The sequence below is a fragment of the Holdemanella porci genome (genome assembly GCF_019052655.1).
Lineage (GTDB): Bacteria > Bacillota_I > Bacilli_A > Erysipelotrichales > Erysipelotrichaceae > Holdemanella > Holdemanella hominis.
Window position 1 is genome coordinate 1 of sequence record NZ_JAHQVB010000006.1, and the last position, 57,671, is coordinate 57,671.

Genomic DNA, 57,671 nt, shown 5'->3' on the forward strand with positions numbered 1-57,671 from the left:
ATATCATCAAGCGGTATGAGGGTGGTACTTATTTAGATTTGTTCGTGATTGAAAGTCAAAGCTATGTCGATCAATCCATGGTCGCAAGAGTCATGGAATATGAAAGTGTTGCTCGTATGCGTTATATTCGTCAATGCTTTAAGAAGCATGTACCTATGCATACAAGACTACCAATGATTTTAACAGTCGTCTTATATGTAGGTGAATCCAAGTGGAATGCTGCTAAAAGATTGAGCTAAACACAAATCACAAGTATAGTACAGGTGAAAAGGCAACACAGGAATTTTTGATCTATAGAAAGCAGATTTTAAAAGAAGACCTAGATTGAGAGTTTAATCGTGATGCATTGTATTTTGCGTATGTAGTGACAAAGAACTAAAAGTTATTGAGTATCTACCAGAAAAGCGAGAAAGGAGATGTAAAAGTGTGCAGAGCATTCTATGAAATGTTTGAAGAATCAACAAACAGAGGAATCCAGATGGGTATCAAGCAAGGCATTGAACAAGGTATTGAGCGTGGTGTAAAAAATACGCAAATCAAAATAGCAATTAAAATGCTTGTAAGAAATAATCAAACACTTGAAGAAATCTCTGAGATTGTTGGACTGGACTTAAATGCATTAAGAGAACTAAAAAAGAGTATTTGATGGAATGGATGTGCGATCACATCCATTCTTTTGTTTTAAAATTCTTAAAAACTTGCTAAAATATTCCCTGTATGAAAAAAAATCAGAGTGTTGACCTGCTGAATGGTCCTATTTTTAAATCATTAAGTTTATTAGCAATCCCAATCATGGCAACGTATTTTATTCAGATGGCCTATAACCTGGTTGATATGTTGTGGATTGGTTTTTTAGGTTCTGGCGCCGTTGCCAGTATTGGTGTATCTGGAAATTTCATGTATTTGGCTAACGGCCTTGTGAACATGCCTAAGATTGGATCACAAGCCTTGGTTGGACAAAGTCTTGGAGCTAATAATCAAGAACAAACAAAAAATTATATTCAGGCAGCTTTTCAAAGTTCCTTATTTTTTGCCCTTATATATGGAATTATTATTATTGTTTTTCAAAAGTATTTAATTCAATTATTTAATTTATCAGATCCTGCTATTATTCAAGATGCTCAGAATTATTTATGGATTACATGTGGCTTTATTGTATTCTCTTTTGTGAATCAGATTTTTACCGGAATCCTTACGGCTGCCGGTCATTCAAAAAGCACTTTTATAGCCACAACAACCGGTCTAGTATTAAATTTAATTTTTGACCCTGTACTCATCTTCGTATTCAATCTTAGAGTCATCGGTGCGGCTCTCGCAACAATTCTTGCTCAAATCATTGTTACTTTGGTCTTTTTATATAACGCAAAAAATCTTGATCTATTTAGAAATATCCGTATCTTGTCAAAACCAGAATTGAATCATATTTCTGAAATATTAAAAATAGGATTTCCATCCTCTGTGCAAAGCATGTTATTTACATGTATTTCTATGTACATTGCACGCCTAATCTCAAGTTTTGGAGCTATCAGTGTTGCCGTACAAAAAGTAGGCTCGCAAATTGAATCTATCTCATGGATGGCAGCTGATGGATTCAGCGCATCCATCAATGCGTTCACTTCGCAAAATTATGGTGCAAAAAACTATGATCGTGTAAAGCAAGGTTATAAAACTGGCATGCTAGTGGTTGGATTATGGGGATTATTAACAACAGCCGTTTTAATTTTCCTTCCTGGACCGATATTCTCATGTTTCATCCATGAAACAAATATCCTTCCTTATGGAATTGACTATCTAATTATACTTGGATATTCCCAACTATTTATGTGCATAGAAATAGCTACACAAGGTGCTTTTAATGGACTTGGTAAAACTCTGCCACCTAGTATTGTATCCATTATATTCACATCTACGAGAATTCCTATGGCCATTCTGCTATCTCACTATTTAGGAGTAAATGGAGTATGGTGGGCCATTTCAATTTCAAGCATTATTAAAGGAACTATTTTAGTAATCTGGTTTATATTATATTCAAAAAGGAGGCTGATCTCATGAAAAATCATTCACTAACGCAAGGAAGCATCGCAAAAGGACTCCTTTTCTTTGTGATTCCACTTTTCTTTTCTAATCTATTTCAACAACTCTACAATACAATCGATACATTATTAGTTGGTCATTTCTTAGGCGACAATGCTCTAGCCGCAATGGGTGCTACTGCCGCTATCTTTGAATTGATTGTTCAGTTTTCCAACGGATGTGGAACAGGATTTAGTATTGTTACAGCAAGATATTATGGTTCTAAAAATGAAAATGAACTAAAGAAAAGCGTTGCAGCATCTCTAATTTTAGGATTGATCATCTCCATTGTGATCACAATCGTTTCCTATGTTTCGATGCCATATCTATTAACAATTCTAAAGACTCCCAAAAGTATTTATCACGATTCATTAAACTACATTCGATGCATATCTGCCTTTTTAATCATCACCATGTTCTACAATTTAGGTGCCGGTATGTTACGAGCTATTGGCGATAGCCTAAGACCATTGATTGTACTTTTCTGCTCATCTATTATAAATATTGCGCTTGATATTGTATGTATCACAATACTCGATATGGGTGTATTTGGCGCAGCTGTAGCTACTGTTATTGCCCAAGTCATTTCAACTATAATTTGTTTCTTTTTAATTTTGCGAAAAGCTAAAATTTTGATGCCTAGAAAAGAACATTTCCAAATTAAATCTTATATGATCAATGATTTGTTGGGACAAGGCTTTTCGATGGGGTTTATGTTTTCAATCGTATCCATTGGAACCATCATTCTTCAATCTGGAATCAACAGTCTAGGCACTCAAATCATTACAGCCCATACGGCTGCTCGAAAATTAATCTCGTTATTTTGTCTGCCTCTTTCTACATTGGCAGCCTCAATGGCAACGTTTGTCTCTCAAAACAAGGGAGCTCAAAATTATGAGCGAATTATAAAAGGGGTTCGTCTTTCAAACATCTGCGGTATTATATATCCCATCTTTTTAAGTATACTTATTTATTTTACAGCTGAAAATCTAGTCCACCTTTTATCTGGATCCAACACGCATGCCGTACTACAAAATGGCGCCATGTATCTAAAAATCAATATTCCATTTTTCATAGTATTAAGTATACTATTGAATTTAAGAAATGCGATTCAAGGCTTTGGATATAAAATAACACCTTTATTCTCTAGTATAATTGAACTCATTGGAAAAATTGTCTTTACATTATTTTTAGTTCCTACATTTAAATATTTAGGTGTATGCTTTTGCGAACCCATTATTTGGTGTTTAATGGCAAGCCAATTAATCTATTCATATCAAAAAATCATAAAACCATTTAAAGCGCAGAATTATTAACTCTGCGCTTTGTTTTGTATTATGCTTGTACAAATTGTTTTAAATAATCTACGTCTAAAATTAAAATCTTCTGATAGACCATCGAGATTACATTTTGCTCACGTAACCCTCTTAAAATACGATTTACACTATTTCTAGTAGAAATACCGCAGAATCCTGCAATATCATCGTTTGTCACTTGGAAATCAATTAAAATACCCTTTTTTACTTTTCTTCCGAATATAGGAATCAATTGATAGATAAAAGCACACACTGCTCCATTTTTACCATTCATAGTCATAAGTTGTTGTCTAAAAATAGCTTCCGTTAATTTAGTACGATAATATGAATTCACATACTCTTTTAACTCTGGATCTTGATTTACAAAATCCCAGAATAACACTCTTGGAATACGATAAAAAGTAGCCGTTTCACTCTCAATACGAACGTTAAATGGAGCCGATGTATATTGACTTACTTCATCTTTTAATAATGAAATAATATCTGGTCCTTTAATATAAGAAATATTAAATTCTCTTCCATCACGCAAAATTATACTAGTCTTAACAATACCTTCTTTTAACACGTACGTATCTTGTTGTTCTAAACCATAATACGTTAAATATGTGTGTCTTTTTTTTGTGATTGTAGGTACTTCTTTTTCTTCAAGAAATTTCACCAAATAATTGCTGACCATAAGTTACCCTTTCTCTTTCAGTTAACTCAGTATAACATACTCCACAAAAATTATAGGTAACATATGTTATTATCAATGATCTTCAAATTTTAAATAAAAAAGATCCACCGCCCAAATAATGCTTACTGTTAAAACTTTTTTCATTATTATTTCTGATGTTTTGAACAAATCGCAACTCCAACACCGATTGTTGCCATACAAATAACTGAGAACCAACCAGTGTGAGTAAATACTTGGTTGCTAGAACCAATTCCTGCTGCATATAGAGGCATTGGAACAAATAACAATGATGCCCCCGCTAAATAACCTAACTTTTTCATATCCAATTCCTCCTTCTTTTGTTGGGTTAAAGCTTTTCTATACCAATCTTATAACGCATATAAACAAAAAAAGAAACCAAGATGGAAAACTTGGTTTCTATTCTGGTATAATCAGTTCTTGTTATTTCTTTCATTTAAAATAAACTTTTCAACCTCTTTAAACATTTTCTTTGATTTTTTAGCCGACTGTTTTTCTGCCATTTTTTGTCTCCAAACAGGAATTTCCTTTGGAGAAACATTTTCGTAAATTTCTTCATAAGTCACTTTGATTTTTGATTCATTTAAAGATTCAATCTTATAAGAAATAGTTGTATGGTCGATTGCCGTGACAAACGTTGCTTCATACAATGTATTCGGAATCAACCTTTTAATATGCACAGTAATTTCTGAGCCGATTCCTTTTCTTTGAGCTGATTTCTTTTTATATTTTAACCCTTCTTTTAATTCTAAATTTTTCTTCGTGACATTTTTAACTTCTTCTTTTAAAGATTTCATCATCAAATCATAAAACTCTTTATCACTTACATTTAATTCCATGCTAATTTTCATATTGCACCTCTTTTAACACAATTATATACTATTTTAAGAAAGAAGGTTAGTTATGTATACAGATAGTCATTGTCACATCACTTGTGATCGTTTATATAGTCGAATTGACGAGATCATTGAAAATATCAAAGCTAAAAATCTTACTTCATGCATGATCATGTGCACAAGTCCTGAAGAATTAGAACGTGCGAAAAAGGTAAAAGAAAAATATCCATTTTTTAAAATTGCCTTTGGATGGTTTCCAAGTGATGCCAAAGAAGTTGCAGATAAAGAAATTCAGTATCTCATTGATCAAACGCCTTATTTAGATTGCTTAGGAGAAATTGGATTGGATTACTATTGGGATACAAGTTTTAATGATTTACAAAAAGAGCTATTTATCAAGCAGATTCAAATTGCGAATGAACACAATCTTCCTATTTCTATTCATATGCGCGAATCCACAAAAGACTGCATGGATATTTTAAAACAATACGCAAAGACAAAAATTATTTTCCATTGCTTCAGCGGAAGTAAAGAAACTATGATGGAATGTTTAAAAATGAATTCTATGATTTCGTTTGCCGGACCTATCACATTCAAAAATGCTAGACAAGCCCCTGAATGTATTTCAGCATGTCCTATTGATCGAATCATCACAGAAACGGATTCTCCTTATTTAACACCTGTTCCTTATCGTGGAAAAGAAAATGAACCTATGTATGTGGAATATGTCGCAAAGAAGATTTGTGAAATCAAACAACTTGATGAAGCAAGTGCATGTAGACAAATTGAAGAGAACTTCAATTCCGTTTTTGATTAAATAAAGACCTGTCGATAGACAGGTCTATTTATGTAAGTTTTCGTATTCTGATACTTTGTTTCCTATGATAATGATATCTCCTTGGATCACAATCGGTCTTTTTACTAACATACCATTTGAGGCAAGTAATTCAATCAATTGTTCTTCTGTATATGTTTCGCGTTTTTCTTTTACATTTAATTCACGATACAACATACCACTTGTATTGAACAATTTTTTTAATTCCACACCACGATCAATCCAACTTTGAATCTCTTCTTTTGTTGGATTATCTTCTTTAATATTTCGATATGTAGCTTCAATACCCAAATCTTGTAGAGATTTATATGCCTTTTTACAAGTTGAACAAGGAGGATAGCCAATAAACAATGTTTCCATATTAGTCATCAAATGCGTGTGCTAATACTTCTGATAATGAAGAATTTTCTTCAACTGCATGAATCAATCCAGCTAACAATGGTGCCATTGAAAGAACAGTCATTTCTGGATAATTTTTTTGGTTTTCTGTTTGATCAATTGTATTTGTACAAACGAATCCAGTTAACTTAGCAGCTTTTAAACGATCGATAGCAGGTCCTGAAAGGATACCATGTGAACATGAAGCATAAACCGCTTTAGCTCCCTTGTCTTTCAACATTTTGATACCAGCAGTTAATGTACCAGCTGTATCTACCATGTCATCGATGATGATTGCAGTTTTACCATCAACATCACCAATTAGGTTCATAGCTTCAGCTACATTTGGTTTAGGACGACGTTTGTCGATGATTGCGATAGGTGCACCTAATGCATTTGCTAAGTTACGAGCACGTACAGCTCCACCGTGATCAGGAGATACAACTACGATTTCACCTAATCCTTCTTGGTGTTTGAAGTAATCAGCAATCAATCCATTCGCAGTAATATCGTCTGCTGGAATATCGAAGAATCCTTGAATCTGAGTAGCGTGTAAGTCAACTGTAACTACGCGATCAGCTCCAGCTCTTTCTAATAAACTAGCAACTAATTTAGAAGTGATTGGTTGACGAGGTTTCGCTTTACGATCCTGACGAGCATATCCAAAATATGGAATGATAGCCGTAATGCTTGCAGCACTTGCACGTTTACATGCATCAATACCAATTAAAATTTCCATTAAATTTGAGTTTACAGGTTTATTTGTACTTTGTACAAAATATACGTGTTTTCCACGAACAGATTCTCCAAGTTCTACTAAGATTTCTCCATCCGCAAAGTGTTTAACTTCACATTTACCTAATTCCAATCCTAATTCTTTACAAATATCTTCTGCTAAACCAACGCTAGATGATAAAGCAAATACAATAGTGTTTTTCATGATTTATCCTTTCTCATACCCTATCAGGTTTATTTTATGGTTTTATTATTGCTTACATAAGACATAGGCCCTACAACAGAACCTTCTTCTATGCAAGAATTGACGACTTTACTTGAATCTACAATTGCACGATCTTCAATTTTCGAATTATTCAAATAAGAACCTGGTAAAATCTCAACGAAATCACCGATTTCTGTATGTCCAAGAATTTCAACATTTGGATGAATAATTACATCATGTCCAATCGTTACATCTTTTCCAATAACTGTTCGCAATGGGTCTACAATCTGTACCCCTTCTTTCATCCAGTTATTGTTGATTCGATTGCGCATCCATTCATACGCTTTATGTAATTCTACACAATCATTGATTCCCATGACTTCATCACGGTCTTCAACTACCAACCCCTTAACAACCTTTCCTTGATTTGCCAAAATCTTAACCAAGTCTGTTAAGTAATACTCGTGTTGAGCATTATTTGTTGTTAATTTATCAAGATTGTCAAATAAATCTCTGTTCTTGAAACAATACATACCTGCGTTGATTTCACAAATTTGTTTTTGTTCTTCTGTACAATCCTTTGCCTCTACAATCGCTTGAACATGACTATTTTCATCACGAACAATACGACCATAATGAGCTCCATCATCCAATACAGAAGTTAATAGAGTTAATGATGCATCTTGATTGGTTTGGAATAGTTTTTCCAATGTCTCAGGCTGAATACATGGTCCGTCTCCATTAATAATCAATGTATCCCCATCTTCATCCTTTAATTGTGTAGCTTGCATAACCGCATGACCTGTCCCCAATTGTGGTTGCTGCAAAGCAAATTCAACATCTGGAAAAGCTTCTTTGATACTTTCAGCCTGATATCCGACAATCACTACAATTCTTTCTACAGATACCGCTCTTAAAGCATCAATAATGTAAGCCAACATTGAACGATCAATAATCGTATGCATTACTTTGCTACGATCTGATTTCATTCGAGTTCCTTTTCCTGCCGCCAGAACAATCGCATTACGCATATTTTCACCTGACTTTCCGTATATATTCTAACAAAAATCACAAGACATTAAAAGGTCACACAAAGAAAAAGACAATACATTTTGTATTGTCTAATCTAATTGATTCAATTGATTTTGATAATCATTGATTTGTGAATTCAATGAATCTACTTTTGATTGTGCATCTGTTACATCTGAATTTGCACTATCCAATTTCGTCTTCGCTGATTTTAACTTATTCTGTAAAGAAGAAGTATCCGAATTCTTTTGTGCAGCACTTAATGCCGTTTTTGCATCAGCCAAAGCCGATTTTGTTGTGTTTACATTATCAACCAATCCCTGATGTTCAGCATATAATTGCTGTAACTCTGTATATTGATCTTGCGTCAATTCGCTATTTGGAATTTGCTCCAATTCACTGCGACGATTCTCACATACCTGTAGCGCACTTTGTGCATTATCGTAATCCGCTTGTGCACTAATTACAGCACTTTGAGCATCACTTACACTGCCACCTGCGGAATCAATCTGAGACTGTAATGAATCGACATCACTTTGAGCTGAAGACTGTGCATTCTGCGCATTTTCTAATTCTGATTGTGCACTCAACAACTGCTTTTTAAGATCATTGATTTTTTGTTTCAACTGCGCTTTCTTTTCAGCAATTTCAGTGTTGTTGTTGTCTTTTTTCGTACTTGTCTTCTTATTTGCACTCGCAAGTAATTCATTGAAAGTTTTACCGGTAACCTCTTCTAAAATTTCATCAATCTTCTCTCTTTGTTTACGCGTTAAACTGTTATATTTACTTTCAAAACCAATAATTTTCTTTTGGTCACTTGAAGATAAATCATCATAGTTGTTTGCAAAATCTAATAATTCCTGGTAATTCTTCTTTTGAACCTCCGATGTTTTTTCATCAGAACTAGACAATCCACCAGTCATTAGTTTCATGCCACCAAATATCAATAATGAAACCAACAATACACCTACAACACCTAAGGCAACATACATTCCAGTTTTAGAATGGCTCTTTTTTGGTGCTGATTTCTTTTTGCTCGGCTCTTTTTTCTTGTTGATTACTTCTCTTTTTAATTGAGGACCCTTACCCTCCTCTAATAAAGACTGAATTTCATCATCATCAATCACAACAGTTTGATTTGTAGAATCTGCTTCCTGTTTTAAATCATCCGCATTCCACATTACTGTACGAGTTGCAGAAAGATCTTCTTTTGACTCATTTAAATCCTTTGATCCAACCACAAACGTATCTCCTAGTGAAGGTTCCTCTTTTTTTGCTTGAAACGGAATTTCCGGTTCAGGTTTATGTTTTTCTACTCGACTACGAGTTTGATTCTTTGTGAATTGATCCATTTTTTGTTCTAACGTATCTTCCTCGTTTGTTTGAAATGAATCTAATAATTGAGAAATCTCATCATTCTCATTCTTTCTTTTCTTATCCATAGCTTCTATCGCCCCTTTTAGAATATTTTACCAAAACCCCTTTGATTTGACCACTATGTTTTCTTGATTTGCCAAAATCCAAAGTGGATGTGCCGCTAAAACAAACATGCAGTCCGGATGGATCAACTGCTTTGCGGCCAATAGTGTGCTTCCAGTTGTACAAACATCATCCACCAACAATATTTTCTTTTTAGGCAATGGATACAATTGTTTCAAACCCAATACATTCTTAATTTGTGATCTTTGCAATTTTGTTGCTGAAGACTGCTTTATATCCTTCTTTTTGTAGAAAGGAGAATGAACAAAAACATCTAACGACGAATACATATCAATAGCTGGTTCAAATCCCCTTTCCATACGTTTTGCATCACTACTGCATAAAGTACAGACACAATATTTTTTAAAGATCTTCTTTAAACATAAGTGTTCACACAAAAAAACATCTTTTAATACAACATCCCTTTGTTCCTTATACTGAAAAAACAACCTCTCTAAAAACTCATCATACTCATAGAGAACATATAAAGGGATACCATCTATATTATAGACTTGTTTATGTAGCTTGAAATTTTTTGAACAATCCGGACATATCAAAAGATCATTATAAAAGAAAATCTCAAAATTGCGAATTGCACTCATTTTTTTGTGGCAACATAAACAGTATCGTTCATCTTCGTAATTTGACTCACACAATCTTTGATAGATTCGCTTGAAGCTTGACATAAACACACACCCTTTCCCTCTGGATCTTTAAAACTTCGTCCCACACGTCCAAAAATCTGAATAAGACTGGCCGTGGTAAAGACTGAATGATCTCCTTTAAAAACAACAACTTGAACGCTTGGAATCGTGATTCCTCTTTCTAATAGTGTGGTACAAACTAGTGCACTCAATTCTTTATTGCGAAAACAATCTAAAATTTCATCTTTATTTTGTGTAGAAGAATGAATAAAATCTGTCTTCACAAACACATTAAGAATCAGCTTCATCCACTTTCCATCTTTTTTTCGAGGGACAAAAACTAATGTTTGTTTTCCCTCTTTTTGGAATTTTATGCACAAATAAATTACAATCCATACTTGAATTAAAATAGATACCTGTATCACTTTAGGCACAATCAACGGGTGTTTATGTGGCCTTTCAAACAAACACACAAGCTCTATTTTATTTTGTTTCACAAGTTCCATACTCTCTTTGTCTGGTGTTGCACTCAACATTAGTTTTTGTCCAATACACGCCTGATTAGCTATGGCCTGAAGCACTTCGTTGCCCACAAAAGGAAAGGCATCTAACTCATCTAAAATTAATAAATCAAAGGCATATGGATAACGATACAACTGGTGTGTAGTACATACAATAAGGTCTGCATCTGTAACTTGGGTATATCCTTGAGCCACTTCACATACACTTAATTCAGGAAACGCTATCCGCAAACGATTTGCGATTTCAAGAACAACCTGTCTTCGACTGATTGCAAACCCTACTTTCTTTCCTTGTGCTAAATATCCACAGATACTTTCAAAACAAATTTCTGTTTTGCCTGGCACCTGTACTGGCGTAAAGTATTACGTCTTTTCCTTTACTTAAATGTTGATATACTTCGTGACTTGCACATTTTTGCGAAGCAGTGAGTTCATAATCAAGTTTAGGTTTACCCTTCCACGTTCTATGCTTCAATTTAACCGGATTTATTTTTTCATTAACCTCCAACCTAGAAAAATCAATGCATTTACGACAATAATAAACTCCATGATCATACGCAAATAATTTAGGATCTTCATTTTGACATCGATTACACTTCATATACTCTTATACGAAAAAAAAGCGCAAATTTTTGCACTTTACTTAAAAATTTCAGATTTTTTTATTCTTTCTGCCGCTTTTTGGATATCCTCAATATCTTGAACAAGAGCTAAACGCACATATCTAGTACCATGAACGCCAAAAGCCTGGCCAGGTGTAACGACAACACCTGTTTTTTCCATCAAATCTTTTGTGAAGGCATATGAATCTTCATATTGATCTGGAATTCTTGCCCATACGAACATTGTTGCAGGACTCTTATCAATATGCCATCCTACTTCATTAAATGCTTCACATATAGCATCTCTTCGATCTTGATAAGCCTGACAAGTTGAGTGAATGCTTGCGCCTCCATGTCTTAGTGCTTCAATACCTGCATATTGTATAGGTAAGAAGATTCCATAATCCATATTTGATTTAAGGGTATTATAACAATCAATCACTTCTTTATTACCAACACACACACCAAGTCTTGCACCAGCCATTCCATATGTTTTCGAGAAAGAATTTAATTCAATTCCTATTTCTTTAGCTCCTTCAAAAGATAAGAAACTCTTTCCAACTTTACCATCGAATACAAGTTCACTATATGCATTATCATGTAAAACTACAATATCATATTTCTTTGCAAACTGAATCAACTCTTCATAGAATGAATCTGGTGCTATAGCACAAGTTGGATTGTTTGGATAAGATACAATCATAATCTTCGCTTTTTTCGCAATTTCTTCATCAATTTGATCCAATTGAATGACATAGTTATTCTCTTGCAACAAAGGCATATATTCAACTTTAGCCCCTGCAATCTTTGGCCCATCACTAAAAATTGGGTAATAAGGGTCAGGCACCAATACAATATCACCTGGATCACACATAGCTAAAAACAATGTGCTTAAAGCTTCTTGAGATCCTTGTAGACAGATCATTTCATCATATGTTAGCTCTACATTATAACGGTTCTTATACCAATCGTGGATTGCTGATTTCATTTCAGGTAATTCATTGATCGCATACTTATAGTTTTCTGGAACCATAATTGATTCTTGCAGTACCTTCATAATGGATGGTTCAGGCGCAATATTTGGCGATCCAACTGAAAAATCAATTGTTTCATTTCCTGTTCTTTGTGTATAATCCAGCTTCATATTTTTCAATTCTGTAAATATAGAAGATTGAAATACATCCATTCTTTTAGCTCTTTTCACTTTAATACACCTCACTATTTTTAATTTATTTTCTTTATTATAAACGTAGCAATAGAAGTTTTCAAATACCACAGTTATTCTCGTGTAAATTTGATAATTTTAATATAACCGAGCAAGCTTGAAACGTCTATTTTAAAGTATATTTAATTTTTAATAACGATTTTTTTATAACCAAAATAAAAAAAACAGTGCCATTTCTGACACTGTCATTATATTACTACTTCAAACCATATTTCTTGTTAAATTTCTCAATACGTCCCTGAGCAGCAGCGAAACGTTGACGACCTGTGAAGAATGGGTGGCAGTTACTGCAAGTATCTACACGTAATTCATCACCTTTGATTGTACTACCTGTTTCGAATTCTGCACCACAAGATGTACAGATACATTTAACTTTATGATAATTAGGATGAATTCCTTGTTTCATATTGATGTATCCTCCTTCCGCCTTAAGTCATATTGACCCAAAGTAAGTGCTATACAATTATAGCAAGCCTTTTTTCAAATCGCAAGATGTTTTTTTAAAATTGTGAATCGTCTGCTTTTTCAAACCATTCGCGAACCAATTGAACAGTATCTTTTAAGCATCCTGATTCAAAAGGAACCTTTAATCCTGCTTCTTTTACAATTTTTCTGAATGGCAATGTTCCACCAATCTTACAAATGTGTTTGTAATCTTCAAAAGCCTTTTCATCATTCTTTTGAATACGAGCCCAGAACTGCAACGCGCATACTTGAGCTAATGTGTAATCAATATAATAGAATGGATCCATGAAAATGTGAAGCTGGCGCATCCACCATCCACCTTTTTCTAGAATATCAATACCTTCATAGTTTTTATGAGGCAAGTATTGTTTTTCCAACTTTCTCCAAGTAGCCAATCTTTCTTCACAAGACATTTCTGGTTTTTCATATACTTCATGCTGGAAGTGATCTACTAAAACTCCATAAGGTAAGAACTTAACAGCTCCTGACAAATGATTGAAATAATATTTATCTACATCTTCTTCAAAGAAAGATTTCATCCATGGATATGTAAAGAATTCCATAGACATAGAGTGGATTTCACAAGATTCATAAGTAGGCCATACACAATCGATTGGGAAAATATCCTTACTTGAATACACTTGGAAAGCATGTCCTGCTTCATGTGTTAGTACTTCAGCATCATGGCTAGTCTGATTAAAGTTTGCGAAGATAAATGGAGATTGATAATTTGGAATGAATGTACAATATCCACCAGCTGCTTTACCAGGCTTTGAATCTAGATCTAATAATTCTCTTTCTGTCATAAATTCAAAGAATTCACCTGTTTTAGGATCTAGTTCTTGATACATCTTTAATGCACGTTTAACTAACTCTTCACGAATATATTTAGGGGCTGGATTTCCTGAAGTGAATTCAAACTTTTCATCCCAAGCATGCAAAGTATCATAACCCAAACGTTTTTGTTGACGAGCATACAACTCATTATCTAAAGGAACAACATCTTCTAATACTTGTTTACGATAGTTTTCTACATCATTTTTATTGTAGTCAAAACGCATCATGCGATAGTAACCAAGTTCAATATAGTTTTCATATCCTAATTTTTTAGCCATACGCGTACGCACTTGCACTAATTGATCATAAACTTCACCGATTTCTTTAGCATGTTCGTCATACCATCCCCAATAGGCTTGCATTGCACGTTTACGAGTATCTCTATCTTTATCATTTGTCTTTACTTCTAAAGCAGCAAGAGTATATGTTTCACCATCAAACTCAATTTGTGCACTCGCAATGATTGCTTGGTATTTAGAAGCTAATTTATTTTCTTCTTGCATTTCAGGAATGATAATTGGATCAAATGATTTTTCTTCCATTTCTCTTTGTAAGAAATATGTTTCCGGTACTTCTTTCTTTAATTCAGATACAAAAGAACTTTCCATTACAGCCTTATTACAATTCACAATATCTTCCTTTAATACTGGAAGCATTTCATTTAAAAAGTCATTTTCTTTTGTATAATATTCATCTCTTGTATCTACTGTATGACGCACTTCAACAAGAGTCTGATTAGTATTGATATATTTATTTACGTCATTCAATTCAATAAACGCATTTTTAAAATCATCATAAGAAGCTGCATTCTGTAATTTTGTACAAATCGCCTTTAATTGTGCCTGCAAAGCTTCAATATCCATATGTTCATATTTATAATCTGTAAATTTCATATCTTTCTCCTAAAAAAATAGAGAAGCCGAAAGCTTCTCGTATTATGCAAAGATGGCATTCCAACCAAAAATTAATAGCGCTAAAATAACAATGGCACCTAATAAAATTGGCCAGAATGTACTACTAGCTGCAATTAATAAGGCTAGAAAATCCCCTTTTTCAAGACGATCTTCTTTACCTTTTTGTTTATCTTTTTTTTCTAACATCTCACGCATAGATGGGCGCTTAGACATTAGAATTCACCTCCAAAGTGACACTTAACAAAGTGATTTGGCTTAACCTCTTTTGTTGCTGGTTCTTGTTCACGACAAATGTCTTTCGCAAATGGGCAACGAGGGTTGAATTTACATCCCTTAGGAATGTTTACGTTACTTGGAATTTCACCTTGAATCACTTGCATTTCTTTACGTTTTGTAGGGTCTGGTAAAGGAATTGCACCAATCAACGCTCTTGTATAAGGGTGTTGAGGGTTAGAGTATATTTCATTCTTATCTGCAAGTTCCATCATACTACCTAAATACATTACACCTACACGGTCAGAAATATGTTTTACAACTGACAAGTCGTGTGAAATGAAGATATAAGAAATGTTCTTTTCTTCTTGCATATCTTTCATTAAGTTGATGATTTGTGATTGGATAGAAACGTCCAATGCACTTACTGGTTCATCACAAATAATGAAGCTTGGATCTAATGCTAAAGAACGTGCGATACCAATACGTTGTCTTTGTCCACCTGAGAATTGGTGAGGATAACGATAGCAATAGTAGCTTGGCAAACCACAACGGTCCATTAGGTTTTTAACATATGCATCTAGTTCTGGACCTCGTTTGAATTTTCCGTGAGCAATCAATGGTTCAGCCAAAATATTGAATACAGTCATACGTGGATTCAATGAAGAATATGGATCCTGGAAGATAAACTGCATTTCTTCACGTAAAGCACGCATTTCTTTACGAGATTTCTTCGCTACATCTTCACCTTCGAAGATTACCTCTCCGCTTGTTGGTTCATAAAGACGAATGATTGTACGACCTAAAGTAGATTTACCACATCCTGATTCACCTACTAGACCTAATGTTTCACCTTCGTATAAGTCGAAAGTAATATCATCTACGGCCTTAACACATGGATCACCATCTTTATATTTTCCTTTTTTTAGAGGGAAGTATTTTTTTAAGTGTTTTACTTCAAGAATTTTTCTTTTTTCTGCCATGACTATCCCTCCTGTTTCATTTCTTCTTCAACTTTGAAGCACCATACGTGGTGACGTGATTTAACTTTTGTATCTACTGGTTGACCTTCTTTACAACGATCTGTTACATATGGACAACGATCTGCAAAGTAGCATCCTTTTGGTAAATACAATGGGTTAGGTACACTACCTTCAATTGTATTTAATCGTTTTCCTTCTTCTGCTAATGAAGGCATTGAATTCATTAATCCAATTGTATATGGGTGTTTAGGGTTGTTGAACAATTCTTCTACTGGAGCTGTTTCAACAACTTTACCTGCATACATAACGTTAACGTTATCAGCAACCTGAGCAACTACACCTAAGTCGTGTGTGATCAACATGATAGATGTACCTGTTTCATTCTTTAATCTGTTCATTAAAGAAAGAATCTGAGCCTGAATTGTAACATCTAGAGCTGTTGTAGGTTCATCGGCAATCAATAATTTTGGATGACAAGATAAAGCCATCGCAATCATAACACGCTGACACATACCACCTGATAATTGGAATGGATAGTTATCAACAACTTTTTCTGGACGAGAAATACCAACCTCTGCCAACAAATCAATTGCGCGTTGTTTAGCTTCTTCTTTAGAAACTTCTTCGTGCGTCAAAATGTTTTCCATAATCTGATCCCCAACTGTAATAACTGGGTTCAAACTTGACATTGGTTCCTGGAAAATCATAGAGATTTCGTTACCACGAATGTGACGAATTTGTTCATCTGTAGCTGTAGCTAAGTTTAAACCATCTTCATCACGGTCCACATTTCCCATATATACGATTTTTGATCCAGGCATAATTTCTCCTGGTTCACTTACTAAGCCTAAAATAGACATGGCAGTTACTGATTTACCACAACCTGATTCACCTACAATCGCAAGTGTTTCATTTTCATACATTGTAAAGTGGTTTCCATCAACTGCTTTTGAATCACCTTTTTTTGTATGGAAGTATACACGAAGGTCTTCCACTTTAATTACTTTTTTATTTACAGACATTGTGTATCCTCCTTACTACTGTAATTCTTTAGGGTCGAATGCATCACGCAATCCTTCACCAATCAAGTTGATTGAGATTACAGTTAACAAACACATTAAACCTGCAGGCATCCATTCCCAAGGATAGTTTTGGAACACGTAAGAATCACGCGCTAAGTTCATTAAGTTACCCCAAGAAGGAGTTGGTGCAGTCACACCCATACCTAAGAATGATAAACCAGCCTCAGTCAAAATAGCACTTGCCATTTGTAGTGTAGCATTTACGATTACTAAAGAAATAACGTTTGGAAGTAAGTGTTTAAAGATTTTTGAGAAATCTGAAATACCCAAAGCTTCACAAGCTTGCATAAATTCTTGTTCACGCAAAGTCAAAATCTGTCCACGAACCAAACGTGCTAGTCCTGGCCATGATAACAAACCAATTAATAATGATACAGTATACATTTTTTGACTTTGTGGAACCCACAACATAGTTGAGGCAACCGCAATAATCATTGGTGTAAATGGCAATGAATAAACGATTTCTGCAAAACGCATTAATACGTTATCTAATTTTCCACCATAATATCCTGAAATGCCACCAATTGTACATCCTAAGATGACAGTAATAACAGCAGCAATAATACCAACCATGATAGAGATTCGTCCACCTAAGAATAAACGGAATAAGCAGTCACGACCTTGTTTATCTGTACCTAATAAGTGTTCTCCTCCTGGAGCTAAATTAGGATTTGATAAATCATAGTCATTAACGCTATATCCAAGCATTGGTGGTATAACAATAACAGCAACAACAATTAATACAAAAATAATCAAACCAGCCATGGCAACACGGTTTTGTTTGAACTTACGCCATGCTATGGTCCAAGGACCTATAGATTCGATTTTTTCGCCAGATTCTAATACTACAGCATTTTTTTTAGCCATCTATAGTTCCCTCCTATTCATCTACCTTGATACGTGGGTCAACTAATGTATAACAAATGTCAGACAATAAGTTACCTAATAACATCAACAAGGCACTAAACATCAAACAAGCCATAACTAAAGAGTTATCACGTTGGTTGATCGCATCAATTAACACTTTTCCAATTCCTGGCCAGATAAATACAGATTCCAAGATTACGGCTCCTGAGAATAATGATGGAATGTATAATCCTAGTAATGTTACTAAAGGAATTTGTGCATTTTTAAATGCATGTTTGTAGATAACAGTCTTTTCTTTAAGACCCTTTGAACGTGCTGTACGAACATAATCCATGTTGATGACTTCAACCATAGAGTTACGTACATAACGTGAGAACGACGCAAATGAACTAAACGCCAATACGATTACAGGTAAAATTGAGTGTAAAGCTATATCTCCAATTTCTTGGAAAATACTTGAGTAACCAAAGCTTGATAGCATTGTGTCACGCATTCCGTTGATAGGCATACCTGGAATCTGCAAACCTACGAAGAAAATTAATACTAAGGCAAAGAAGAATGTTGGAACACTTATTCCTAACAATGAGAATACAGTCCAGAAGTTATCAAACACTGTACCTTTCTTTACTGCCTGTTTTATTCCAACTGGAATGGCAAAAATCAAAGCCACAATTAATGATACAACATTCAAATAGAATGTATTCCATACATAGTCACCAATGATAGTTCCAACTGGTTTTTTAAGGGTAATACTTGATCCTAAATCTCCTGTACACATACGTCCAACCCAACGTACATATTGTTCAGGTAACGATTTATCCAATCCTAACAACTCACGAACGTGATCACGTTGTTCTTGTGTAACCTTTGAACCGGCTCCAAAATAAGCTGTTACCTCATCACCTGGCATCGCCTTTACAGTACCGAAAATAACGATTGAAATGATGAAAAGGACAGGAATCATCGCTAAAATTCTTTTAAATACATACTTTAGCATAGTTATCGATCCTTTCTATCCACTAAATGCATATAAGAGCAAGTCAATACGGCTTGCCCTTAATTTTATAAACAATCCACGAGTTTTTCATGCAGACTATTTAACGTTGCCACGTTTCTGTTAATGAACATTTGTCCTTTAACATCAACTATTTTAACACACCTTTGTGCAAATTTTAAATTATTTTACAGTAATTGTATCCATTGATTGAGACCAGTTACGCAATGTTCCTGTTCCAGTCAAGTCAACTTTCTTATTGTAAAGGTTGAACATCATACCTGAGTAAACTGGCATGTATCCTGCATCATCAGCAGCCATCTTCATAGCTTCAGCATAATCAACTTTTGATTTTTTTTCATCAGAATCAGCACGAGCTTTTGTCAATTGATCAATCAATGCTTGATCATTGATACGAGAGTAGTTATTTACAGCCATGTTTTCTGGATCATTTGAATATGAATCATTAGCTGAACTATCTTGGTTACTTGTGAAACTAGTAGCTAAGAAACACATATTCCACTCACTATCGTGACTAGTATCTTGAACGTTACTTAATAATGTAGAGAAATCAACTGTAGTTTGTTTTAGATCAACACCTAAATCTCCCCAAGTTTTCTTAACAATAGGAATTAAAGTTTCAAGTACTGAGTTACCTTCTGACAATAAGAATTTGATTTCTAATTTTTGTCCGTCTTTTTCACGGATTCCATCAGCACCACGAACCCAACCAGCTTCATCTAATACTTGGTTCGCTTTATCCATGTCAAATGCATAAGTATTTAATCCATCGATTGTTTCTTCATTACAAACAACTGCGCCAAAGTTTACTGATGCTGGATTCCAGTATGCAGCTGGTACATATCCACCTTTAACTTTTTTAACTTCGTCACTTGCTTTTTTATCCCATCCGAAGTATGAATCACAGAATCCTTGGCGATCTGTCGCATACATCAATGCTTGACGAACTGCTTTGTCAGCTGTAGCTCCATTGTTAGCGTTCAAAGCTACGAAACCAACAGCACTACGAGTATAGTAGTTGAATGCCATGTTGTCAGCTTGACTCGCTTCACTAACTTTATTTGTTTCAATTACTTCTGGAATTAAATCAACTGTTCCTTTTTTCAATTCAGAAACTTCTGTAGTTACATCTGTTTTCTTCATAACAATACGATCTACTTGGTATTGTCCTTTTTCAGGTTTGAATTCTTCATTACGAACAAATGAAGCTCCACTTGCTTTATCATAGCTCTTTAATTGGTAAGCACCAGAACCACATGATTCTTCTTGGTTCTTTTCAACAACTTTTACATTACCTTGTTTGTATTTTGAGTAATGATCAGCACTTGCGATTCCCATTGTACCAAATAATGAGACTGCATCGATTTGAGGTGATACCAAGTGGAATACAACTGTATAATCATCTGGAGTTTCAACACCAGTTAATTCTTTAGCAGCTCCGCTATTATATTCTTTATATCCAACGATGTTATCCATTCCACCACCATTAGGACCAGTATAGCTTGGGTCAGCTAATGTTGTGAATGTAAATTTAACGTCTTTTGCAGTTACTTCAGTACCATCACTGAATTTGTGTCCTTTTTCCAATTTGTAAGTTAATGTTAAACCATCTTCACTTACTTCTGGTAAATCTTTAGCCAATACTGGTTCCAATTCGTTATCAGCATTGTACTTTAACATTGATTCGTAGCATAAGTTTACTACATATTGATCATAAGCACTTGATGCATATTGAGGTGTAAACTGTCCAGTTAAACTTTGGTTTACAGATACTGTTAATGTTTTTGCGTCACTGCTAGATCCGCCTGAACATGCTACTAAAGTAGAAGCCATTGCTACAGATGCTAAACCAGCAACAATTCTTTGTTTATTCATTTCTCTTTCCTCCTATAGTTTGCTCACTATGTGTGATGAAATTATACTATGCTAGAAACACATTTTCAAGGATTTAAGAAAGAAATTTACATACAATTTTACATTTATGTATATTTTTCATGAACAAAACATAGCATTTTGTCTTTATATCGTGCATTTTCATTGTATTCGCTTTCATTTGGTTTTTCGTATTTCATTTACAAACATTTGTCTATAAGCACTAGATTTTATGTAAATTATGAAAATCTGGTTCAATTTTAAATCCCATCCTCATTTATTCATTTCTCTCTTTAAAAATAATAAACAAAAAGGAATCATTCTAGATGCCTACACTAGAATGGTTTTCTTATTCTATGCTAAAATAATCAAGAAAGAAGTGAATTTATGAATAAAGCATTAGCCCATTTACATACGATCAACAAGCACAAGTTAAAAGTTACTTGGCTTTGTTTTCGTTGTCACCTATATAAACAAGGTTTACTCCATGATTTAAGCAAATACTCTTATATTGAATTAAAAACAGGTTTTCACTATTATCAAGGTTTTCGTTCTCCTATTGATGCCGAGAAAGAAGAAAAAGGTTATTCATTAGGTTGGCTACATCATAAAGGAAGAAACAAACATCATTGGGAATATTGGCTTGATTTTGGAGTAGATGGCATTTATGCATGTAAAATGCCTACAAACTATGTCATCGAAATGTTTTGCGATCGAGTTGCTGCAAGTATGATCTATCAAAAAGAAAAATACACAGACTCTAGTGCACTTGAATATTATGAAAATGGACGAGGTAAAATTCTGATTCATCCGGAAACAGACGCCCTCATCCATCATTTATTAAAATATTTATCTGAGCATGGTTTAGATCAAACCATTCACTATATCATCACTGAAATTAAAGAATAATTATTCTACAGTTACACTTTTCGCAAGGTTACGAGGTTTATCTACATCGCAACCTTTTTCTTTTGCGACATAGTAAGCTAATTCCTGCAATAAAACTGTTGCCGGAATACAACTTAGTAATGGATCTACATCTGGAATGCGAATCACATACTCAAAGCCTTCCGTATTCTGGCTTTGTGAAGCAATCAAAATGACCTTGGCTCCTCGAGCAACCGTTTCCAAAATATTCGAAATTGTCTTCTGTGCAACACTAGGCTGCGTAGCTAGCGCAATCACAACTGTATCTTTTTCTATCAATGCGATTGGACCATGTTTCAATTCACCAGCCATATATGCATCGGCATGCACATACGAAACTTCTTTTAGTTTCAACGCCCCTTCTAAAACACTTAAATAATCCAATTGTCTACCAATAAAGTAGGCATCTTTTTGATTCGTTAATAGTTTAGCAAATTCAGCCATTTTTTCTTCTTGCGCAAGCATTTGTTCAACTACATCTGGCATTTGTTTCAACTGATTGATCATATGATTTTTACATGCCACACCCTTATTAAATAAAGACGCTAACTTTAAACATAGACATGCCAACAGCACAAGTTGTGTTGTATAAGCTTTTGTACTTGCGACCGCAATTTCTGGTCCAGCACAAGTATATAAAACGTAATCAGATAATCGAGCTAAACTAGAACCTAACACATTTGTCACAGTCAGTGTTTGTGCTTTGTTTTCTTTCGAAAGTTTTAATGCTGCCAAAGTATCTGCTGTTTCTCCAGATTGTGAAACAAAAATACATAGCGTATTTTCATTGACACGATAGTTGCCATATCTAAATTCACTTGCACTAATGCAGTAAATTGGTAAATCAATCCATGTGCGCAATAAGTATTGAGCATACAAACTCGCATGGTAAGCAGTTCCACACGCAACATAATAAATTTGATTGATTTTTGAAACATCTAAACCAGATAATTCTGGCATAGCCAAATTATTTTCAATATGAGCTCTCAACGTTTCTTTGATCACATACGGTTGTTCATGCATTTCCTTCTGCATAAAAGTATCATATCCACCTTTTTGAGCTGCACAAGCATCATATGAGATATGCACCCAAGTTGTTGAAACGGAATCCCCAAAGAAATCATAGACTTCAATACTTCCGGGTCTTAATACGGCCATCTGTCCATCTTCTAAAGCACAAATATCTTTTGTGTAATCTAACACAGCTGGAATATCACTTGCACAAAATGCAGATGTATCTGTTTTCCCTAAAATCATTGGACTTTCTTTTTTTGCGACAAAAACGCAGTCAGGATAATCTGTACAAACCACACATAGCGCAAAACTACCTTGAAGGTATTGCACACATTTTTTTAAAGCGTACATCATATCGCCTTGATAATAGTAATCCAACATATGAACAATAACTTCACTATCCGTCTGTGACTGGAATGTATATCCTTGTTCTAATAAACATTCCTTGATTGATGCATAGTTTTCAATGATTCCATTATGCACGATTGAAATTGTTTCACTCTCATTTGTATGAGGATGTGAATTCATATTACTTGGAACACCATGTGTTGCCCAACGTGTATGTCCAATTCCTGTATGTTCAGGATGTTCTTTTTCATTCAACAATTCCTTTAAATTTGTAAGACGCCCCTTCGCCTTATACGTTTCTAGATGGTGATTCGAAACGAGAGTCACGCCTGCAGAGTCGTATCCTCGATATTCGAGTTTTTCTAAACCCTGCAATAAAAATGGTAAAGCACTCTCTTTACCTGCGTACGCTGTGATTCCACACATTATAAAAAATCCTCCTATAAATTATTATCATGGAGGATACCAAATGGCTTTGTTCAATGTTCACACATTGGTTTTGTCCATCGTTAAAGGTTGTATCAACCTCCAGACTACCCGCCGAATCTTTCGATAAGTCTGGTCCTCGTCAACTAAATACTTAGTCCTGGCGCTATTTTTTTTACTACATCTCCATGAATAATGAATATTATACAAAAAACAGAACATTTGTCAAAAAAAGAAGACTTACTCTTCTTCGACTAGATTCAATAATTCTAGCACTCGATTTAAGTCTTCTTTATTTTCATAATGAATAGAAATAGCGTTTTTACTGATAGATACCGATGTTTGAAAGAATTCCTGAAGCTTTTCTTTAGCTGCCTTCACATAAATATCTTCTTTTGGCTTTTCTATCGTTTTTTTATTGTTTGTATCTTTTACAATTTGTTCTACTTTACGAACAGATAAACCTTGATCAATAGCCTGTTTAGCAACTTTACGCATATTTGCCTCTGTCTTAAGACCGAGTAAAGCTCGTACATGCCCCATACTTAATTGTTTACTCACAACGTATTCCTGGACATCTTCTGGAAGTTTTAACAATCGCAATAAGTTTGTGATATGTTCACGTGATTTTCCGACACGATGAGCTAACTGTTCTTGTGTATATCCTAATCGTTGAATTAATTTTTCATACGCTTTTGCTTCTTCTATTACATTTAGATCTTCACGTTGAATATTCTCCAACAAAGCAATTTCCATCATTTCCTGATCATCAAAATCAACAATGATAGCTGGAATATCTTTTAATCCGGCAAGTTTTGAAGCTCTTAATCTTCTTTCACCGGCAATCAAATCATATCCTTGAATACTTTTTTTTACTAGAATCGGCGTAAATACACCATGTTGCTTAATTGATGAACTTAATTCTTTTAAAGCTTCATCATTAAATACTTTACGAGGCTGATATGGATTTGGACGGATCTCATCCACAGGAATTTTTGACTGTTCCTGTCTTTCAACTTCCATATCTCCATTTTGAATATCATCTAATACTTTAGAAACATCTTGCCCAAAAATACTGGACAATCCTTTTCCTAAACGAGCATTATTTTTGTTATCCATAGCTATGCCTCCCTTGAATTACGTTTTAGTACTTCTTCAGTTAAACCAGCATATGCCTTGGCTCCTGTACTTTTTGGATCATATTCAAAAATAGACATGCCACGGCTAGGTGCTTCCGATAATTTTACATTTCTCGGAATAGAATTTTGATATACAAGCTTGCCAAAAGTTTGACGCACATCCTGCGAAACTTCTACACTTAATCTTGTACGAATATCAAACATTGTTAATAAAATACCTTCAATTTTTAAATTTCGGTTACTTGTTCTTTGGACAAGACGAATTGTGATCAACAACTGCGTAACTCCTTCCAATGCATAATATTCACACTGTACTGGAATCAAAATACTGTCAGCTGCTGTCAATGCATTGGTATTCAATAGTCCAAGTGATGGTGGACAATCAATAATAATGTAATCATATTGATCTCGAATAGGAGCAATGGCTTTTTTCAACAATTCTTCTTTACCGGCTTCCATCTTATCCATATCTAAATCAGCTCCAGCTAAATTAATGTTGGCTGGAACAATATCGATTCTTGGATTCATTTTAGGTACGATGGCCTGCTGAATAGGAACTCCCTCCATTAATACAGAGTGAATCGTAGCTTGTGAATTATTTTGATTTGCATTTAATCCTTGCGTGGCATTTCCCTGCGAATCGAAATCAATCAACAATACTTTTTTTCCTACATGTGCAAGTCCGCTTGCTAAATTTATCGATGTTGTAGTTTTACCTACTCCACCTTTTTGATTCGAAATTGCGATAACTTTTCCCATACTCAACCCTCCAAAGGTTTTTTCTTGATTTGCCCATACGCTCTAGGATATTTATTTGGCGTATGTTTTACCTTTTTAAAATATAAATTAATGCGTGTTGCATCCTCTTCAATCATAAATTTTTCTTCATCAATCAATTCAACACCTAATGTATCAATTGCCTTTTGCGCATTGATCAACTCTTCGTGACCATTCTTGCCTTTTAAAGCCACCATAGTATGATCCATCTTCACAAAAGGAACACAAAGTTCTAATAAAATAGATAGTTTAGCAACCGCACGCGCACTGACCACGTCGAAACATTCACGTTTTTCTTTTGCCAAATCTTCAGCTCGAACATTTAATATATCGAGATTATCCAAGTTCAATTGAGTTTTCACTTCATTTAAAAAACGACAACGCTTTTGTAATGGTTCCACCAAAGTCATATGAACATGTGGAAATGCAATTTTTACAGGGATGCCTGGAAATCCTGCGCCTGAGCCAATATCACACATTGTTTCAAATTTAATATTTGAAAACGGCATGATTGAATCATAAAAATGTTTCTCCCATACTTCTTCTTCCTGTGTGATTGCCGTTAAGTTCATCTTCTCATTCCATTCAACAAGAAGCTGCATATATTTTTCAAATTGATTCATTTGTTCTTCATTTAATTGGATGCCGGCTTCTAAACAAGCCTTCTGAAATTCTACTTTAGTCATGAAAACCCTCCACGCTATCCATTATAACATATAATCGTTTCCGCCGTATTTTTACTATACTCAATAATTTGACACTATGTATGTCGGTTTATTTACTTTATTCATTTATGATACAATTTTAATGAGGAGGTCACTTATGAAAAATTTAAAGAAAGTTTTATTTGTTGTTGTCTTTATCTTAATTGCCTTTGTAAGCGGTATGTTCTTTGCGAACAAACAAACGGAACCTGAAATCACATCGACATTAATTCAGAATCGAATTGAACAGGCAAGTGATTTGGTAACCACAAAATATCATTATGCGAAAGTAGGAAAATTTGAAAATTCTTTAAGTCTGAATGGCTGGTCCATTCCTTTGACAAACAAATACTTCATACTAACATTTGAAGGGGAAATTCAATTAGGTACAGATTTATCTAAGGCAAATGTAGAGATCAACGATTCTACTATTTATGCGACAGTTAATAAGCCAACTGTTCTTTCAAATTCAATCGATGAATCAAGTATTGAAGTCTATGATGAAACAAAAAATATTTTTAATCCAATCAGTGTGAGTGACTATAAAGCTTTTGCGGTTGAACAAAAAGAGAAGGCTTTATCTGAAGCCAAGAAAAAGGGTTTAATGAAAACGGCTCAAAAGAACACAGAAAAAAGTATTAAAGAGATCATTTCCATTATCCCAGATACAGATGATTATACGATTGAAGTCACATTCAAGGAGTAATTATGGCAAATTTGAAATTAGTTGATGCTTTTACGGATTTTGTAGAAGAAAGTACTCTTCCCTATCGTCAAATGATGACTTATTATAATTGCGCGTTAATGGAAGTGGAAACTAAATTTAAAGTTCTTAACGAACAATTCTCCCTATTCTATGATCGCAATCCCATTGAATCGATTCATACGCGTATTAAATCGCAATCTAGCATTCTTAAAAAGCTTCAAAAAAAGAATCTTGCTTTAACCATCCCAAACATTGAAAACAACCTATTTGATATTGCCGGTGTTCGAGTTATTTGCTCTTTTACAGAAGATATTTATTCTTTGGCCAACTCTTTTCTTAGCCAAGATGATGTGCGCTTGATTGAAAAAAAAGATTATATTCAAAATCCTAAAGAAAATGGATATCGTAGTCTTCACCTAATTGTAGAAATCCCTATCTTTTTATCAGATGAGAAAAAATGGGTTAAGGTAGAAGTACAATTTAGAACCATTGCGATGGATTTCTGGGCAAGTCTAGAACACAAGATTCGCTATAAAAAGAACTTATCAAAAGAACGCTTAGATGAAATTGATAAAGAATTACTAGAGTGTGCCAAGATTTGTAAGACACTTGATGAGAAAATGGAAGAAATAAAGACGGGAAATTGATTTCCCGTCTAATTTTTTTCGTATGCTTCTTCAAAAGAAACTTTTGCATCTTGTGCATTTTCTTTCATGAATTTACGATTCTTATAGAATCCTACTGTCAACAATGGGACGATGATGATGGCGATACCTAGATATCCACAATATCCATAGCCATACTTAACAACGTTTGTTAGTCCTACAAATGAGATTCCCATAGAAACTACCATGATGAATGCAGAAACTAAAGCTCTACGTACAGGTACATTTTCAACTTTTTGAAGGAATTTCACATTTTCAAAGCGATTCACAAATCCAAAGATGACACAAACTGCACTTGAGATCAAACATAAGAATAATACCAATCCATATAGTGCTACAAGCCAATTTGCTCCAAATGATTTTAATGTTGTTAACGTTGGTAAAGTTGTTCCGTTTGGCTGAGTCAAATAATAGTGTTGCCAACAAAGTAACATTAATACGGCAAGACCTAATCCTAACATATTTAATGTGAATGTTAATGCCATTGAGCGATCACAATCTTGTTTTGTTTTTAAAACACTTGTTCCACAAACTAAGATAGCTGGTACTGTAACCCATTGGAAAGCTGAATAAGTAACACCGTTCCAAACTGCTTTTGGAAGTTGACTCCACCCATGTACTGAAAAATCAACACGCATAACATCTAACAAATTGTGTCCATTTAATAAACCTACTGTATAAATAGAAACAGCTAGTACTAAGATTACTACACCCATATATGTACTTGCTCTACGAATCAAATCTACGCCAAAAATTGTTAAGAATAATACAACAAGGCCAATCACAAATGTTCCTAGATAGTAATTCAATCCAAAGTATTGGGTTAATGCACTGGCTGCACCAGAGATACATGATGCAACAACCATTAAAACCATGATATTAAAGAATAATTCAAATAATAATTCTAATTTATCAAATGGATGATATAAACATTCAAATAGTTCTTTATACGTTTTTAATCCTCTTGAATTCATCATAATCTGGCCTTCACGAATTGTCATAGATAAAAGTAACATCGCAACGGCAACCCCAACAATAGCTGGCCACCCTAAACTAACAAACCATGTGTTTTCCTGATTTCCTGTCGCAAATCCTCCACCTGCGTGTGCTGCAAATGCGGTTGTGGCCACTGAAAATGCAGCCATCCATGATCGATTCAATTTTGTGTTCTCTTTCTTTTTCATTCTCAAATTCTCCCTTTCTGCAACAAAAAAACCTTCCGCCTCTTGTTGCCTAATTAACAACTTCAGAGACGAAAGGTAATAATAATCTTATTCTTCCGCGGTACCACTCTAATTCATTCTAATGAATGCCCTCATCGATGCTATCACATCTAGTCTTTATATCGTAAGACTTACGTCTATAACTACATTATCGCTATAGCCACTCCATGGTGATTTTCATTCTCTAGCTTTACGATATTTTCCACCAAACAATATCTCTCTAGGCTAAAACGTAGTGAATTACTCTTCCATATCAATGCGTTGACTGTATAATACTATGATTTACATTTATTTTCAAGTTAAAATGTAATTATTTTCATTATTGATGTAAAAAAGAAGAGGGCCTATACCTCTTCCATAATCTGATTAATTGTATCGATGACTCGACTTGTATTTTTTCCATCCGTATATACCATGTACTTTATTTGGAAATAAGACAATTTATCATAATCATAATCTTTAAATTCTAACGCCTTGACGAGTTGATCTTCATCTGTACATACAGGTCCTGGAAAATCATCAAAATCAATGTTCAATCCAATATTATGTTTATATTCTTTTACATCAGGAATGTAACTAATCATTGGCTTATTTAATAAAGAGTAATCAAATATTACGCTTGAATAATCCGAAATCAAACAATCGCTCACTTGCATCAATGTATACAAGTCTTCCTTATTCATGTTCACTCCACCATTACATTGAATATCTCCAAGTAATGGATGAAATTTATATAGAACCACGTAATCTTTTACTTTTGTGAAATCAAAAGACTGAATTTTAAAACCATCGATAATGTTACCCCTAAAAGTAGGTGCATACAAACATAATTTCTTATCTTTTAATTCTGGATATTTCAAAAAGAACTCATCTCTTTCATTTCTATTTAATAAAGTATCAATTCTTGGCATTCCAGTCACTAACACTTGATTTGTATTTACCCCAAAAGCTTGTGAATATGGTTCCTTCCAATATTCAGCATTACATAGAACATAATCGTAATTACGTACAGGATATTGTCTTTTGATTTGATTACCAAATTTTTTCACGGCTCCACACGCGTGCCAAACTTGTAGCACTTTGACATTGGTTGGTTTCATATGACTAATCACATAGTTATTGTCGTTTAAAATCACAAGACTTGATTTTTTTATTTCAACTAACTGTTTTAAACAATTCAAGAAATATTTAAAATTACCCCATAGATTTTTTTCAAACTTTAATAATATATAATGAATATCATACTTATTTTCGTGACGTAATTGTTTATCGATGAGTTTAAAATCACCTGACAATTCACTTTGTGTTAAACTAATAAAAGTAATTCGATTTTTTTTAGGATGTACATAAAAAGTTAAAACGTCCACGATCCATAAGGCAACATTTAAGATTATTTTGCTTAATCCCATTTTATTGCACCGCCTTATATAAGATATCTACTACTCTTTTAGAAGCATTTCCATCTTCATGGTTATTAAAATAAAGATTAAAATCATTCAATTTAGAATAGTCATAAACTTCATTTTTAATATCCATCAACAATGTTTCTTCATCCATATAAATTTTGCCTGGAATGTCCTTATGAATATCTAAATAGAATCCTCTTAAGTCTGTCGCATATTCTTTTAAATCATACATATAAAAATAGATGGGTCTTTTCAATATCGCATAATCAAAGAAGACGCTTGAATAGTCCGTAATCAATACATCACTAATCACATACAATTCATTGATTTCTGCTTGAGCAGGAATGGAATACAAAAATCCATCTAATTCTGGATCATCTTTGAAGGTATTAATGATTAGATAGTGTGGCTTAAATACAACAATTGTATCTTCACCTAAAATTTCTTTCCATTTTCTAAAGTTTGCCTTCAATTCAAAAGTATATCCTGCTGAAACATAAGAATTATCTCTCCATGTTGGTGCATACAATACAATTTTTTTATCTATAGGCAAATGATACTTATTCTTGATCGCATCACATTCTTCTTTTGTCGCATTCGAAATAAAATCATTTCTAGGATATCCTGTTTCAATCAATCTTTCTCTATTGATTTGGAAAGATGTTTGAAAAACTTTCGTACAGAAGGCATTTGGACTGATCATATAATTGTATCTTGCGACATCTACATCATAGGAATTGCACATCTGTTCATAACTGACACCTGAACGATAAAATGTAGTATCTTCACTCACATCAATATCATGAGCTAATCGCTTTAATGGTGTTCCATGCCATGTTTGTAGGTAAACCTGATTTTCCTTTTTAAAGATATATGTAGGTAATTTGCAGTTCACTACCCATAATTTTGCCTTGGACAAATAATAAAAATAAGGAATGCTGAAATATTCCTTTATTTCAGCTCCTTCAATATGAATATTCTTTTCTTTATGATTTTTTATAAACCAAATAAAACGGTATCCAACAAATCGTGGATCTTGCCTCATTTGTTCATAAATAGCTTTAGGATTATCCGAATAGCCACGACCATGAAAAGATATAAATATGACAAGCTTATCGTCTACTTTAAATAAACGATAGGTTAATTTATATGCCAAGCGAATGCATTTTCCTGCAAACTTTTTAAATGGTCTTAAAAGCTTTATCAACATGGCTATCCTCTCCTTTTTTTACTTAAATACTTCTTCTACAATATGCTTTGACGCATTTCCATCGTCGTAGCAACAGAAACGTTTGTAGAATTCTTCGTAACGTTCTTTATATTCTTCATTTATTTGATCAATATTCAAAATCGCATCCACAACTTCTTCACTCGTATACAATAGTGGACCAGGAACTTCTGTATTCATATCAATATAGAATCCACGTAACTGATTTTTATACTTTTCAATATCATATGTATAGAAAAGTACTGGTCGTTTTAAGTTCGCAAAGTCAAAGAATACACTTGAGTAATCCGTGATACAAATATCACTGATCAAATAGATTTCACTGATATCATCATATTTACTTAAATTGTACACAAAGCCTTCAAGACCTGTTGTATCAATGTTATCTGCGATATAGTGGTGTGTTCTTAATAAAACAACATATTCATCCGATAATTTTTCCATCATCAACTTCAAATCTAAAGCCAACGTAAATTTGTACTCCCCTTTTCCATAGTGCTCATCATCACGCCATGTCGGAGCATATAAAATTGTTTTCTTATCTTCTGAAATACCTAGTTTCTTTCTTAGGTCTTTCGAAATTTCATCTTTGTTGGGCCAATATAAAATATCATTTCTTGGATATCCATATTCAAGCATCTTGCCTTCATACATAAAACAGCTTCTAAATGTTTTCGTACTAAAAGGATTGGCACTCACTAAATAATCCCATTCTTGTCTTTGACGATAGAACTGCTGTTTATATTTTGGTGATGCAGAAGTTACTTCTTCTTGATCAAATACAAGACGTTTCAATGGTGTGCCATGCCAAGTTTCAACAAATACTTGTCCTTCTCTTTTGCGATACCACAATGGTTGTCTTACATTAAATACAAAATATTTACTTACAGCTAGATAATAAGCATATTTGAATGAAAAACGTTTTACGACTTCCGCTCCATAAGGAACTTCATGACCATCATTCAATGCCCATACACACTTGTATTTTCCTGGATAATTTTTGGCAATGTATTCATAAATATATTTTGGACTGTCCGAATAGTTTTTAGCCATGAATGTCTCGAACAGAATCACATTATCTTGAATTGGTTTTTTTGAATAAATGTGATAATAAGCTAATTTAAATAATACATTCTTATTTTTGAAGACTCTAAAGAATTTTTTAATTCCTAATTTTCTTCGAACACAGCTTTGTACTCCCTTTAAATCACGATTCTGTAAACAAGCCACCATCTTTTTCGAATTACGCTTATATCGATTCATCACTTCTGGACGAATGCCATCGATTGTTTTAGCAATTCTTTCAAAATAGTCTGTACGCCATAGATCATCTTGGCTGCGACGGATTCGTTTAGACATTTTAGATACAAAGTAAGATACAATTTTACGATCTAAACAAAAACGCACAACACCCTCTTCTTTTAAAAGTATACGTGTATATTCAACCGCATCACATCTTTCATTAAAACGATTGTCATTTTCTTCCTGACTCAAAGCAGGTTCGTTAATTGGATCATTGTGTTTACGTTTTACATAAATCGCATTTTCCACTCTTAAAGCTGTATTTAGCTTTTCTAATAGAGGACACATAAACGTCATATCACTGTAATATCTGAAGTCCTCATTAAATTTAAAATTATTTCGAACGACAAAATCACGACTATACAAATTGCCTAATACAGTAAAAGTTCGGATACCTCTACGATTGTCCATTGTATAGAAAATAGCATGAGCTTGCTGCTCATCTTTTTCATAGGATGCGAATGAAACAAAATTAGAAAGCTTATTTAAGCGACGTTGCTCCCTTTCTTCTTGATCTTCTTCATCTACTTCTTTATTTTCTACTTTATGAAGATAATTGGCCTTGTTATTCCAAGTGTGATTCAATTTACCATAAACCATATCTACATCATGATCCATAGCTTTGATCATGTTTTGTAGAGTATCTTCTAAAACATAGTCATCGCTATCTAAAAAGTAGAGGTAGGCACCTTTAGCTTGTTGAATTCCAACATTTCGACATGCAGCTACACCTGTTACACCTTCTGGCAATGTATAAACGCGCATATCAAAAATAGAATTATATTCTTCTAATAAATCGTCAATATCTTCAGTTGGATGATCTAATACGACAATCAATTCAAAATCTTTAAATGTACTTTGTGCTAAGTTTTGTAGACATTCTTTAAAGTAATGTTTGTACTTAAAAAAAGGAAGGATAATACTGATAGTACGCATATTAACCCTTCAATTCCTCTTTCAGCTGTGTTGTACTGATACCCTCAGTTCTTGGCAAATAAACAACTTCACAATAATCCTTTAAAAAATCAAATTTTCCTTTCCAATCATCACCCATGACGAATACATCTACATTATATTTTTTAACATCTTCGATTTTTTGTTCCCAACTTGTTTCTGGGATTACCTTATCGACATATTTAATAGCTTCTACAATCTTCATACGATCTGTATCTTTGATCTTACAAACTTTATTTTTACCCAAATTAAACTCATCACTACTTACCGCTACAATTAAATAATCCCCTAATTCTTTTGCACGGCGTAATAAATTTAAATGGCCTACATGAAATAAATCAAAAGTTCCATATGTTATTACTGTTTTCATGAGTTATAAACCTCCCTATATAAACACTGTAATTGTAAACTATTTTTGATAAATTGAAAAGGAGTCACTAAAACTCCTTTATTAACCAAATAATTTTGCGATGCCCTTCTTTTCTTTTTTAGGTAATAATCGCTTCTCAAATTTTTCATCCAAGAATTTTTTCTTTTCTTTTTTACTCATAGCCTCTAACTTATCCACATAAACCGAATAATCATCACAAACCTTGTCAATATCTCCCATTTCAACAAGTTGCCCACCTTCGATCCACATTCCTGTTTTACAGAATTCACGAACCTGACTTAACGAGTGAGAAATAAAGAAGATTGTTTTTCCTTCTTCATCTCTTAATTTCATCATTCGTTTCATACATTTCTTCGCAAAACCTTTATCACCAACACTTAATGCTTCATCGACAATAAAAATATCTGGATTTAATGCAAGTGAGATAGAAAATCCTAAACGAGATTTCATACCTGATGAATATTTTTTAACTGGTTGATATAAGAAATCACCTAATTCTGCAAAATCAATGACATCATTCGTGATTTCCTGGATACGTTTCTTTCTTAACCCCATCAAAGCTCCTTTAACATTGATGTTTTCAAGTCCTGTTAATTGTTGGTTCAATCCTGTATTAATAGCAATCAATGCTTGTTCTCCATTAATTTTCATCGTACCACTATTGATTTCAGAAATTCCTGACAACAATAAAGATAAAGTTGATTTACCAGAACCATTGGTTCCCAAAATTCCAACAACATCACCTTTTTTCACTTTGAAAGATACATCTTTTAAGGCATAGAACTCTTTTTTATCTGTTTTATATTGATTGTTTTTATTTCTTAAAGTATAAATTTTTGAAATATTTTCGACTTCAACAGCATATTCTTCTTTGGACATAAAAGCCTCCTTAAATCATATCAATGAATTTCTTTTTGAAGGTATACATCAAAAAGCATCCTAGCGCAAAAATCGCAAAAACTAAACACCAGAAATAAAGTGTAATTGCAGGATGATCAAAAACATTTCTTCCATAGAATATAGCATCTCTATATCCTTGAATAATATAATAAACTGGATTTACCTTTACAAGCTTATTTAGAATACTCGCAAATGGAACATCCGGTTTAAAATGACAATCCCATAAGATTGGAGAAAAATACATCAACATACGCATGATTGAAGAAATAAATTTCTTTACATCACGCCACAACATAGTAAGCACAGATAATACAAGTGAAATCGCTTCTCCAAGCATAAATGCACAGAACATATAATAGATGATCCATAACCAATTTAGATTTGGATACCACCCACTTAAAATTAAAGCGACAAATGTGATAATCAACATCACAAAGTGATTAAACAATTCTTTTAAACAAACGGTTGCCGGTAAAACAGATACAGGAAACTTCATTCTTGTGATGACATTGGTTTTTGAGAATACCGCAGAACACCCATCTACAATGCATGGACGGATATACCACCATACACTAAATGCCACAACAAGCCATGGTAAATATTCTACCGTAATACCTTTGTATGTCTGAGCTTTTCTTCCCCAGGCAATACCAAACACTAGCCAATATGTGAAAACTTGGATAGCGGGAGAAGCAAAGTTCCAAAAAATACCAAATTTTGAATCTCGCATATCTGACAACAATTCATATTTTGCAATACAGAAAATACGATAAACATTTGAAAAATTCTCTTTTATAACATATGAAATGCTTTTAAACATATAAAAATTCTCCTTAACAACTTCTAGTTTATCAAATTTTTCATAGAAAAAAAATCTGCATGATGCAGATTTTCTTGCATTCCTTCTCCTTTCCACTTTAATTCTAACAATTCAAAGTGAATTTATTGTGAAAAGAGCGCTTTTTATTCGTTTTCTTCTTCGTCAATTTCTTTTTCTACTTCATCTAATTCATCTTCAATCAATTCTGAATCTTCTTCATCCTCATCATCTTCATCGATTGCGATAGAATCTGTATCCATAACACTTTCTGAATACGTGTGACGTGAACGCAAATCCCAAGTATTTTGTGACATATTCAAGAAACGTCCGTCTAAAGATAAATCTGTGTAAAATTGAGCAATATTATCTTCAAACTGCGTTTGATTAAATCCCATTTCCTGACTTACATCTTTCCAAAGATCAACAAATGGCATAGATCCATTATTATTTGTCAATACTTGATATGCAACTTCAATCATAGACTTTTTCATAATTCAATAAAACTCCTCTTAATACTTACATTGATTCAACGGCTTCAACACCAATACATTCTAATGCGTTGGCCAAAACAATTTGTGTTGCCTTTACTAAGGCTAGACGTTGTGCACTTAGTTCTAAATTATCACGATCTACAACTTTACATACGTTATAGAAACTGTGGAACTTACTAGCTAAATTTTGAATATAGTGACACATTTTGTGAACTTGACGAGACTGAGCAGTTTCAACGATTACTTTATTGAATTCTTGTAAAGACTTCATTAATTCAATTTCTTTTTCGTTTGTCAAATCTTCAAAACTTGTTGCCAATTCAATATCCTGTGCCTGTTTTTGAATAGAACACATACGAGCATGAGCATATTGTGCATAGTAAACTGGGTTTTCATTTGATTTCTTAGTTGCCAATTCAATATCGAAATCTAAATGTGAATCCAATGCACGTTGTACAAAGAAATAACGAGCTGCATCAACACCTACTTTATCACATAGTTCATTAATTGTTGTTGCGTTTCCTAAACGTTTTGACATTTTCATTTCTTCACCATTTGATACTAAACGAACCATCTGGATAATATCAACATGCAATTTATCCGCATCATTTCCTAATGCTGTCATACTTGCTTTTAAACGAGGAATATATCCATGGTGATCCGCTCCAAAGAAGTCAACCAACATGTCAAATCCACGTTGACATTTATCGTTGTGATATGCGATATCTGGAACCAAATATGTTAATGAACCATCTTGTTTTCTTAAAACACGATCTTTGTCATCTCCAAATTTTGTAGTTTCAAACCACAATGCTCCATCTTTTTCATATACATATCCTTTTTTGTTTAATTCATTGATAGCTGCTTCTACTTTACCAGCATCACGAATGCTTTGTTCACTTGACCAAACATCGAAGTGTACACGATAACGATTTAAGTCTTTTCTAATTTTATCTAATTCAAATTTGATTCCTTCTTTTCTGAAGAATTTCAAATTCTCTTCTGTTGGTTCTAAGTATGTTTGTGGATATTCTTTCGCCAATTCATATCCTTTTTCTTCAACATCCTTACCCATGTATCCGTCCTGACCAATTTCAGTTGGAATTCCTTGTGCCTGACGATAACGAGCATTTAATGATAATGCTAAGTTTGTGATCTGATTACCAGCATCATTCACATAGTATTCACGAGTTACATCGTATCCAGCTTTTTTCATGATACGAGCACAACTGTCTCCCCATGCAGCTCCACGAGCATGTCCTAAGTGTAATGATCCAGTTGGATTGGCACTAACATATTCCAAATCCACTTTAATGCCGTTAGCTGGCTGTTGTCCATAGTTTTCTTTCTGAGCTAACACTTCAGAAATAACTGTACTAAAACGGTCTTTTGATAATGTAAAGTTTAAGAAGCCAGGTCCTGCAATTTCTACGTTAGAAACCATTTCCAATGAGAACGTATCTAATATACTTTGTGCAATCATTCTTGGATTCTGGTGTAATTGACGAGTTAATTGCATCGCAACATTACTTGAGAAATCACCGTGATCTTTATTTTTTGGTGTTTCAACCACAATGTTTTGTACATCTAAATCTAAATCAAATGCTTTTTTTACTGCATTTTGAATAGCCTGCTTTAATTCAACTTCAATTGACTGCATATGTCTCCTCCTTATTTATATATAGTACAAAGTGAAATTCTTGTTTTTCATTCCCTTGTATAAGACTGTATTTAACTTCTACACAATTTTCATCTACATCATAATGACTTGTATGACAATCCAAATCTATTTTTCCAAATTCAGTTTCTATGTGACCTTTTGTTTGACTATTTAAACGTAGTGTCAAATTCACAATAATATCCGATTCACTACGAATTACCAATCCTTTTTTCCAAATTCTCCATTCGAAATGATGTGTATCATTATTAAAAGAAACTAATAGACCTTCATTACCAGAAAAGTCAATCTTAGCCTCTCCTTTATACAATGTTTGATTCGAAATTTTATCAAATAAATATACCTGATTTGTCATAGCTAGTGCATAATATCACACTCTGATTTTTTTGCAAGAAAATTTATTAAAAAACATAACAATTTAATGAAAATATATCAAAATTAATCTAAAATTCTCCTTTTTTTATAAAATTACGCTATTTTTTCACAAGTGAAAACGGTAACACATCACATGTTACCGTAGTTTTTAAAGTATTTCTTTTGGAAAATAAATACGTTTATTTGTTTGATTTTTCATCTTTAATAATGCCTTAACAATCTGTGAACAACTCGATAAAGATACCCGTTCTTTTTTAGAATCTAACATCCATATTATTTGATTCTCATCATTTTCTGTATAAGGCAAATATGCTTTAGAATGTGAAATAGCTTCATAATAGTAATAATCTAAGTCATGTCCGGAGACCACCAATTTATTCTTGATTTCTTGAATTTGTTGGTGACTTGGATCTTCTATCCATTCAAACAAATGACGATTCAAAATTCGATTTGCGAAATCCTTTAGAATTTCATCTTCACATTCTAGAGCTTGTTGAAAACCATAGAACATTCGATGTTCATCCATTAAATAAAAATCCTTATTCGATAACTCGCCATTCAATAATGGTTCAAATACTTCTATGTTTCGTACTTGTGCATATCGTTTAAAGAATTGTTGAATCATAATTTCATATGATTTGGCATCTGGATGAAGGTAAACCTGCCAATACATGTGGTATCTTGCCATAATATAGTCTTCAATACTGTGCATTCCACTCATTTTCACACATAGAGAATCATTTTTTACTCGTAAAGTACGTAAGATTCTTTCCAAATCAAAATTTCCATAGCTTGTACCTGTTTCGTAGGCATCTCTTAATAGATAATCCATTCGATCCGCATCCAGTTGTGAACTAATCATTTGATACATCATTGGTTTTGCATGTTGATGTGTTAGAATCAACACAATATTTTGTGGAAGAGCCTCATCCTCTTTAATTAGTGCTTTATGAATTTCTGTTTCTGGATCCAAAATTAAATCACAAGTCATTTGTTCATGATGTTTCTTGTGAAGTGTTTCAAAGAAGTGAGAAAATGGTCCATGTCCTAAATCATGCAACAAAGCAGCACATAAAACCTGAATTTTTTCATATTCACTTAAAGTAGCCGCAATTGAATCCACTTCTTCACACATCCGTCTTGTGATTTCATATACCCCTAAACTATGAGAAAACCGGGAATGCTCCGCCGTATGATAGATTTGAAAATCCCCACCCAATTGATGGATGCGATGCAATCTTTGAAATTCTTTTGCGTTGATACAATCCCATATCACTTGATACTTCACATGAATATATCCATGCACAGGATCTCTTAATACTTTGGTTTCATTGGTTTTGTTAAACATGGCCATACCCCCTTTAATGCTTCTACAAGCATTTTATCAGATTTAAAGAAGTTATAGTCATATATATGATCTGGAGTTGTCCAAATATATTCTGAATGCACACTTAATTTTGTTGGTTTTTCATTAGAAGTACATGTGAAACAAGTTAAGTGAATTTCATATCCATCTTGATAATCCACGCTAGAAGCTAAATATTGCACATTGTGAATGTCAATATCACATTCTTCTTTCCATTCCCGAATTAATGCCTCTTCTTTTGTTTCACTTTTCTCAACTTTTCCACCAGGAAATTCAAAGAAACCTTTGCTTGAACCATAATTTCTTTGGGCAATCATCACTTTTCCATCTATGATAAGAGCTCCGCACACAACATTAAGCTTGTTCATCTTCGATTCTTTCTTCATGTATAATTTCAAACAATAGTTGGGCATTTTGTTTCGAAACTTGTTTTTGAATATCTAATACACGAATTTCAAGAAGTCTTGCTCCAAAACGAATACGAATTGTATCACTTATTTTTAATTCTGTACTTGGTTTTGCCACTCGTTCATTGACCCAGATACGTCCTTGTAAAGCTAATTCTTTAGCAGCTTCTCTTCTTTTTAAGATTCGTGCTGTTTTTAAATATTTATCTAATCGCATCAAAACTCTCCTTCTAATTTATCAATAACCTGCATCAACAATTCAATATGTTTCTTTAATCGTTTAGAAATCATGATCTTAATTTTTCCACTCTCTAATTTCAAATTGATCTTTCGACTAATATCATTGATAGCTCCAAATAATTTGACACCATCACAATTCTTTGACCATTCAGCACTCATTGTGATTGTAACGACGTCATCTGTTTCTTTTAATGATTCAACACCTTCTCGATTCACAAAGAAATCCAGTTTTTTCTGTTCAAACAATTGTTTTACTTCATTTGGAATATGCCCAAATAAGTCTTCAACACGTTTTTCATATTCAATCAATTCAGTAAGACTCTCTGTTTTCTTAATGTGTTGATAGATTTCTAATTTATCTCCATCATTATCTGTGAATTTTTTAGGTATATATCCCGATAGCTGAACTTGAGCCACTTTATCATTCTTTTTATTCTCAATTGGCTTGCCTTGCTTTTCCTTAATGGCACTTGCCAACATTTCAAGATATAAATCCAAACCAACATCATCAATAAATCCTGCTTGTTGCGGCCCAAGCATGTCTCCGGCTCCACGAATTGTTAAATCTCGCATAGCCACTTTATATCCACTGCCTAAAGATGTAAATTCTTTAATGGCTTTTAACCTTTTATGTGCCTGTTCTGTTAATTCTTTTTGTGGCTGTACCAATAAATAACAATATGCGATTTTTTCACGACGCCCCACACGACCTCGAATCTGATAAAGTTGAGACAATCCAAAACGATCGGCATCATCAATGATCATCGTATTCGCATTCGCAATATCTAGTCCAGTTTCAATAATTGTTGTACAAACTAAAATTTGATATTTATCTTGTTCAAAATCAATCATCGTCTGCTCAATATCATTCTTATCCATACGTCCATGTGCCACTGCTACTTTGGCATCAGGGAACATATTTTGAATATTTTTAGCTACAGAATAGATATTCGATACGTGGTTATACAAATAAAAAACTTGTCCTCCACGAGATAATTCTCTTTGAATGATTTCTTTCACGACACTCTTTTTGTTTTCCATCACATACGTTTGAATTGGATGACGATGTAATGGTGGTGTATTCAATTGTGAAATCGTACGTACCCCAATCAAAGACATCTGTAAAGTTCTAGGAATTGGTGTTGCACTTAAAGATAAAACGTCGATTGTGTTTTTCATCTCTTTAATTTTTTCTTTGTGCTCAACTCCAAATCGCTGCTCCTCATCAATAATCAATAAACCTAAGCTTTTATATTGAAAAGATTTATTCAATAATTTATGTGTACCAATAATAATATCAACTTGCCCGTCCGCCAATTCTTTTTTAATCTGACTCATTTCTTTTGTTGGCACAAAACGATTCACTACGCGAATATTAGCACCTACATTTTCAAAACGCTTTATAAACGTCTGATAATGTTGCATAGATAAAATTGTAGTTGGGCACAGTAAAGCTACTTGTTTATTATTTGAAATAGCCTTGAATGCAGCACGCATAGCTACTTCTGTCTTACCAAACCCTACATCTCCACATAATAAGTGATCCATTGGTTTTGACTTTTCCATTTCTCGTTTGATTTCTTCTGTAGCTTTCATTTGATCTGGTGTTGCCTCATATTCAAAGGCTTCTTCAAATTCTCTTTGTAGATCATCATCTTTACTGAACGCAAAACCAATATCTTCATTTCGCTTCGCATATAACTCAACTAATCGAGACGCAATTTCTTCAACCTTTTTAGAAACCTTTTCCTTCGTCTTTTTCCATTTGTTAGAACCCAATTGCGATAATTTGATGCCCACACCTTCTTTGGACACATATTTTCTTACCAACTGAAATTGTGATAATGGGACAAATAATTCATCGCCTCCATTGTATAAAACATGTAAATAATCTAATGTCTTTCCTTTTATTTTTCGCGTTGTAATTCCAACATATTGGCCAATACCATATTGTTCATGTACAACATAATCGTTTGGTTCTAGTTCAAGAATATTCTGTAAAATCTGACCTTGTTTAAATGTTTTCTGATAACGCTTAATTTGACTAGGATGATGAAATAATTCCTGTTGTGTATAAACAGAAATATCTTCATATGTAAATCCTTCATAAAAGTCATCTTTAATAAATGTGATATTCCTATGAATTGAATAAGCTTTTAAGGCTTCCTGCACTTTTTTTGTATGTTCCTCATCCAAAGAAATATAGATATTTTCCCCTTTTAGATTCTCTAGAATTTGAATCAATGGTTGATCTGATTGTTCTAATGTCTCTATATTTGAGAAGATTGGATGTTTAAAATCTAAGAAATCATGGAACATCTGAATCGTATGTTCTTTTTCAAATGTAAGTATGTCATGGAACATACAATACTTAGGTAAATATTGATGCGATTCAACCATTTCCTGAATAAAAGATATCGTTTCCTCATTCAATTTTTTATATCCACTTTCCACTTCTTCCTGACTTGAGAAAATAATGTGTCCATTGACATAGTCAGTTAATTTATTGGCATTTAAATAACTAAAATAAATATACAAATGTGGATCAATATTATAGTTTTCTATAGAAATCTTATCTTTTTCAATATAATCTAATAAGAAGTCATAATCATCTTGAATTAATTTTGCCTGTTGTTTTTCTAATTCAGAATCAATTTCTTTTTGAAGATACTCAATCTGATCATCTGTAAACAATAAATCTGTAGCTGGATTAATCAATACAGAATCTATTGTTTGAATTGTTCGTTGAGTTTCTTCATGAAATAAACGAATGGATTCAATCACTGTATCAAAAAATTCAATACGAATTGGATGTTCATATTCAAGGCAATATACATCGACAATTCCTCCACGACTTGCGTATGTACATGGACGATCTACATAATTGACCTTTGTATAGCCGGCACGATTTAGTTTTTGTTTCAATTCTGCCATCGTAATTTCTTGATCTACTTCAAATTTGTAACAAAGACTTTTAAATAATTCTTTATCGGGTAAGTAACGTAAAAAGGCCGCCGTATTACATATGATAATACGTGGCTTATCTTCTTTCACAAGCTGAGTTAATACATAGAGTTGTTCTTGTTTATCTTCTGGACTTGAAGCGATGGCTTGTACACGCAAAGATTCTTCCATCACAAATAATAATGTATCATTGATAAGTGGTTTCAATCTTTGATAGAGTTGTTGCGCTTCATAACGATTTTTCTTAACTACAATTCGTGTTTGTTGATCCTGCATAAAAGCACTGGCCATACATAAAGCTTCTTCATTTGGAAATAAGTTACCAATATTATTGCCAAATTGAAGCATTTGTTGAGCTACTGGATTGGACTGTAATTTATTTAATATTGTATCTTTCAAAAATATCACCTTCTACTTCTTATTATACCTATTCATTGTGTCACTAAAAGAGTGTTTTATTGAAAATTTAGCTGCTTTCGCGGCTTGTTCTAAAGCATGATTTAAATCCTCTTGTTGTTCTTGAGGGAATTTACCCAGTACCCAGTCTACAACTGGAATTAATTTATCTTTACCAATTCCTATGCGAATACGATCAAATTCCTGTGTGCCAATATGAGAAATAATACTCTTGATTCCGTTATGACCACCAGCACTACCTTTTTGACGCAAACGAAGTTTTCCAACAGGCATATCCATATCATCATATAATACAAGGATATCTTCAGAAGGCACTTTATAGAAATCCATGCATTGTCTTAATGCGATACCACTATTATTCATATATGTGGTTGGTTTTAATAAAATTATGTCTTCTCCATCAATTTTCTTTTTCGCAAAATAAGCCGAAAACTTTTCCTGATTAAAATCCATTTCTAGCATTTGTGCCAATTTATCAATCGCCATAAAGCCTGCATTATGACGCGTATTTTCATATTCTCTACCAATATTCCCTAATCCAATAATAATTTTCATGAAGCCCTCCTTCAAAAAAATAACGGGATTATCCCGTTATTCTTCATCTTTTCCTGGTGTATACAAAATGTGTAAACGACGTCCTTCGCCTTCACCTTCACTCTTAGTAGAAATATCGTTCATTCCTGCTAAAGCATTGTGAATTGCCTTTCTTTCATCGGCTGGCATTGGATCTAATACTGCATCTACTTTTGTACGACGTACATCTTTTGCGACGCGAACTGCCATTTTACAGATTTTTTCGTATCTTTCTTCCTTATAACCATTCACATCGATTAAAAGTCCGATACGCTTTTTGAAAGCTGCACTTACTGCAGCTTTAACTAAACGATTGAATGCTTGTAAAGACTTACCCGCTTTACCAATCATAATCGCATTGTTTTTTGTGTTTACAGTAATACGATAAAAACCATGATCATTTTCAATTTCAACAGTTCCATCTAATTCTGCATTGTCAAAATATGTTTGAATATATGACTTAATGAAATCTTCAATATCTTTTGGGCAATATGCTTCAATTTCAATTGTTTTTCCGATTCCTAAAAAACCACTTTTTTCTTCTGTAACTTCATAATGAAGTTCTTCTTTTGTACATCCTTTAGCATTGCAAGCAGCTGCTAAAGCTTCATCTAAAGTTTTTCCAGTAAATTTAGCGAATTCCATATGTTATACCTACTTTTTGTTCATAACTTTGTGTAGGATCAATGATTGACATACACGAATTACACTTGATACTAACCAATAGAATGACATCGCCATTGGCCATGAAATATACATAATACAAATCATTGCTGTCATGAAATACATTGACATGTTCATGCTATTAGCCATAGGATTTGTTTCTTCCTGTGCATATTTTTTAACTTTAACGTTATCTTTCTTATCTTGCCATTTCTTTAACCATTGAGGTAATTTCATTGATACAATATAGAAGATAACCATCAACACATAAATTGAGATATATGCGATATCGAGTGCTTTAAATCCATCAAGTGGAGTACCTGCTAAAGAAATACCCATAAAGCTTCCGCTAACAACACTTACTGAACGCATTGTTGCATAATACATACCCATCATGATTGGCAGCTGGATGAAAGTAATTAACATTGAACCAAATGGGTGAATATCGTATTTTTGATAAATATTCTGCATTTCTTGAGCCATCTGCATTTTAGAACGCTCATCTGTTTTATCTTTATATTTATTTTGAATCTTTTGAATTTCAGGTTGAATTTCCTGCATTCTTTGTGTAGACATTTGTGATTTACGTGTAAATAAAAATACAAGCACCTGAATTAACAATGTTGTTAAAATAATACCTACACCGGCATCTGTTTTTGCTGAAATTAAGTTGATAATTTGTGCAATTGGCCAAACAATTAAACCTTCGAACCATCCTTTTGACATAGATTCTTTAAAAGTTGTTGGTTGAATTGTATATTGTCCATCTTTAATATTCTTTTTAATTTCTTTCTTTAATTCTTTATCAGAAATGTCTTTGTAATTGATTTGACTTGCATCAATTGTTGTTTCTTCACTTGCAATAATTTGGTCTGCTAATGTTTTTCCATCTCTACCTCTTGGATTTGCACAAGCCGTACATGTTAATAATACCAACATACATAGAAAGACCAATTTTGCTTTTTTCTGCAAAAATTGTTTCATTTTTTATTCCTCTACTTCTTCAAAAATCTTTTATTTATCCGATTTTGATTTTCTTTCATTTCATTTTTATTTTCTTCAAACAATTTATTTGCGTAGGCAGGTCGGACTATAATAATAAGATCATATCCCTCTTCAAATGTAAAAATATCATCTACTATACTACGAAGCTGTCTTTTCACTTTATTTCGACAGACCGCATTTCCTAATTTTTTGCCAACACTGATTCCGACTCTTGCATGGTCTAGTTTACGTTTTTGAAAATAACAAACAAAAGACGACGACTTAACAAATTGTCGATTCTGGATGATGGAAGAAAACTCATAGTTTTTTAATACACGAAATTCTTTTTTCATGTTATTTCCCTATCCAGACAAAAAAATCACCTAGCAGGTGATTTCTATGCGGATAAAACCTTTCTGCCTTTCGCTCTTCTTCTAGAAAGAACGTTACGTCCACCAACAGTTGCCATACGAGCACGGAAGCCATGAACTTTTTGGTGTTTTCTCTTACTTGGCTGATATGTTCTTTTCATCTTGATTACACCCCTCAGTCTTCTTCTTCTAAATTTTCAAATAAGATTGCTCAAACATTATAAACATAAATTAAAATGATTGTCAATAAAATAATTATTACTTATGCTTACTTTTAAGTATTTCATACGCTTTTTGAGTTAAACGCTACATAAATGGATAAACCGGTATATCAAATTCTCCTATCATTTCATTTATAGTTGGATTAAAGTTATCTTTAAATTTTGTCAATCCATCATCTAAAGATCCTTCTACACCACCCATATTACTCCATAAACATCCTCTATCAAATGCCCAGTTAAAGTTTTCAACATATTCTTTATATTGAGGCATAAATTTTTTGAATCTTTCGTCCATTCCTGCATACAACATTTCACAAGTATTTCCATATTGAATACTAAGTATTCCTGCAATCGCAATCTCTTTATCTTCTTGACCAAATTCATCAAACAATTTCTTATATTCATTAATATCTTTATTTACACTTTGCAATTAATCTTCTAAACGATGCAATTTCTTTTTAGCATTTTCAGATGTTGCAGCATTTCTTTTTCAAGCTGTACCTTCTTTTCCTTTGCCTCTTTATCTAATTGATATACGTTACAAGTCGCTAAAAAGATGACGCTTCCTTCAGGACAATTTTCTAATAATGTCTTGAAATATTCTTTATCTCTTAACGCAACGCCTTTTCTTGATTCCGTCAATTCTACAAGTCGGCTGAATTCATCTAGCAATTCACCTTGTCCATGAATAATTTGAACATTTCTACGCTATGAATCCTTAATTAAACGTTTCGTATGTTTTGGCAATGTTTTCTCTATATTTTCATATGAATATACGTTCGATTGAAATCTAGCCTGTACTGTATCCGCAATACTCATTGTATAGCCATGATGTATAGCTTTACAGCTTTTGAATATTTTTAAATATGTATCTGTATATTCATATCGATTTGTATTATATGATTTTGAATCATAATCATTAACATGAATAGCTGGATCAAATTTAATAAAGATACAATGATCTTTTTTTTGCGACCTTTTTTTATTGATCAAAATAATATTGAACAAGCACGTTATCCTTATAATCCATCATAGGACCTCTGGGTAAATAGTACATACAAAATGATAATGGCAATCTTTTTATCAATATTAAACCTGTTGCGACTAATACATTGTCTTTATACACACCTGTATACATATGATCCCAATTACTTTTTACTTTTGCTCAGTTATATCTTTGTGGTTAATTACAATATTCATGCTTTTCTACAAATTCATCAAATTCTTCACGGTTTATCTCTTAAAAAAATAAATACGACATATCAAATTCCATCCTTACTTGGATATAATAGATGGTCGTACTTAGATCATGCTTAAATTATTTGTGTTTTGCGTTTCTTTCCTTAATCTTCTTATAAAATTTAAATGCAACATTATACAATATTGAATTAACCGGAATATCAAATTCACCAATGTATTCATTGATTCTAGGATGATATATTTCTTTAAAATCAACAAGTCCTCCCTTAAGAGTTCCTTCAATTCCACCCATATTACTTGTTTTACATCCAAGTTCAAAACATTTTTCCATTGTTTTATACCAAGTTAAATAGGGGCCCATCAAACGTTTAAAATCTTCATTCATTCCTGCATATAAAATTTCTGATGTATGTCCATATTTTACGGTTAGTGTTCCACAAACACAGACTGTTTCACCATATGTTTTCACATCTTCTTCATATTTACTGATTTTCTTCTCTAATGAGTCTTTTAATTCTTCCAAGGTAAAACGTTTCTTCTTTGCGTTCTCTGGACAACTCTCTAAATCTAGTAAACACTGTTCATATCTTTCTTTTGTCTCTTTTAACATATCGTGGATATGGAAATAGGCTAAAGTGATAAATGCATCATCTGCATATGTATCTAGAAGTAATTCATAATACTCTTTTGTTCGTAAAAAAATTCCTTTTCTTTCCTCTGTACATTTCATGACTTTATCAAAGTCTTCCAATAATTCTTTGTGTCCAAATTGAATATCCAAATTTTGTTTCTGAGCAATTTTAATGTTCTTTTTCCCTTTTTTAGATAAATTGTCCATTCCAAAATCATCCGCATACTCTACCATATTGTATCTTGGTTGAATGGTTGTATCAAAATCTTTATTGAATCCATAATGAATGGCTTTACATGATTTAATATTTTCAAACTCTTCCTTATAATTAAATTCTTTTCTTTCTTCGTCTAAGTGGAAGCTTGAAATTAAAATACTTGGATCAAATTTAATAAATAAACAATGTTCTTTTTTGGCAATTTTCTTTAATTCTGTAAAGTAAAAATTCAATAACTCTTTATTTTTATAATCTAAAATTGGTCCTCTAGGCAAATAAAACATAGAAAAAGAAAGTGGTAATGGACGAATCAATACCAACCCGGCGGCTACTAATGTATCCTTTTCATAAACCCCTGTATAAATGGAGTTCCAATTATTTTTTATATTTGACCATTTGTAGCTTTGAAGCAAACTACAACTAGGATGATTTTCTACAAAGTGATCGTATTCTTTTTGATTTATATTCGATTTAAAAATATACATATACTTTTATACCCCTTTATATTCCTACACTTCATTATAACATTTTATTAGTTTTACACAAAATGGTCTATATATTATCCACATATTATATATATGGATCTGCATTCTATTTTATTTTAATTCAAAATATACATATAAAATGTATATAAAATCATAAGTTATACAGTGGATAAAGACATTCTAAATCCATGCTCTGTATAACTTGGGAAAAGTCATTGAGAGCCTTTGTTTATCAATAATTCGCTATGTATTTAATATGAATATAAAGTGAGTTATCCCGATTTTGTTCATTTTTTTTGCACATAAGTCCACATTGGGAAAAGATTTATCCCAAAAGAATAAATGGGGATAAGTGTAAAAATCGTGTATAATAGTAATACTGCAAGGAGGTTTTACTATGTCTACCATGTCTTATACATCGATATGGAATGAAACTTTACAAAAGATACAAGAATCCAACTATTTTGATAGTCATACATTCAATTCATGGATTTCAAAAACAACTCTATTTAAAATAGAGGATAATATAGCTTATGTAGCCTATCGTTCTACAATCACTTTTAGTATTTTAAAGAAACAGAAAGAAAAAGAACTGTTTGAATCCACTTTAAGTGAGGTATGGGGCGATACATTAACAATTCAGTTTATTCACCAAAGAGAAATGGAAAAAATGATGCCTGAAGAGGTTGTCAAACAAAGAACGAATGTTTTATTAGAAAATAAATTCAATCCTTCTTATACATTTGAAAATTTTGTCGAAGGTAATTCTAATGCGGAGGCTTATGCCGCATGTTTAGCTTGTTGTACACAAACGACTTCACATCTTTTTAATCCACTTATGTTATATGGTAATTCTGGCTTAGGTAAAACCCATTTACTACATGCGATGGGAAATTATCTAGCTAAGGAACATCCTGAATGTAAAGTCATCTACATGTATAGTGGTGATTTAGTTTCTTTATTGATTGAAGCTATGAAAACCAAAAATGTTCATGGCAATACTGTAGAAAGAGTAAAAGAACAACTTTTAGATTGTGATTATTTTTTGATTGATGATATTCAAAATTTGCAGCAACATTCTAGCAGTCAGGAAATCTTCTTCACTGTCTATAATCAGTTGATTCAAAAGAACACACAGATTATTATCACAAGTGATATGCATCCTAGTGAAATTAGTGGATTACAGTCTCGTTTAATTTCACGCTTTGTTTCTGGGCTTACAATCAGTATTTCTAAACCGGAATTTGAAACAAGTAAAGCAATTTTAAAGAAAAAAATCGAGGGACGTGAAGAAAGTGTAAACATGAGTGAAGATGTTATTGATTATTTGGCTGGTAAATATTCAAATGACGTCAGAAATCTAGAAGGTACTTTAAATCGCTTAATTTTTAATGCAACTTTATTCAATCCAGATGTAATTGACATGGATTTTGCGCGTAAAGTGCTTATTAAAGAGCCTATTGTATCGCAATCGGATGAATTGACAATCAAAAAGATTAAAAAAGCTGTTACTCGCTTCTATGGCCTTTCTTATAAAGATTTAGAGGGAAAATGTCGTCAAAAATTTATCGCAAATGCACGTCATATTTGTGTTTATTTATCCAGAGACTTGCTTCATAAATCTTATGTATCTATCGGCCAAGAATTAGGTGGTAGAGACCATACTACAATCTCTAGTTCGTATGAGCGTGCTAAGAAATTGATTCAAAAAGATGAAGCTTTTAAAGCAGCTGTTGAAAAAATTCGTAGCACTTTGGATTCTTAATTTATACACTGTATTCCTCATGGAATCCACACCCTAAAAATTAGCATAGAGTAGGTATTTTAAAGGGTCTGTGCAATTTTTACACACTTATACAGTCCCTTATATTATAATTTATATATAAATATATTAATAAAAGGAGGATTTTATGCATTTTTCTATTGATCGAAAATATTTTTATGACAAGCTATCTATTGTTTCTAGAGCTATTAGTGTCTTTTCTCCATTGCCTGCACTATCAGGTATTTGTATTGATTTAAAAGATGGTTCAATGATTTTAACTGGTAGTGATTCAAATATATCCATTCGTACTGTAATTGTTCCTGGTGAATTGAATAATTTAGATATTGAAGAAGAAGGATCTATTATTATTGATTCTAAGTATTTGTTAGAAATTGTTCGTAAGTTGGATTGTAAAAATATTGAAATTGAAGTAATTGACTACTCTTTAGTTCGTATTTCTAGTGATAATGGTCAATTTAATTTAAATGGTATTCGTTCTAATGAATATCCTGATATTGATTTTACACAACCTAATCATCATTTTGTATTGAAGGCAACAGATTTAAAATCTATTGTTTCTCAAACTGCATTTGCGTGCAGCGATAAAGATCAACGTCCAGTATTAACAGGAGTAAACTTCAATTCACAAGGTAATATGTTGTATTGTTCTGGAACAGACTCATATCGTTTAGCTAGAAAAACAATTGAATTGAATTCAAGTCAAGATTTTAATATCACAATTCCTAGTAAATCTTTAACTGAGGTTGTTCGTTCTGTTTCGGATGATGATACAATCGATATTTATGCAGATTCTAAAAAAGCACAGTTTGTATTTGATAAAACAATTATCCAAACTCGTTTGATTGATGGAACTTTCCCAGATGTACAAAGAATTATTCCTACAAGTTGTGTATCTAAGATGTTGGTGGATTCATATGAAATTGCAGGTACAATTGATCGTACTAACTTCATTCGTAATGATAAAGTACATTTAATAAAATTGGAATGTTCAACTGCAGAAACTCATGTTAAGACGTATTCAAGTGAAATTGGAAACTCTGATGAAGTATTGACTAAGTGTGAATATGAAGGAGAAGATATTTCATTGACATGTAATGGTACATATATGTTGGATGCGATCAAGGCATTGGGATGCGAAAAAGTATTAATTGAATTTTCTGGATTTATGAAGCCTATCAAGGTATCAAATCCGGAAGATGCTTCAGTCTTAATGATTTTAGTGCCAATTCGTAGTTATGATTAAAGAAAATGCCGTTTAAACTCGTTTTAAACGGTTTCTTTTTATATCGGTATCTCTGTACGCATAGCTATTTATGTCGTTTTATGATATAATTATAGTGCGAAAAGAGGTATTTTCATGGAATTTGAACTTAAAGATGAGTATATTACATTAGCACAATTGCTGAAAGCTTGCGATGTTGTCTATAGTGGTGGACAGGCCAAGGAATATTTAGCAAACATGGAAGTATTAGTCAACGGCGTTAATGAAAATCGTCGTGGAAAAAAGATCTACCATGGAGATATTGTAGAAACTAATGGAATAAGGATTGAAGTGAAATGAATGTTGAAAAACTGACATGTTTTCATTTCCGTAATTATGAAACCATGTCTTTTTCTTTTACACCAAAATGCATTCATTTTTTATATGGAAAAAACGCACAGGGAAAAACGAACTTAATTGAAGCTATTTATTTTTTAAGTCATTTGCGTTCGTTTCGAACAAATCAATTGGACAGTATGATCATGCATGGGTGCAATGAATTTTGTGTTCAGGCAGCGGTGGAGTCTAATCACAGAAAAGAAGAATTGAAAGTGATTGTGGATCATCAAAAAAAGCATTTGTTTCGTTTTCAAAATCCAGTTAAGAAGTATTCGGATTTTATTGGAATTGAAAATGCGATCTTATTTTGTCCAGACGATTTATCTTTATTTACTTCATCTCCAAAAAATCGAAGACGATTTATTGATATGGAGTTAATGAAATTGTCAAAAACGTATACGGTTACGTTATCTTCGTATCAAAAAATTTTAAAGCATAGAAATCAAGCTTTGAAACAGAGTAAAGTGGATGAGTGTTTAGTTCAAATTTATTTGGATCAGATGATAGATGTTCAAAAAATCATTATGAAACAAAGAAATGAATTTTTGAATTCTTTGATGATAAAAGCGCGTGAGCTATATCCATTCTTTTCAAATGAAAAAGAATATATAGATGCTAAGTATATAACGTTTATTGATTTGGATGGAGATATGAAGGAAGCTTATGCCAAGGTTTTTGAAAAAGAAAAAAAATATCATCAGACTTTGATTGGAATTCATAGGGATGATATTTTATTTGAATTGAATGGAAAACCTGTATGTGAAGTGGCTAGTCAGGGGCAGAAAAGAAGTTTTGTATTGGCACTTAAATTGGGTTTAGCCCAAATTATTTATGAAAAGAGTGGGCAATATCCAATTTTATTATTGGATGACGTATTTAGTGAACTGGATAATCTTAGAAAGCGACAATTAATTGAAAAGCTTCCTAATGATATGCAGATTTTTATAACAACAACAGAACGATTGAATATGCATTGGAATCGTGAAGTTCGATTCTATGATATAGAACAAGGGAGAATCAAGGAGGTCTACAAATGAGTCAGGATGAATTACAAAAAGAGATTCTTGAATTTGAAGAATTAGAAACACAAGCTACACAAGTAGAACATTCGTATACAGCGGATGATATTCAGGTGTTAGAAGGGTTAGAAGCGGTTCGTTTGAGACCAGGTATGTATATTGGTTCCACTTCTGTACGTGGACTTCACCATCTAGTTTGGGAAATTGTAGATAATGGTATTGATGAGGCCTTGGCTGGTTTTGCGAATCGAATTGATGTGACAATTGAGCCAGAGGATATTATTGCGGTACGTGATAATGGTCGTGGTATGCCAGTTGGAATTCATGAAAAGACAGGGATTAGCGCAGTAGAAACAATTATGACGGTATTACATGCAGGTGGAAAATTTGGTGGAGGTGCTTATAAGGTTTCCGGAGGTTTGCATGGTGTTGGTGCCAGTGTCGTTAATGCGTTGAGTGAATGGTTAGAGGTTACTGTTTATCAGGATGGTAAAATTTATTTTATTCGTTTTGAAAATGGTGGACATGCGGTGGAGCCTTTAAAAATTATTGGTACAACAGAAGAAACAGGTACTTTAGTTCGTTTTAAAGCAGATCCAACGATTTTTAAGGATACAACAGTTTATGATTATGAAACGTTGAATTCTCGTCTGCGTCAGCTTGCCTTTTTAAATAAGGATATACGTTTAACTTTAACTGATAAAAGAACATCAGATGGTCCAAGTAATGACTATAAATATGAGGGTGGAATTATTGAGTATGTACAATTCTTAAATAAGAATAAGAGTACAATCAGTGACAAAGTCATTTATGTAGAGGGATTGCAGGATGGTATTCTTGCAGAAGTTGCTTTGCAATATAACGATGGCTATCAATCTAGTATTTATTCTTTCTGTAATAATATTCATACGCATGAAGGTGGATATCACGAAGATGGTTTCAGAATGGCTTTGACTCGTTGTATTAATGCCTATGCGAAAAATAATAATATGATCAAAAAGGATGAGAGTTTATCTCAGGATGACGTTAAAGAGGGATTGGTTGCGATTATTTCTGTTAAGCACCCGGATCCTCAGTATGAAGGACAGACAAAGACAAAATTAGGAAATAGTGAAGTTCGTAAGATTGTTTCAAATATTGCGGGTGAACAGATCAACCGTTTCTTCTTAGAAAATCCAGATATTGCCAAGGCTATTGTAGAAAAGGCAGAAATTGCCAGCAAGGCAAGAATTGCAGCAAAAAAAGCTCGTGAATTAACACGTCGTAAATCTGCATTGGATGGAATTAGTTCATTACCAGGTAAATTAACGGATTGTTCAAGTAAAGATGCAAGTGAATGTGAAATTTATATCGTCGAAGGTGATTCTGCCGGGGGCAGCGCGAAACAAGGTCGTGACGCGAAAACACAAGCTATTTTACCTTTGCGTGGTAAGATTTTAAATGTTGAAAAAGCTAGAACGCATCGTATTTTTGAAAACCAGGAAATTCGTAGTATGATTACTGCTTTTGGATGTGGAATTCAAGAAGATGTAGATGTAACGAAATTACGTTATCACAAAATTGTTATTATGACCGATGCCGATGTCGATGGTAGTCATATTTGTACATTGATGTTGACTTTCTTATATCGTTTTATGAAACCTGTTATTGAAGGTGGATATGTTTATATTGCACAACCTCCTTTATATAAGGTGCAAAAAGGAAAAAAGATTGCCTATGCGTATAAGGAACAGGAAATGGATCAGTTGCGCGAAGAATTTAAAGATGGGTACAAAGTTCAGCGTTATAAAGGTTTAGGGGAAATGGATGCAGAACAGTTGTGGGAAACAACGATGGATCCACATCATAGAGTATTGAAACGTGTCACAATTGATGATGCGATGGAAGCGGACAGTGTATTTGATATGTTGATGGGTGAGGATGTAGAGCCTCGGCGTGAATATATTCAGGAAAATGCTGTATACGCTAATTTGGATTACTAGTAGGAGGTCCTTATGGAAGAAGAAAATAAGCGATATGACTATGTAGAAGATGTTGAAATATCCAAAGAAATGCGTACAGCCTTTCTAGATTATTCAATGTCTGTTATTGTTTCACGTGCATTACCAGATGTTCGTGATGGTATGAAACCAGTTCATCGTCGTATTTTGCATGCGATGAATCAATTGGGAATTACTTCAGGTGTTGCACATAAAAAGAGTGCACGTATTGTTGGTGAAGTTATTGGTAAGTATCACCCTCATGGGGATACAGCTGTATATGATGCGATGGTTCGTATGGCCCAGGATTTCTCTTATCGATATCCATTAGTGGATGGTCATGGAAACTTTGGTTCTCTAGATGGAGATGGAGCTGCGGCAATGCGTTATACGGAAGCTCGTATGTCAAAAATCTCTATGGAGATGCTGCGTGATATTCAAAAGGATACGGTTGATTTTATTCCAAACTATGATGGAGAAGAAAGCGAACCGGTTGTGCTGCCTAGTCGTATTCCAAACTTGTTGATCAATGGTGCTGTGGGTATTGCGGTTGGTATGGCAACAAATATTCCACCTCATAATTTATCAGAAACAATTCAAGCCATTTTTGCGGTAATGGATGATCCGGATATTACAGTTCCTCAATTAATGGAAGTAATTAAAGGACCAGACTTCCCTACTGGAGGAATCATTTTGGGTCGTAAAGGTATTCGTCAAGCATTTGAAACAGGACGTGGATCCATTATGATTCGTTCTAAGTATCGTGTTGAAGAATTATCAAACGGAAAGAAACAGATTATTTTCTATGAAATTCCTTATCAGGTCAATAAGGCAAACTTAATTACTAAAATGGCTTCTTTAATTCGTGATAAAGCAATTCAAGGTGTTACTTATTTAAACGATGAAAGTAACCGTGAAGGTATTCGTATTGTAATGGAGCTAAAGAAGGATGCGCAGGAAGAAGTAATTTTAAATCAGTTGTTTAGATTAACACCACTTCAAACTTCATTTGGTATCAATATGTTGGCACTTGAAAATGGTCGTCCTAAACAATTACCTTTAAAAGATATTATTCATGATTATATTGATCATCAGGTTGATGTAGTTGTAAGAAAAACACAGTTTGAGTTAAAGAAAGCACAAGATCGTGCACATATCTTAGAAGGTTTACGAATTGCGATGGATCATATCGATGAAGTTATTCATATGATTCGTAGTTCTAAAAAAGATGAGGCCGGTTTATCTCAAGATTTATGTGATGCGTTTGGATTGAGCATGATTCAAGCTAAAGCTATCTTGGCAATGCAGTTAAGAAGATTATCTGGATTGGAACGAGATAAGATTGAAAATGAATATCAACAATTATTATTGACGATTGAAGATTTGAAGGATATCTTGGCAAATCATGATCGTGTTCTTCAAATCATTCGTGATGATTTAACTGAAATTGATCAGAAATATGGTGATGAAAGAAGAACTGAAATTAGTGATGCTTCTGTTGATATGGAAGATGAAGACTTAATTCCAGTGGAAGATGTAATTATCACATTAACTGAGTCTGGATATATTAAGCGTCAGCTTGTAGATACATATCGTGCTCAAAATCGCGGTGGTCGTGGAATCAAATCATTGACATTAAATGAAGAGGATTCTATCGATACTATGATTTCGATGTCGACACATGATTTCTTGTTGTTGTTTACAGATAAGGGTCGTGTATATCGATTAAAAGGATACAATGTTCCAAGTGGATCTAGAACATCTAAAGGTATTCCAATTGTGAATTTAATGACTTTGGAAAAAGGTGAAAAAGTTAATGTTCTTGTAGCTGTTCCTAAGGATGATGAAAGTGAAACATTATTATTCGTTACAAAGAATGGTATTGTGAAACGTACATCTGTATCTGAATTTGAAAATATCAATCGTAATGGTAAGATTGCGATTAGTTTAAAACCAGATGATGAATTGCGTTTTGTGAAATTAACTACAGGACAAGATGAAGTAATTATCTCTGGATCAAATGGTAAAGCTGTTCGATTCAATGAAGATCAAGTTCGTATCATGGGACGTAGTGCAAGCGGTGTATTAGGATTCAATTGTGATGGCAGTGAAGTTGTAGGTGCTGCACTATCAAGTGAAGGAGACACAGTTCTTGTTGTTTCTGAAAATGGATATGGTAAGCGTAGTAAGTTCGAAGATTATCGTTTGACTTCTCGTGGTAAAAAAGGTGTTAGCACAATTAATATCACAGAAA

Annotated in this window: 59 protein-coding genes, 1 pseudogene and 1 other annotated feature (1 of these 61 running past the window's edge); of the genes and pseudogenes, 14 read left to right on the forward strand and 46 right to left on the reverse strand. The window is 33.3% G+C overall.

Going from position 1 to position 57,671, the window contains the following annotated elements; all coding sequences use genetic code 11:
* From KTQ83_RS02080 to KTQ83_RS02095, 4 genes are all read left to right on the forward strand, one after another.
* On the forward strand, positions 1-239 hold a 239-nt coding region (locus tag KTQ83_RS02080; RefSeq protein ID WP_217255908.1), incomplete at its 5' end, for an Rpn family recombination-promoting nuclease/putative transposase.
* Positions 240-424: 185 nt separating this feature from the next.
* Complete coding sequence (locus KTQ83_RS02085; RefSeq protein WP_147346806.1) at positions 425-646, forward strand: hypothetical protein; 222 nt, start codon at positions 425-427, stop codon at positions 644-646.
* 71 nt (positions 647-717) lie between these two features.
* Positions 718-2,052, forward strand: coding sequence for an MATE family efflux transporter (locus KTQ83_RS02090; RefSeq protein ID WP_217255909.1), 1,335 nt, complete (start codon positions 718-720; stop codon positions 2,050-2,052).
* The gene (locus tag KTQ83_RS02095) at positions 2,049-3,389 is read left to right on the forward strand and encodes an MATE family efflux transporter (RefSeq protein WP_244975729.1); all 1,341 of its coding nucleotides are present in this window, start codon (positions 2,049-2,051) and stop codon (positions 3,387-3,389) included. The genes KTQ83_RS02090 and KTQ83_RS02095 overlap by 4 nt, the downstream gene beginning before the upstream one ends.
* 19 nt (positions 3,390-3,408) lie before the next feature.
* On the opposite strand, the gene KTQ83_RS02100 is transcribed toward KTQ83_RS02095, so the two are convergent.
* The 3 genes from KTQ83_RS02100 to KTQ83_RS02110 form a co-directional block, all read right to left on the reverse strand.
* Positions 3,409-4,047, reverse strand: a complete 639-nt coding sequence (locus KTQ83_RS02100) for a Crp/Fnr family transcriptional regulator (RefSeq protein WP_227403109.1) — start codon at positions 4,045-4,047, stop codon at positions 3,409-3,411.
* A gap of 164 nt (positions 4,048-4,211) precedes the next feature.
* Entirely contained in the window at positions 4,212-4,385 is a 174-nt protein-coding gene (locus tag KTQ83_RS02105) for a hypothetical protein (RefSeq protein ID WP_154556314.1), read from the reverse strand.
* Positions 4,386-4,496: 111 nt separating this feature from the next.
* Positions 4,497-4,934, reverse strand: coding sequence for a DUF3284 domain-containing protein (locus KTQ83_RS02110; RefSeq protein WP_117926514.1), 438 nt, complete (start codon positions 4,932-4,934; stop codon positions 4,497-4,499).
* A 52-nt stretch (positions 4,935-4,986) separates the two neighbouring features.
* Between KTQ83_RS02110 and KTQ83_RS02115 the strand changes: the two genes are divergently transcribed.
* Complete coding sequence (locus KTQ83_RS02115) at positions 4,987-5,736, forward strand: TatD family hydrolase (protein ID WP_186998604.1); 750 nt, start codon at positions 4,987-4,989, stop codon at positions 5,734-5,736.
* Between the two features lie 24 nt (positions 5,737-5,760).
* Here KTQ83_RS02115 and KTQ83_RS02120 read toward each other — a convergent pair whose 3' ends face one another.
* The 16 genes from KTQ83_RS02120 to KTQ83_RS02190 form a co-directional block, all read right to left on the reverse strand.
* Positions 5,761-6,123 carry a Spx/MgsR family RNA polymerase-binding regulatory protein gene (locus tag KTQ83_RS02120; RefSeq protein ID WP_217255910.1) on the reverse strand — a complete coding sequence of 121 codons (363 nt, stop codon included), beginning with the start codon at positions 6,121-6,123 and terminating at the stop codon, positions 5,761-5,763.
* A complete protein-coding gene (locus tag KTQ83_RS02125; RefSeq protein WP_117924530.1) occupies positions 6,116-7,072 on the reverse strand; it encodes a ribose-phosphate diphosphokinase in 957 nt (318 codons plus the stop codon). Before KTQ83_RS02125 ends, KTQ83_RS02120 begins: the two co-directional genes overlap by 8 nt.
* 29 nt (positions 7,073-7,101) lie before the next feature.
* Positions 7,102-8,103, reverse strand: a complete 1,002-nt coding sequence (locus KTQ83_RS02130; RefSeq protein WP_117924529.1) for a bifunctional UDP-N-acetylglucosamine diphosphorylase/glucosamine-1-phosphate N-acetyltransferase GlmU — start codon at positions 8,101-8,103, stop codon at positions 7,102-7,104.
* Between the two features lie 90 nt (positions 8,104-8,193).
* Positions 8,194-9,543, reverse strand: a complete 1,350-nt coding sequence (locus KTQ83_RS02135; RefSeq protein WP_217255912.1) for a hypothetical protein — start codon at positions 9,541-9,543, stop codon at positions 8,194-8,196.
* A gap of 27 nt (positions 9,544-9,570) precedes the next feature.
* On the reverse strand, positions 9,571-10,182 hold the full coding sequence (locus KTQ83_RS02140) for a ComF family protein (protein WP_217285013.1): 612 nt from the start codon (positions 10,180-10,182) through the stop codon (positions 9,571-9,573).
* Positions 10,179-11,090 carry a helicase-related protein gene (locus KTQ83_RS12610; RefSeq protein ID WP_227402318.1) on the reverse strand — a complete coding sequence of 304 codons (912 nt, stop codon included), beginning with the start codon at positions 11,088-11,090 and terminating at the stop codon, positions 10,179-10,181. The genes KTQ83_RS02140 and KTQ83_RS12610 overlap by 4 nt, the downstream gene beginning before the upstream one ends.
* On the reverse strand, positions 11,062-11,346 hold the full coding sequence (locus tag KTQ83_RS12190; RefSeq protein ID WP_199519647.1) for a hypothetical protein: 285 nt from the start codon (positions 11,344-11,346) through the stop codon (positions 11,062-11,064). Before KTQ83_RS12190 ends, KTQ83_RS12610 begins: the two co-directional genes overlap by 29 nt.
* A 38-nt stretch (positions 11,347-11,384) precedes the next feature.
* Positions 11,385-12,551: an aminotransferase class I/II-fold pyridoxal phosphate-dependent enzyme gene (locus KTQ83_RS02150; RefSeq protein ID WP_117924523.1), complete on the reverse strand. Its 1,167-nt coding sequence runs from the start codon at positions 12,549-12,551 to the stop codon at positions 11,385-11,387.
* A 217-nt stretch (positions 12,552-12,768) separates the two neighbouring features.
* Complete coding sequence (rpmE, locus tag KTQ83_RS02155) at positions 12,769-12,978, reverse strand: 50S ribosomal protein L31 (RefSeq protein WP_003865737.1); 210 nt, start codon at positions 12,976-12,978, stop codon at positions 12,769-12,771.
* Between the two features lie 94 nt (positions 12,979-13,072).
* Positions 13,073-14,767, reverse strand: a complete 1,695-nt coding sequence (locus KTQ83_RS02160; protein ID WP_186998601.1) for a M3 family oligoendopeptidase — start codon at positions 14,765-14,767, stop codon at positions 13,073-13,075.
* A 42-nt stretch (positions 14,768-14,809) separates the two neighbouring features.
* Complete coding sequence (locus KTQ83_RS02165; protein ID WP_003865735.1) at positions 14,810-15,001, reverse strand: hypothetical protein; 192 nt, start codon at positions 14,999-15,001, stop codon at positions 14,810-14,812.
* Positions 15,001-15,984, reverse strand: coding sequence for an ABC transporter ATP-binding protein (locus KTQ83_RS02170; protein WP_117924517.1), 984 nt, complete (start codon positions 15,982-15,984; stop codon positions 15,001-15,003). Before KTQ83_RS02170 ends, KTQ83_RS02165 begins: the two co-directional genes overlap by 1 nt.
* Positions 15,985-15,986: 2 nt before the next feature.
* On the reverse strand, positions 15,987-17,006 hold the full coding sequence (locus KTQ83_RS02175) for an ABC transporter ATP-binding protein (protein ID WP_117924515.1): 1,020 nt from the start codon (positions 17,004-17,006) through the stop codon (positions 15,987-15,989).
* Positions 17,007-17,021: 15 nt separating this feature from the next.
* Complete coding sequence (opp4C, locus tag KTQ83_RS02180) at positions 17,022-17,933, reverse strand: oligopeptide ABC transporter permease (RefSeq protein ID WP_117924513.1); 912 nt, start codon at positions 17,931-17,933, stop codon at positions 17,022-17,024.
* Between the two features lie 13 nt (positions 17,934-17,946).
* Positions 17,947-18,930 (reverse strand): ABC transporter permease, encoded by a 984-nt coding sequence (locus tag KTQ83_RS02185; RefSeq protein WP_117924511.1) that lies wholly within the window; start codon positions 18,928-18,930, stop codon positions 17,947-17,949.
* A gap of 180 nt (positions 18,931-19,110) precedes the next feature.
* A complete protein-coding gene (locus KTQ83_RS02190) occupies positions 19,111-20,823 on the reverse strand; it encodes an ABC transporter substrate-binding protein (protein ID WP_217255914.1) in 1,713 nt (570 codons plus the stop codon).
* Between the two features lie 384 nt (positions 20,824-21,207).
* Between KTQ83_RS02190 and KTQ83_RS02195 the strand changes: the two genes are divergently transcribed.
* The gene (locus KTQ83_RS02195; protein ID WP_117924507.1) at positions 21,208-21,729 is read left to right on the forward strand and encodes a DUF5662 family protein; all 522 of its coding nucleotides are present in this window, start codon (positions 21,208-21,210) and stop codon (positions 21,727-21,729) included.
* Here the strand turns inward: KTQ83_RS02195 and glmS are convergent, their stop codons facing one another.
* From glmS to rsmG, 4 genes are all read right to left on the reverse strand, one after another.
* Positions 21,730-23,535 (reverse strand): glutamine--fructose-6-phosphate transaminase (isomerizing), encoded by a 1,806-nt coding sequence (gene glmS, locus KTQ83_RS02200; RefSeq protein ID WP_217255915.1) that lies wholly within the window; start codon positions 23,533-23,535, stop codon positions 21,730-21,732.
* A 240-nt stretch (positions 23,536-23,775) separates the two neighbouring features.
* Entirely contained in the window at positions 23,776-24,654 is an 879-nt protein-coding gene (locus KTQ83_RS02205) for a ParB/RepB/Spo0J family partition protein (RefSeq protein WP_117924503.1), read from the reverse strand.
* 2 nt (positions 24,655-24,656) lie between these two features.
* On the reverse strand, positions 24,657-25,433 hold the full coding sequence (locus KTQ83_RS02210; RefSeq protein WP_117924501.1) for a ParA family protein: 777 nt from the start codon (positions 25,431-25,433) through the stop codon (positions 24,657-24,659).
* A 2-nt stretch (positions 25,434-25,435) separates the two neighbouring features.
* On the reverse strand, positions 25,436-26,137 hold the full coding sequence (gene rsmG / locus KTQ83_RS02215) for a 16S rRNA (guanine(527)-N(7))-methyltransferase RsmG (RefSeq protein WP_117924499.1): 702 nt from the start codon (positions 26,135-26,137) through the stop codon (positions 25,436-25,438).
* A 136-nt stretch (positions 26,138-26,273) separates the two neighbouring features.
* On the opposite strand from rsmG, the gene KTQ83_RS02220 reads away from it, so the two are divergent.
* Both KTQ83_RS02220 and KTQ83_RS02225 read left to right on the forward strand, forming a co-directional pair.
* Positions 26,274-26,861 carry a DUF4230 domain-containing protein gene (locus KTQ83_RS02220; protein ID WP_117924497.1) on the forward strand — a complete coding sequence of 196 codons (588 nt, stop codon included), beginning with the start codon at positions 26,274-26,276 and terminating at the stop codon, positions 26,859-26,861.
* A gap of 2 nt (positions 26,862-26,863) precedes the next feature.
* Positions 26,864-27,508, forward strand: coding sequence for a GTP pyrophosphokinase (locus tag KTQ83_RS02225; protein ID WP_117924495.1), 645 nt, complete (start codon positions 26,864-26,866; stop codon positions 27,506-27,508).
* An 8-nt stretch (positions 27,509-27,516) separates the two neighbouring features.
* On the opposite strand, the gene KTQ83_RS02230 is transcribed toward KTQ83_RS02225, so the two are convergent.
* The 23 genes and pseudogenes from KTQ83_RS02230 to KTQ83_RS02345 form a co-directional block, all read right to left on the reverse strand.
* Positions 27,517-28,710 (reverse strand): YkvI family membrane protein, encoded by a 1,194-nt coding sequence (locus KTQ83_RS02230; RefSeq protein ID WP_117924493.1) that lies wholly within the window; start codon positions 28,708-28,710, stop codon positions 27,517-27,519.
* Positions 28,711-28,771: 61 nt separating this feature from the next.
* Positions 28,772-29,015 (reverse strand) — a binding site (T-box leader).
* A 78-nt stretch (positions 29,016-29,093) separates the two neighbouring features.
* Positions 29,094-30,158, reverse strand: coding sequence for a CDP-glycerol glycerophosphotransferase family protein (locus tag KTQ83_RS02235; protein WP_217255916.1), 1,065 nt, complete (start codon positions 30,156-30,158; stop codon positions 29,094-29,096).
* Between the two features lies 1 nt (position 30,159).
* Positions 30,160-31,365: a CDP-glycerol glycerophosphotransferase family protein gene (locus tag KTQ83_RS02240; RefSeq protein ID WP_217255917.1), complete on the reverse strand. Its 1,206-nt coding sequence runs from the start codon at positions 31,363-31,365 to the stop codon at positions 30,160-30,162.
* An 18-nt stretch (positions 31,366-31,383) separates the two neighbouring features.
* On the reverse strand, positions 31,384-33,621 hold the full coding sequence (locus KTQ83_RS02245; RefSeq protein WP_217255918.1) for a CDP-glycerol:glycerophosphate glycerophosphotransferase: 2,238 nt from the start codon (positions 33,619-33,621) through the stop codon (positions 31,384-31,386).
* A gap of 1 nt (position 33,622) precedes the next feature.
* On the reverse strand, positions 33,623-34,009 hold the full coding sequence (tagD, locus tag KTQ83_RS02250) for a glycerol-3-phosphate cytidylyltransferase (RefSeq protein WP_040466417.1): 387 nt from the start codon (positions 34,007-34,009) through the stop codon (positions 33,623-33,625).
* 81 nt (positions 34,010-34,090) lie between these two features.
* Positions 34,091-34,909, reverse strand: a complete 819-nt coding sequence (locus KTQ83_RS02255) for an ABC transporter ATP-binding protein (RefSeq protein ID WP_154555299.1) — start codon at positions 34,907-34,909, stop codon at positions 34,091-34,093.
* A gap of 10 nt (positions 34,910-34,919) precedes the next feature.
* Positions 34,920-35,750 carry an ABC transporter permease gene (locus tag KTQ83_RS02260; RefSeq protein ID WP_217255919.1) on the reverse strand — a complete coding sequence of 277 codons (831 nt, stop codon included), beginning with the start codon at positions 35,748-35,750 and terminating at the stop codon, positions 34,920-34,922.
* Positions 35,751-35,893: 143 nt separating this feature from the next.
* The gene (gene rpoE, locus KTQ83_RS02265; protein WP_186998593.1) at positions 35,894-36,241 is read right to left on the reverse strand and encodes a DNA-directed RNA polymerase subunit delta; all 348 of its coding nucleotides are present in this window, start codon (positions 36,239-36,241) and stop codon (positions 35,894-35,896) included.
* A gap of 25 nt (positions 36,242-36,266) precedes the next feature.
* Entirely contained in the window at positions 36,267-37,901 is a 1,635-nt protein-coding gene (gene argS / locus KTQ83_RS02270) for an arginine--tRNA ligase (RefSeq protein ID WP_117924479.1), read from the reverse strand.
* Positions 37,888-38,274 carry a DUF1934 family protein gene (locus KTQ83_RS02275; RefSeq protein ID WP_117924477.1) on the reverse strand — a complete coding sequence of 129 codons (387 nt, stop codon included), beginning with the start codon at positions 38,272-38,274 and terminating at the stop codon, positions 37,888-37,890. Before KTQ83_RS02275 ends, argS begins: the two co-directional genes overlap by 14 nt.
* 168 nt (positions 38,275-38,442) lie before the next feature.
* Positions 38,443-39,642 (reverse strand): HD domain-containing protein, encoded by a 1,200-nt coding sequence (locus KTQ83_RS02280; RefSeq protein WP_186998592.1) that lies wholly within the window; start codon positions 39,640-39,642, stop codon positions 38,443-38,445.
* Positions 39,609-40,028, reverse strand: coding sequence for a (deoxy)nucleoside triphosphate pyrophosphohydrolase (locus KTQ83_RS02285; RefSeq protein ID WP_186998591.1), 420 nt, complete (start codon positions 40,026-40,028; stop codon positions 39,609-39,611). The genes KTQ83_RS02280 and KTQ83_RS02285 overlap by 34 nt, the downstream gene beginning before the upstream one ends.
* On the reverse strand, positions 40,015-40,284 hold the full coding sequence (locus KTQ83_RS02290; protein WP_186998590.1) for an RNA-binding S4 domain-containing protein: 270 nt from the start codon (positions 40,282-40,284) through the stop codon (positions 40,015-40,017). Before KTQ83_RS02290 ends, KTQ83_RS02285 begins: the two co-directional genes overlap by 14 nt.
* Positions 40,284-43,679, reverse strand: a complete 3,396-nt coding sequence (gene mfd, locus KTQ83_RS02295; protein ID WP_217255920.1) for a transcription-repair coupling factor — start codon at positions 43,677-43,679, stop codon at positions 40,284-40,286. The genes KTQ83_RS02290 and mfd overlap by 1 nt, the downstream gene beginning before the upstream one ends.
* Positions 43,680-43,682: 3 nt before the next feature.
* Complete coding sequence (pth, locus tag KTQ83_RS02300; protein ID WP_154555293.1) at positions 43,683-44,243, reverse strand: aminoacyl-tRNA hydrolase; 561 nt, start codon at positions 44,241-44,243, stop codon at positions 43,683-43,685.
* Between the two features lie 36 nt (positions 44,244-44,279).
* Complete coding sequence (locus KTQ83_RS02305; RefSeq protein WP_117924465.1) at positions 44,280-44,906, reverse strand: Jag family protein; 627 nt, start codon at positions 44,904-44,906, stop codon at positions 44,280-44,282.
* A 9-nt stretch (positions 44,907-44,915) separates the two neighbouring features.
* Complete coding sequence (locus KTQ83_RS02310) at positions 44,916-45,908, reverse strand: YidC/Oxa1 family membrane protein insertase (protein ID WP_117924463.1); 993 nt, start codon at positions 45,906-45,908, stop codon at positions 44,916-44,918.
* An 11-nt stretch (positions 45,909-45,919) separates the two neighbouring features.
* Positions 45,920-46,261 (reverse strand): ribonuclease P protein component, encoded by a 342-nt coding sequence (gene rnpA / locus KTQ83_RS02315; RefSeq protein WP_117924461.1) that lies wholly within the window; start codon positions 46,259-46,261, stop codon positions 45,920-45,922.
* 44 nt (positions 46,262-46,305) lie between these two features.
* Positions 46,306-46,440, reverse strand: a complete 135-nt coding sequence (gene rpmH / locus KTQ83_RS02320; protein WP_003865695.1) for a 50S ribosomal protein L34 — start codon at positions 46,438-46,440, stop codon at positions 46,306-46,308.
* A 145-nt stretch (positions 46,441-46,585) separates the two neighbouring features.
* Complete coding sequence (locus KTQ83_RS12460) at positions 46,586-46,930, reverse strand: peptidoglycan bridge formation glycyltransferase FemA/FemB family protein (protein ID WP_186998588.1); 345 nt, start codon at positions 46,928-46,930, stop codon at positions 46,586-46,588.
* 8 nt (positions 46,931-46,938) lie between these two features.
* Positions 46,939-47,508, reverse strand: a pseudogene (locus tag KTQ83_RS12465) (peptidoglycan bridge formation glycyltransferase FemA/FemB family protein).
* Positions 47,483-47,638: a peptidoglycan bridge formation glycyltransferase FemA/FemB family protein gene (locus tag KTQ83_RS12690; protein ID WP_117925487.1), complete on the reverse strand. Its 156-nt coding sequence runs from the start codon at positions 47,636-47,638 to the stop codon at positions 47,483-47,485. The pseudogene KTQ83_RS12465 and the gene KTQ83_RS12690 overlap by 26 nt, the downstream one beginning before the upstream one ends.
* 180 nt (positions 47,639-47,818) lie before the next feature.
* Positions 47,819-49,033 (reverse strand): peptidoglycan bridge formation glycyltransferase FemA/FemB family protein, encoded by a 1,215-nt coding sequence (locus KTQ83_RS02345; protein WP_217255922.1) that lies wholly within the window; start codon positions 49,031-49,033, stop codon positions 47,819-47,821.
* Between the two features lie 397 nt (positions 49,034-49,430).
* Here KTQ83_RS02345 and dnaA point away from each other — a divergent pair, with 397 nt between their 5' ends.
* The 6 genes from dnaA to gyrA all read left to right on the forward strand — a co-directional run.
* Positions 49,431-50,798, forward strand: a complete 1,368-nt coding sequence (gene dnaA / locus KTQ83_RS02350) for a chromosomal replication initiator protein DnaA (RefSeq protein ID WP_244975731.1) — start codon at positions 49,431-49,433, stop codon at positions 50,796-50,798.
* A 145-nt stretch (positions 50,799-50,943) separates the two neighbouring features.
* Entirely contained in the window at positions 50,944-52,062 is a 1,119-nt protein-coding gene (gene dnaN / locus KTQ83_RS02355) for a DNA polymerase III subunit beta (RefSeq protein ID WP_117573365.1), read from the forward strand.
* Positions 52,063-52,176: 114 nt separating this feature from the next.
* Positions 52,177-52,380, forward strand: coding sequence for a S4 domain-containing protein YaaA (gene yaaA, locus KTQ83_RS02360; RefSeq protein ID WP_117573367.1), 204 nt, complete (start codon positions 52,177-52,179; stop codon positions 52,378-52,380).
* Positions 52,377-53,456 (forward strand): DNA replication/repair protein RecF, encoded by a 1,080-nt coding sequence (gene recF, locus KTQ83_RS02365; RefSeq protein WP_217255923.1) that lies wholly within the window; start codon positions 52,377-52,379, stop codon positions 53,454-53,456. The genes yaaA and recF overlap by 4 nt, the downstream gene beginning before the upstream one ends.
* A complete protein-coding gene (gene gyrB, locus KTQ83_RS02370; RefSeq protein WP_186998582.1) occupies positions 53,453-55,420 on the forward strand; it encodes a DNA topoisomerase (ATP-hydrolyzing) subunit B in 1,968 nt (655 codons plus the stop codon). Before recF ends, gyrB begins: the two co-directional genes overlap by 4 nt.
* Before the next feature lie 12 nt (positions 55,421-55,432).
* A protein-coding gene (gene gyrA, locus KTQ83_RS02375; protein ID WP_186998581.1) for a DNA gyrase subunit A crosses the window boundary here: on the forward strand, positions 55,433-57,671 show its 5' portion. 230 nt of this gene lie beyond the right edge of the window; 2,239 of the gene's 2,469 nt are visible here — the first part of the coding sequence; its start codon is at positions 55,433-55,435; its stop codon lies beyond the right edge, outside the window.

Coding starts and splice junctions, on each gene's coding strand:
- rpoE (WP_186998593.1), bottom strand. CDS start 36,241: ATGAAAAAGTCTATGATTGAAGTTGCATATCAAGTATTGACAAATAAT.
- KTQ83_RS02120 (WP_217255910.1), bottom strand. CDS start 6,123: ATGACTAATATGGAAACATTGTTTATTGGCTATCCTCCTTGTTCAACT.
- KTQ83_RS02125 (WP_117924530.1), bottom strand. CDS start 7,072: ATGAAAAACACTATTGTATTTGCTTTATCATCTAGCGTTGGTTTAGCA.
- KTQ83_RS02245 (WP_217255918.1), bottom strand. CDS start 33,621: ATGCGTACTATCAGTATTATCCTTCCTTTTTTTAAGTACAAACATTAC.
- KTQ83_RS02185 (WP_117924511.1), bottom strand. CDS start 18,930: ATGCTAAAGTATGTATTTAAAAGAATTTTAGCGATGATTCCTGTCCTT.
- rsmG (WP_117924499.1), bottom strand. CDS start 26,137: ATGACTAAAGTAGAATTTCAGAAGGCTTGTTTAGAAGCCGGCATCCAA.
- KTQ83_RS02115 (WP_186998604.1), top strand. CDS start 4,987: ATGTATACAGATAGTCATTGTCACATCACTTGTGATCGTTTATATAGT.
- dnaA (WP_244975731.1), top strand. CDS start 49,431: ATGTCTACCATGTCTTATACATCGATATGGAATGAAACTTTACAAAAG.
- rpmH (WP_003865695.1), bottom strand. CDS start 46,440: ATGAAAAGAACATATCAGCCAAGTAAGAGAAAACACCAAAAAGTTCAT.
- opp4C (WP_117924513.1), bottom strand. CDS start 17,933: ATGGCTAAAAAAAATGCTGTAGTATTAGAATCTGGCGAAAAAATCGAA.
- KTQ83_RS02110 (WP_117926514.1), bottom strand. CDS start 4,934: ATGAAAATTAGCATGGAATTAAATGTAAGTGATAAAGAGTTTTATGAT.
- glmS (WP_217255915.1), bottom strand. CDS start 23,535: ATGTGTGGAATCACAGCGTACGCAGGTAAAGAGAGTGCTTTACCATTT.
- pth (WP_154555293.1), bottom strand. CDS start 44,243: ATGAAAATTATTATTGGATTAGGGAATATTGGTAGAGAATATGAAAAT.
- KTQ83_RS02170 (WP_117924517.1), bottom strand. CDS start 15,984: ATGGCAGAAAAAAGAAAAATTCTTGAAGTAAAACACTTAAAAAAATAC.
- KTQ83_RS02205 (WP_117924503.1), bottom strand. CDS start 24,654: ATGGATAACAAAAATAATGCTCGTTTAGGAAAAGGATTGTCCAGTATT.
- KTQ83_RS02130 (WP_117924529.1), bottom strand. CDS start 8,103: ATGCGTAATGCGATTGTTCTGGCGGCAGGAAAAGGAACTCGAATGAAA.
- KTQ83_RS02195 (WP_117924507.1), top strand. CDS start 21,208: ATGAATAAAGCATTAGCCCATTTACATACGATCAACAAGCACAAGTTA.
- KTQ83_RS02255 (WP_154555299.1), bottom strand. CDS start 34,909: ATGTCCAAAGAAGAATATGCTGTTGAAGTCGAAAATATTTCAAAAATT.
- KTQ83_RS12190 (WP_199519647.1), bottom strand. CDS start 11,346: ATGAAGTGTAATCGATGTCAAAATGAAGATCCTAAATTATTTGCGTAT.
- KTQ83_RS02260 (WP_217255919.1), bottom strand. CDS start 35,750: ATGTTTAAAAGCATTTCATATGTTATAAAAGAGAATTTTTCAAATGTT.
- KTQ83_RS02230 (WP_117924493.1), bottom strand. CDS start 28,710: ATGAAAAAGAAAGAGAACACAAAATTGAATCGATCATGGATGGCTGCA.
- KTQ83_RS02225 (WP_117924495.1), top strand. CDS start 26,864: ATGGCAAATTTGAAATTAGTTGATGCTTTTACGGATTTTGTAGAAGAA.
- KTQ83_RS02345 (WP_217255922.1), bottom strand. CDS start 49,033: ATGTATATTTTTAAATCGAATATAAATCAAAAAGAATACGATCACTTT.
- KTQ83_RS02140 (WP_217285013.1), bottom strand. CDS start 10,182: ATGAGTGCAATTCGCAATTTTGAGATTTTCTTTTATAATGATCTTTTG.
- argS (WP_117924479.1), bottom strand. CDS start 37,901: ATGCAGTCAATTGAAGTTGAATTAAAGCAGGCTATTCAAAATGCAGTA.
- rnpA (WP_117924461.1), bottom strand. CDS start 46,261: ATGAAAAAAGAATTTCGTGTATTAAAAAACTATGAGTTTTCTTCCATC.
- KTQ83_RS02160 (WP_186998601.1), bottom strand. CDS start 14,767: ATGAAATTTACAGATTATAAATATGAACATATGGATATTGAAGCTTTG.
- KTQ83_RS02135 (WP_217255912.1), bottom strand. CDS start 9,543: ATGGATAAGAAAAGAAAGAATGAGAATGATGAGATTTCTCAATTATTA.
- yaaA (WP_117573367.1), top strand. CDS start 52,177: ATGGAATTTGAACTTAAAGATGAGTATATTACATTAGCACAATTGCTG.
- KTQ83_RS02190 (WP_217255914.1), bottom strand. CDS start 20,823: ATGAATAAACAAAGAATTGTTGCTGGTTTAGCATCTGTAGCAATGGCT.
- dnaN (WP_117573365.1), top strand. CDS start 50,944: ATGCATTTTTCTATTGATCGAAAATATTTTTATGACAAGCTATCTATT.
- KTQ83_RS02220 (WP_117924497.1), top strand. CDS start 26,274: ATGAAAAATTTAAAGAAAGTTTTATTTGTTGTTGTCTTTATCTTAATT.
- KTQ83_RS02210 (WP_117924501.1), bottom strand. CDS start 25,433: ATGGGAAAAGTTATCGCAATTTCGAATCAAAAAGGTGGAGTAGGTAAA.
- KTQ83_RS02305 (WP_117924465.1), bottom strand. CDS start 44,906: ATGGAATTCGCTAAATTTACTGGAAAAACTTTAGATGAAGCTTTAGCA.
- KTQ83_RS02165 (WP_003865735.1), bottom strand. CDS start 15,001: ATGTCTAAGCGCCCATCTATGCGTGAGATGTTAGAAAAAAAAGATAAA.
- KTQ83_RS02105 (WP_154556314.1), bottom strand. CDS start 4,385: ATGAAAAAGTTAGGTTATTTAGCGGGGGCATCATTGTTATTTGTTCCA.
- KTQ83_RS12690 (WP_117925487.1), bottom strand. CDS start 47,638: ATGTATACAGGTGTGTATAAAGACAATGTATTAGTCGCAACAGGTTTA.
- KTQ83_RS02280 (WP_186998592.1), bottom strand. CDS start 39,642: ATGTTTAACAAAACCAATGAAACCAAAGTATTAAGAGATCCTGTGCAT.
- KTQ83_RS02090 (WP_217255909.1), top strand. CDS start 718: ATGAAAAAAAATCAGAGTGTTGACCTGCTGAATGGTCCTATTTTTAAA.
- KTQ83_RS02235 (WP_217255916.1), bottom strand. CDS start 30,158: ATGGGATTAAGCAAAATAATCTTAAATGTTGCCTTATGGATCGTGGAC.
- tagD (WP_040466417.1), bottom strand. CDS start 34,009: ATGAAAACAGTAATAACATATGGAACTTTTGATTTATTTCATGTAGGC.
- KTQ83_RS02095 (WP_244975729.1), top strand. CDS start 2,049: ATGAAAAATCATTCACTAACGCAAGGAAGCATCGCAAAAGGACTCCTT.
- KTQ83_RS02285 (WP_186998591.1), bottom strand. CDS start 40,028: ATGAACAAGCTTAATGTTGTGTGCGGAGCTCTTATCATAGATGGAAAA.
- KTQ83_RS02240 (WP_217255917.1), bottom strand. CDS start 31,365: ATGTTGATAAAGCTTTTAAGACCATTTAAAAAGTTTGCAGGAAAATGC.
- gyrB (WP_186998582.1), top strand. CDS start 53,453: ATGAGTCAGGATGAATTACAAAAAGAGATTCTTGAATTTGAAGAATTA.
- KTQ83_RS02175 (WP_117924515.1), bottom strand. CDS start 17,006: ATGTCTGTAAATAAAAAAGTAATTAAAGTGGAAGACCTTCGTGTATAC.
- KTQ83_RS02290 (WP_186998590.1), bottom strand. CDS start 40,284: ATGCGATTAGATAAATATTTAAAAACAGCACGAATCTTAAAAAGAAGA.
- KTQ83_RS02275 (WP_117924477.1), bottom strand. CDS start 38,274: ATGACAAATCAGGTATATTTATTTGATAAAATTTCGAATCAAACATTG.
- KTQ83_RS02310 (WP_117924463.1), bottom strand. CDS start 45,908: ATGAAACAATTTTTGCAGAAAAAAGCAAAATTGGTCTTTCTATGTATG.
- rpmE (WP_003865737.1), bottom strand. CDS start 12,978: ATGAAACAAGGAATTCATCCTAATTATCATAAAGTTAAATGTATCTGT.
- recF (WP_217255923.1), top strand. CDS start 52,377: ATGAATGTTGAAAAACTGACATGTTTTCATTTCCGTAATTATGAAACC.